The organism is Lentzea terrae (genome assembly GCF_003265345.1).
In the GTDB taxonomy this organism is placed as follows: Bacteria; Actinomycetota; Actinomycetes; order Mycobacteriales; family Pseudonocardiaceae; genus Lentzea; species Lentzea terrae.
The window spans coordinates 1-56,350 of the sequence record NZ_QFWW01000031.1 but is presented as its reverse complement, the minus strand read 5'-3'; the positions used below and the strand labels follow the sequence as shown (position 1 = coordinate 56,350).

59 protein-coding genes and 1 CRISPR repeat array (1 of these 60 cut by a window edge) are annotated in these 56,350 nt (G+C 67.8%); of the genes, 22 read left to right on the top strand and 37 right to left on the bottom strand.

The features are described 5' to 3' along the window. The 18 genes from DI276_RS39830 to DI276_RS39745 all read right to left on the bottom strand — a co-directional run. Positions 1–388: the 5' portion of a hypothetical protein gene (locus DI276_RS39830; protein ID WP_157985259.1), read on the bottom strand. 104 nt of this gene lie to the left of the window's left edge; the window shows 388 of its 492 coding nt (coding positions 1–388); the start codon lies at positions 386–388; the stop codon falls past the left edge of the window. Between the two features lie 92 nt (positions 389–480). Beyond that, the gene (locus DI276_RS39825) at positions 481–918 is read right to left on the bottom strand and encodes a GNAT family N-acetyltransferase (RefSeq protein WP_112273632.1); all 438 of its coding nucleotides are present in this window, start codon (positions 916–918) and stop codon (positions 481–483) included. A gap of 41 nt (positions 919–959) precedes the next feature. Continuing rightward, the gene (locus DI276_RS50495; RefSeq protein WP_157985258.1) at positions 960–1,199 is read right to left on the bottom strand and encodes a hypothetical protein; all 240 of its coding nucleotides are present in this window, start codon (positions 1,197–1,199) and stop codon (positions 960–962) included. 168 nt (positions 1,200–1,367) lie between these two features. Then, positions 1,368–2,396 (bottom strand): DUF3560 domain-containing protein, encoded by a 1,029-nt coding sequence (locus DI276_RS39815; RefSeq protein WP_112273628.1) that lies wholly within the window; start codon positions 2,394–2,396, stop codon positions 1,368–1,370. A gap of 75 nt (positions 2,397–2,471) precedes the next feature. Then, positions 2,472–3,497: a hypothetical protein gene (locus DI276_RS39810; protein WP_112273626.1), complete on the bottom strand. Its 1,026-nt coding sequence runs from the start codon at positions 3,495–3,497 to the stop codon at positions 2,472–2,474. A gap of 178 nt (positions 3,498–3,675) precedes the next feature. Continuing rightward, positions 3,676–4,155 carry a hypothetical protein gene (locus tag DI276_RS39805; protein ID WP_112273624.1) on the bottom strand — a complete coding sequence of 160 codons (480 nt, stop codon included), beginning with the start codon at positions 4,153–4,155 and terminating at the stop codon, positions 3,676–3,678. A gap of 108 nt (positions 4,156–4,263) precedes the next feature. Further along, the gene (locus DI276_RS39800) at positions 4,264–4,494 is read right to left on the bottom strand and encodes a hypothetical protein (protein WP_157985257.1); all 231 of its coding nucleotides are present in this window, start codon (positions 4,492–4,494) and stop codon (positions 4,264–4,266) included. Positions 4,495–4,602: 108 nt separating this feature from the next. Next, positions 4,603–4,983, bottom strand: coding sequence for a hypothetical protein (locus tag DI276_RS39795; protein ID WP_112273620.1), 381 nt, complete (start codon positions 4,981–4,983; stop codon positions 4,603–4,605). Beyond that, on the bottom strand, positions 4,980–5,312 hold the full coding sequence (locus DI276_RS39790) for a hypothetical protein (protein ID WP_112273618.1): 333 nt from the start codon (positions 5,310–5,312) through the stop codon (positions 4,980–4,982). The genes DI276_RS39795 and DI276_RS39790 overlap by 4 nt, the downstream gene beginning before the upstream one ends. A 13-nt stretch (positions 5,313–5,325) precedes the next feature. Then, positions 5,326–5,613 carry a hypothetical protein gene (locus tag DI276_RS39785; protein WP_112273616.1) on the bottom strand — a complete coding sequence of 96 codons (288 nt, stop codon included), beginning with the start codon at positions 5,611–5,613 and terminating at the stop codon, positions 5,326–5,328. Positions 5,614–5,702: 89 nt separating this feature from the next. After that, complete coding sequence (locus DI276_RS39780) at positions 5,703–6,629, bottom strand: deazapurine DNA modification protein DpdA family protein (protein ID WP_112273614.1); 927 nt, start codon at positions 6,627–6,629, stop codon at positions 5,703–5,705. A 124-nt stretch (positions 6,630–6,753) separates the two neighbouring features. Next, positions 6,754–7,335, bottom strand: coding sequence for a hypothetical protein (locus DI276_RS39775; protein WP_112273612.1), 582 nt, complete (start codon positions 7,333–7,335; stop codon positions 6,754–6,756). A gap of 203 nt (positions 7,336–7,538) precedes the next feature. Continuing rightward, the gene (locus tag DI276_RS39770; protein ID WP_112273610.1) at positions 7,539–8,507 is read right to left on the bottom strand and encodes a hypothetical protein; all 969 of its coding nucleotides are present in this window, start codon (positions 8,505–8,507) and stop codon (positions 7,539–7,541) included. 129 nt (positions 8,508–8,636) lie between these two features. Continuing rightward, on the bottom strand, positions 8,637–9,404 hold the full coding sequence (locus DI276_RS39765) for a hypothetical protein (RefSeq protein WP_157985256.1): 768 nt from the start codon (positions 9,402–9,404) through the stop codon (positions 8,637–8,639). 181 nt (positions 9,405–9,585) lie between these two features. Beyond that, entirely contained in the window at positions 9,586–10,104 is a 519-nt protein-coding gene (locus tag DI276_RS39760; RefSeq protein WP_112273606.1) for a hypothetical protein, read from the bottom strand. A 210-nt stretch (positions 10,105–10,314) separates the two neighbouring features. Further along, complete coding sequence (locus DI276_RS39755; protein ID WP_112273604.1) at positions 10,315–10,626, bottom strand: hypothetical protein; 312 nt, start codon at positions 10,624–10,626, stop codon at positions 10,315–10,317. A gap of 13 nt (positions 10,627–10,639) precedes the next feature. Continuing rightward, a complete protein-coding gene (locus tag DI276_RS39750; RefSeq protein ID WP_157985255.1) occupies positions 10,640–11,062 on the bottom strand; it encodes a hypothetical protein in 423 nt (140 codons plus the stop codon). A 142-nt stretch (positions 11,063–11,204) separates the two neighbouring features. Then, positions 11,205–12,194 (bottom strand): hypothetical protein, encoded by a 990-nt coding sequence (locus DI276_RS39745; RefSeq protein ID WP_157985254.1) that lies wholly within the window; start codon positions 12,192–12,194, stop codon positions 11,205–11,207. Between the two features lie 223 nt (positions 12,195–12,417). Between DI276_RS39745 and DI276_RS39740 the strand changes: the two genes are divergently transcribed. Then, entirely contained in the window at positions 12,418–13,248 is an 831-nt protein-coding gene (locus DI276_RS39740; protein WP_112273598.1) for a hypothetical protein, read from the top strand. After that, complete coding sequence (locus DI276_RS50490; protein WP_157985253.1) at positions 13,245–13,532, top strand: ribosome modulation factor; 288 nt, start codon at positions 13,245–13,247, stop codon at positions 13,530–13,532. The genes DI276_RS39740 and DI276_RS50490 overlap by 4 nt, the downstream gene beginning before the upstream one ends. A gap of 658 nt (positions 13,533–14,190) precedes the next feature. Here the strand turns inward: DI276_RS50490 and DI276_RS39735 are convergent. From DI276_RS39735 to DI276_RS39720, 3 genes are all read right to left on the bottom strand, one after another. Continuing rightward, positions 14,191–16,071, bottom strand: coding sequence for an ATP-binding protein (locus tag DI276_RS39735; protein ID WP_112273596.1), 1,881 nt, complete (start codon positions 16,069–16,071; stop codon positions 14,191–14,193). After that, a complete protein-coding gene (locus DI276_RS39730; RefSeq protein ID WP_157985252.1) occupies positions 16,068–16,670 on the bottom strand; it encodes a hypothetical protein in 603 nt (200 codons plus the stop codon). Before DI276_RS39730 ends, DI276_RS39735 begins: the two co-directional genes overlap by 4 nt. 1,954 nt (positions 16,671–18,624) lie before the next feature. Then, positions 18,625–19,374, bottom strand: coding sequence for a DUF3800 domain-containing protein (locus DI276_RS39720; protein WP_157985251.1), 750 nt, complete (start codon positions 19,372–19,374; stop codon positions 18,625–18,627). Between the two features lie 819 nt (positions 19,375–20,193). On the opposite strand from DI276_RS39720, the gene DI276_RS39715 reads away from it, so the two are divergent. Next, positions 20,194–20,472 carry a hypothetical protein gene (locus DI276_RS39715; protein WP_112273588.1) on the top strand — a complete coding sequence of 93 codons (279 nt, stop codon included), beginning with the start codon at positions 20,194–20,196 and terminating at the stop codon, positions 20,470–20,472. Between the two features lie 25 nt (positions 20,473–20,497). On the opposite strand, the gene DI276_RS39710 is transcribed toward DI276_RS39715, so the two are convergent. The 5 genes from DI276_RS39710 to DI276_RS39700 all read right to left on the bottom strand — a co-directional run bounded on the left by DI276_RS39710 (position 20,498) and on the right by DI276_RS39700 (position 24,213). Continuing rightward, positions 20,498–21,475 (bottom strand): hypothetical protein, encoded by a 978-nt coding sequence (locus DI276_RS39710; protein WP_157985249.1) that lies wholly within the window; start codon positions 21,473–21,475, stop codon positions 20,498–20,500. 26 nt (positions 21,476–21,501) lie between these two features. Then, positions 21,502–21,687, bottom strand: a complete 186-nt coding sequence (locus DI276_RS50485; RefSeq protein WP_157985248.1) for a ubiquitin family protein — start codon at positions 21,685–21,687, stop codon at positions 21,502–21,504. Beyond that, a complete protein-coding gene (locus DI276_RS39705; protein ID WP_112273584.1) occupies positions 21,653–22,135 on the bottom strand; it encodes a hypothetical protein in 483 nt (160 codons plus the stop codon). Before DI276_RS39705 ends, DI276_RS50485 begins: the two co-directional genes overlap by 35 nt. Next, positions 22,074–22,490 carry a hypothetical protein gene (locus tag DI276_RS50480; protein ID WP_157985247.1) on the bottom strand — a complete coding sequence of 139 codons (417 nt, stop codon included), beginning with the start codon at positions 22,488–22,490 and terminating at the stop codon, positions 22,074–22,076. The genes DI276_RS39705 and DI276_RS50480 overlap by 62 nt, the downstream gene beginning before the upstream one ends. Positions 22,491–22,974: 484 nt before the next feature. Continuing rightward, positions 22,975–24,213 carry a cytochrome P450 family protein gene (locus tag DI276_RS39700; RefSeq protein ID WP_112273582.1) on the bottom strand — a complete coding sequence of 413 codons (1,239 nt, stop codon included), beginning with the start codon at positions 24,211–24,213 and terminating at the stop codon, positions 22,975–22,977. 119 nt (positions 24,214–24,332) lie between these two features. Here DI276_RS39700 and DI276_RS39695 point away from each other — a divergent pair, with 119 nt between their 5' ends. Beyond that, positions 24,333–26,720 (top strand): LuxR C-terminal-related transcriptional regulator, encoded by a 2,388-nt coding sequence (locus DI276_RS39695; protein ID WP_112273580.1) that lies wholly within the window; start codon positions 24,333–24,335, stop codon positions 26,718–26,720. A gap of 23 nt (positions 26,721–26,743) precedes the next feature. Here DI276_RS39695 and DI276_RS39690 read toward each other — a convergent pair whose 3' ends face one another. Beyond that, positions 26,744–27,946: a cytochrome P450 gene (locus DI276_RS39690; protein WP_157985246.1), complete on the bottom strand. Its 1,203-nt coding sequence runs from the start codon at positions 27,944–27,946 to the stop codon at positions 26,744–26,746. Positions 27,947–28,346: 400 nt separating this feature from the next. Between DI276_RS39690 and DI276_RS39685 the strand changes: the two genes are divergently transcribed. From DI276_RS39685 to DI276_RS39645, 9 genes are all read left to right on the top strand, one after another. Next, the gene (locus tag DI276_RS39685) at positions 28,347–30,734 is read left to right on the top strand and encodes an ATP-binding protein (protein WP_112273576.1); all 2,388 of its coding nucleotides are present in this window, start codon (positions 28,347–28,349) and stop codon (positions 30,732–30,734) included. A gap of 382 nt (positions 30,735–31,116) precedes the next feature. Beyond that, positions 31,117–31,905: a thioesterase II family protein gene (locus DI276_RS39680; RefSeq protein ID WP_112273575.1), complete on the top strand. Its 789-nt coding sequence runs from the start codon at positions 31,117–31,119 to the stop codon at positions 31,903–31,905. Further along, positions 31,902–32,495, top strand: a complete 594-nt coding sequence (locus DI276_RS39675; protein WP_112273573.1) for a hypothetical protein — start codon at positions 31,902–31,904, stop codon at positions 32,493–32,495. The genes DI276_RS39680 and DI276_RS39675 overlap by 4 nt, the downstream gene beginning before the upstream one ends. After that, entirely contained in the window at positions 32,492–32,905 is a 414-nt protein-coding gene (locus DI276_RS39670; RefSeq protein WP_157985245.1) for a hypothetical protein, read from the top strand. The genes DI276_RS39675 and DI276_RS39670 overlap by 4 nt, the downstream gene beginning before the upstream one ends. A gap of 3 nt (positions 32,906–32,908) precedes the next feature. Then, a complete protein-coding gene (locus DI276_RS39665; protein WP_112273569.1) occupies positions 32,909–33,310 on the top strand; it encodes an SseB family protein in 402 nt (133 codons plus the stop codon). Continuing rightward, complete coding sequence (locus tag DI276_RS39660; protein ID WP_112273567.1) at positions 33,307–33,660, top strand: hypothetical protein; 354 nt, start codon at positions 33,307–33,309, stop codon at positions 33,658–33,660. Before DI276_RS39665 ends, DI276_RS39660 begins: the two co-directional genes overlap by 4 nt. Next, positions 33,657–34,058: a hypothetical protein gene (locus DI276_RS39655; RefSeq protein ID WP_112273565.1), complete on the top strand. Its 402-nt coding sequence runs from the start codon at positions 33,657–33,659 to the stop codon at positions 34,056–34,058. Before DI276_RS39660 ends, DI276_RS39655 begins: the two co-directional genes overlap by 4 nt. Next, entirely contained in the window at positions 34,055–36,298 is a 2,244-nt protein-coding gene (locus DI276_RS39650) for a putative T7SS-secreted protein (protein ID WP_157985244.1), read from the top strand. Before DI276_RS39655 ends, DI276_RS39650 begins: the two co-directional genes overlap by 4 nt. A gap of 8 nt (positions 36,299–36,306) precedes the next feature. After that, positions 36,307–36,792, top strand: coding sequence for a hypothetical protein (locus DI276_RS39645; protein ID WP_112273561.1), 486 nt, complete (start codon positions 36,307–36,309; stop codon positions 36,790–36,792). Positions 36,793–37,319: 527 nt separating this feature from the next. On the opposite strand, the gene DI276_RS39640 is transcribed toward DI276_RS39645, so the two are convergent. Both DI276_RS39640 and DI276_RS39635 read right to left on the bottom strand, forming a co-directional pair. Next, positions 37,320–37,697: a DUF397 domain-containing protein gene (locus tag DI276_RS39640; protein WP_112273559.1), complete on the bottom strand. Its 378-nt coding sequence runs from the start codon at positions 37,695–37,697 to the stop codon at positions 37,320–37,322. Positions 37,698–37,713: 16 nt separating this feature from the next. Further along, entirely contained in the window at positions 37,714–38,553 is an 840-nt protein-coding gene (locus tag DI276_RS39635; RefSeq protein WP_232837242.1) for a helix-turn-helix domain-containing protein, read from the bottom strand. A 335-nt stretch (positions 38,554–38,888) separates the two neighbouring features. On the opposite strand from DI276_RS39635, the gene DI276_RS39630 reads away from it, so the two are divergent. From DI276_RS39630 to DI276_RS39590, 9 genes are all read left to right on the top strand, one after another. Next, positions 38,889–39,374: a hypothetical protein gene (locus tag DI276_RS39630; RefSeq protein WP_112273555.1), complete on the top strand. Its 486-nt coding sequence runs from the start codon at positions 38,889–38,891 to the stop codon at positions 39,372–39,374. Between the two features lie 181 nt (positions 39,375–39,555). Further along, entirely contained in the window at positions 39,556–39,879 is a 324-nt protein-coding gene (locus DI276_RS39625) for a hypothetical protein (protein WP_112273553.1), read from the top strand. 61 nt (positions 39,880–39,940) lie between these two features. Further along, complete coding sequence (locus tag DI276_RS39620) at positions 39,941–40,252, top strand: hypothetical protein (RefSeq protein ID WP_112273551.1); 312 nt, start codon at positions 39,941–39,943, stop codon at positions 40,250–40,252. An 85-nt stretch (positions 40,253–40,337) separates the two neighbouring features. Continuing rightward, positions 40,338–40,595 (top strand): helix-turn-helix domain-containing protein, encoded by a 258-nt coding sequence (locus DI276_RS39615; protein ID WP_112273549.1) that lies wholly within the window; start codon positions 40,338–40,340, stop codon positions 40,593–40,595. A gap of 74 nt (positions 40,596–40,669) precedes the next feature. Next, on the top strand, positions 40,670–41,893 hold the full coding sequence (locus tag DI276_RS39610) for a tetratricopeptide repeat protein (protein WP_112273547.1): 1,224 nt from the start codon (positions 40,670–40,672) through the stop codon (positions 41,891–41,893). A gap of 130 nt (positions 41,894–42,023) precedes the next feature. Beyond that, the gene (locus tag DI276_RS50475) at positions 42,024–43,199 is read left to right on the top strand and encodes a tetratricopeptide repeat protein (protein WP_157985243.1); all 1,176 of its coding nucleotides are present in this window, start codon (positions 42,024–42,026) and stop codon (positions 43,197–43,199) included. A gap of 84 nt (positions 43,200–43,283) precedes the next feature. After that, complete coding sequence (gene tgmA, locus DI276_RS39600; protein WP_112273543.1) at positions 43,284–43,613, top strand: putative ATP-grasp-modified RiPP; 330 nt, start codon at positions 43,284–43,286, stop codon at positions 43,611–43,613. Then, a complete protein-coding gene (tgmB, locus tag DI276_RS39595) occupies positions 43,613–44,569 on the top strand; it encodes an ATP-grasp ribosomal peptide maturase (protein ID WP_112273541.1) in 957 nt (318 codons plus the stop codon). Before tgmA ends, tgmB begins: the two co-directional genes overlap by 1 nt. Next, positions 44,566–45,726, top strand: a complete 1,161-nt coding sequence (locus DI276_RS39590) for a methyltransferase domain-containing protein (protein ID WP_112273539.1) — start codon at positions 44,566–44,568, stop codon at positions 45,724–45,726. The genes tgmB and DI276_RS39590 overlap by 4 nt, the downstream gene beginning before the upstream one ends. 561 nt (positions 45,727–46,287) lie before the next feature. Here the strand turns inward: DI276_RS39590 and DI276_RS39585 are convergent. From DI276_RS39585 to DI276_RS39550, 8 genes are all read right to left on the bottom strand, one after another. After that, a complete protein-coding gene (locus DI276_RS39585; protein WP_157985242.1) occupies positions 46,288–47,172 on the bottom strand; it encodes a S1 family peptidase in 885 nt (294 codons plus the stop codon). Positions 47,173–47,543: 371 nt separating this feature from the next. Next, positions 47,544–47,768, bottom strand: a complete 225-nt coding sequence (locus DI276_RS39580) for a hypothetical protein (protein ID WP_157985241.1) — start codon at positions 47,766–47,768, stop codon at positions 47,544–47,546. 136 nt (positions 47,769–47,904) lie between these two features. Continuing rightward, positions 47,905–48,573, bottom strand: coding sequence for a hypothetical protein (locus tag DI276_RS39575; RefSeq protein WP_157985240.1), 669 nt, complete (start codon positions 48,571–48,573; stop codon positions 47,905–47,907). Positions 48,574–48,578: 5 nt separating this feature from the next. Continuing rightward, positions 48,579–50,033 carry an APC family permease gene (locus tag DI276_RS39570; protein ID WP_232837241.1) on the bottom strand — a complete coding sequence of 485 codons (1,455 nt, stop codon included), beginning with the start codon at positions 50,031–50,033 and terminating at the stop codon, positions 48,579–48,581. A 111-nt stretch (positions 50,034–50,144) separates the two neighbouring features. Continuing rightward, a complete protein-coding gene (locus DI276_RS39565) occupies positions 50,145–50,996 on the bottom strand; it encodes a GPP34 family phosphoprotein (RefSeq protein WP_157985239.1) in 852 nt (283 codons plus the stop codon). Positions 50,997–51,107: 111 nt separating this feature from the next. Next, on the bottom strand, positions 51,108–51,386 hold the full coding sequence (locus tag DI276_RS39560; protein ID WP_232837240.1) for a helix-turn-helix domain-containing protein: 279 nt from the start codon (positions 51,384–51,386) through the stop codon (positions 51,108–51,110). A gap of 465 nt (positions 51,387–51,851) precedes the next feature. Beyond that, entirely contained in the window at positions 51,852–52,802 is a 951-nt protein-coding gene (locus DI276_RS39555; RefSeq protein WP_112273527.1) for a phosphotransferase enzyme family protein, read from the bottom strand. Further along, the gene (locus DI276_RS39550; RefSeq protein ID WP_112273524.1) at positions 52,799–54,196 is read right to left on the bottom strand and encodes a hypothetical protein; all 1,398 of its coding nucleotides are present in this window, start codon (positions 54,194–54,196) and stop codon (positions 52,799–52,801) included. The genes DI276_RS39555 and DI276_RS39550 overlap by 4 nt, the downstream gene beginning before the upstream one ends. A gap of 1,061 nt (positions 54,197–55,257) precedes the next feature. Then, positions 55,258–56,237: a CRISPR direct-repeat array (repeat unit 37 nt; unit sequence GTTGCGATCCTCGCTGGGCGCGGACGCCCAGCGCTTC). Positions 56,238–56,350: the final 113 nt, after the last annotated feature.

Here is a 56,350-nt window from a genome sequence, read left to right as displayed (position 1 = left end):
TTTCCAGCTTCCGCAGGCCGCCTGGCGCGGTCGGCGGCACGAGCCGTTGAGTTCCGCCCGGTTCCGCGCCGAGCTTGAGCACGACTCCGGTCACCTGCTGTTCCAGTGACGGGCGCCCGATCACGTGCCGGGGCAGTGCCTTGGGCAGCTTCCGGGCCAGCACGGCCGCGCCGCGCCAGACCTCGGCCACGTGCGGCACGGTCAGGTAGGGCTGGCCCGCCCGGCACAGCACCGGACCGATGTGCAGGCTGATCATCGGGCGGTCGGACCCCCAGCCGATCAGGTCGATCTCGCCGTACTGTGTCCCGGCCACGGTCACGGTGGTCGATTCCACGTACGCCGCCTGGGCCTCGACCATGGTGCGAGCGTTGGCCACCGTTGCAGTCATCAGCGTGTGTTCCCCTCTGTAGTTGTCGCGGTTCCGCCGGTCCGGGTCGCGACACCCTGACCGACAGGAAAAACTATAGCAGTGATAACTACTCAGGGCGCAAACCGTATCGCAGTATTGAGACGTTTGGCCTGTTCAGCGGGGCGAATCAGGCGGCCGTCGGTGGCGGGGCGGAAGCCGAGACGGGTGTACCAGGCGGTCAGCGTCGCAGTGTCCGGCGGCGGGTGCTCGGCGGTCACATCGGGGAACTCGAACGCGGTCGGGCACAGCGCGAACGCCCGGCCGCGACGGCGGGCGAACAGCGCGGCCAGCACCCGCCCGGCGTGGCCGTGGCGACGGTGGCTGGGCATCGTGTGGACGTGCTCGATGTGGACCAGGCCCTTGCGGTTCCAGGCGCTGAACTGCGCGACGTCCTGGCCGTCCAGGCGCAGCACCAGGAGGTGGTGCGCCGGTCCCTCCCCGGGATAGCGCAGGATCCGGCCGGCGGCTGCGTCCGTGGTCGCGCCGGCGGGTGGGGACGGGTGGTTCATGCCCTTCTCCTGTGGCGTGCGCCGGTGCGGCGGCGGAGTGGTCAGGGGGTGTGGCGCGGCAGGCGCTTCGGCACGGACGACGGGACGAGCTTCGCGGCGGGCGCGGCGAGCGTGTCGAGCCGGGCGGCGAACAGGCCCTGGAGCTGCTCGTCGGTGAGGTCTTCGCCGTAGAGCTGGCGGGCGAAATCGGCCGCCAGGGCGAGGAAGTGGCCCTTGCTGAGGAGATCGGGCAGTACGCCGAGGTGGGCGATGTCCGGGTAGTTGCGGCGTGACAGCGGCATGGTGGGTTGCCTCCAGGCGGTGACGACCCGCTCGGCCAGGCCGAGCGGTCGCGGTAGAGTGCTGGTGGTTTCGTTCCCGGCTTGTTCGGGTTGTCGCGGGACCATCGAGGGGTCGGCATCGCGACCCGCCTTCACCGGCGGATTGCCGACCCCTCCTCCCGTTTCCGGCTACGACTCGGAGCGGCCGCCCTCGGCGGGCGTGGCGGGCTTGTGGTCGCGGATCTCGAAGTGCTTGCGCTTGGGCTCCTGGCCGAACGCCAGCACCGTGATGGTGGTGGGGTTGACCTTCACGACCCGGAACCAGTCTTTTCCGGTCTTGACCGCGTCACCGGGCTTGATGTCGGAGACCTTTCCTGCCCAGGCGCTGCCCGCGCGGACGTGCTCGGCGTACAGCTCGCGGGCGTGGTCGAGCTCGGTCTGCAGGTGCTGCTGCCGCTCCTGCAGCTGGGTCCGCCATTCGCCCGTGGCGGGCTTGGTGACCGACTGCATGTAGACCTGGCCGTGCCCGTCGTAGTGGTTGCGGACGTGGCCGGTCATCTGGCGCGCGATGCCGCGCAACTCGGTTTGCAAGGTGTCGATGCGGCGGGCCAGCGTGACCGGGTTGTCCAGGCTCGCGGCGGTCGTGCGCGCGGCGTCGGCGCCGCTCGCCGCGCGGGCGGACTCCTTTTCCAGGTCCATTGCCTGGAAGTTCTTGGTGTGCATGCGTTCCGCGTCGCGCATCGACTTGGCGTAGCTGTGGTGGCCGGGCAGGTGAGGCTGCCCGCCCTCGAATCGGTGCGAGATCTGGTCAGCCTGCGCACGCAACGCGGTTGCCTGCGCGTTTAGCGTCCCAGCTTTGCGGTCGAGGCCGTTCGCGCGCCGCTGAGCCGCGTCAAGCCGGTCTTCCCTGACCCGCGCGGCGTCACGCGGCGTGGCGTCGATCTCCACGCGCACCGTGAAACCGAGGGCGCGCAGTGCCGTGGCAGCCTGGTCGATGCGGCGGCGGTTCGGCGCCTTGTCCCGGCTGTGCGGGATGTAGAGCAGGCCGTCGCGGGTGGCCTTCCAGTAAACGCCGGTGCCGCGCAGCGCGGCCTGGACTCCGTCACCCTTGCGGGACCCGTCCAGCGTCGTCCCTTCGCCGCTGGTGTGCTCCAGCACGAGGTCCGCGTCAGGGTCCGCGGTCAGCGGGGTGACGTCGGCGTTGTTCAGCTCATTCATACGTGGTCTGTCCTTGGTCTGTCGTTGTCGCGGTCTGCCGGTCCGGGTCGCGACACCCGGAACCGACCATAAAAACTATTGCAGAGATACGACGCAGGAGGAAGTCGGTTGATCAGGTAAATCCGACCTGCCGGGGGTGAGACGGGGCGCCGGCCGCGTATCCCGCGCGGAAGCGGGGCGAGGACGGCCCGAGCCGCCCTCGCCCCGCCTGACGGGCTTGCGCCACGCGTCGTGGCGTTCCCGTAGCCGGGTCTCGATCTCCATGAGGGCATCCTCCGGCGACATGTCGGCCGGGACGACGAACAGGCCCGCGCGGAAGATGTCGCCGACTTCGGTGCGCATCGTGTCCGCCTGGGCGATGGCCGCCTGCTGGTGGTGGACGGGGTTGGCGGGGTCCTCGCGGTAGATCTGCACGATCACCTCAGGCAGGCCGGTGATCTCCGACCAGACCGCCGCGACGGTCTGCACGCGGGCCGGGTCGCAGCGGTGCGCCTCCAGGTCCTGGGCGGCGATGAAGGTGGTGGCGCGTTCGTGGCCGGACACGCCGCATTCCGGGCAGTAGAACCAGTGGCGGCTGTCGGCGCCGCTCTCGGTCAGGGCGGGCATGGTGCGCAGCTTGCGGTTCGCGCGGAAGAGGACCGGCTCGGCGGCCGTGCGCTGCAGGCGCCGGGCGATCTCGTCGCGCAGCATGTTCTCGGGGAAGCAGACGGGGGTGGCGACCAGGGCGGCGGAGGCGGCGTGGCCGTGCTCGCGCCTCTCGCGGTCCACCTGCGTCTGCGCGTGGGCCACGGCGCCGGGGCATGCGCCGGAGGAGGACGGCGCGACCTCCTGGCAGTACGCGCACAGCGCGGCCGCGCCGGGGTCGGGCTTGATGTCCCAGCCCCACAACACCGTGACCTCACCGTCGGGGTCGTGCGTCCACACCACCGCCGTGGTCCGCACGTCCTCGGGGCGGCACGTGTGACCGGCCGTGAGCTGCCGCCCGTGCTGCTCGGTGCGGGAGGAGACGAAGACGCCGCAGTCCGGGCAGTGCCCGCAGAAGGTGTCGAAGCCGAACCTCATCCTGGGGGCCAGCACGAACGGAACGATGATCTTGTCCATCGGATTTCTCCAGCTCATGTGTGTGTTGTCGCGGTCTGCCGGTCCGGGTCGCGACACCCGGACCGGCGGGAATAACTATAGCATAGATGGTGTGCGCGCCGAATGGGTGGCCGGATTTCGTGATCTCCGCCGGTAGCGGCATGTGGTCCGGCTTTCACCGGCCCACACGCCGCCATGGTCACGCGCCCTCGTCGGAGGGGGTATCCGGCAGGACGTCCATGGACTCGGCCGCGAGCACACGGCCCACGACGTCGGGGTCCAGCCCGAGCTTGCTCAGGCGGCTACGCACAGCGGTCTTGGATCGGCCGAGTTTCTCGGCCAGGTTGCGGACGAGCTGCACGGCCTTGACGCCGGTGGTGGATGTCCAGGCGCCACGGAGGGTCTGTTCGTCGGCGGGCGTCCACGGCTCACTCGCGTTGACGGGTGCGGGGCGGGTGCGGGGTTGCATGCGGGCGTGGGCGCGCAGCACCCGCATGATCAGATCACCCACGACAACGCCGCCCTTGACGGGCAGGTGAAGACGGCCGTCGGCGTGCACGACGCCGCTGCTGTCGAGGCCGAGCAGGTCGAGGACGAGTTCCTGCTGGTCGCTGACGACGCAGGACATTGTGTACGTGAGATCGCCCAGCTGTTCTTCGGCGTGGAAGCTCGTGGACATGTTTACCCCTGCCAGATGGTCGGTTCGTGGTAGTTGGTGTGGGACATCAGCAGCACGCGCACGGCGCGGGCACCGGACAGCGAACGTGCCGCCGGTGGTGCTGGCCGGTCAGTCGGCGATCCGGAACCGGAACGCCAACTCGTCCGCGCAGTCCTCGCCCGGCAGCGCCAGCGCGGTGTCGAGCAACGCGGGGGTGCGGACTTCCCGCACGGGCGCGACGGCCTGGCCGAAGTCGCGCCGAGGGGCCACCGCGGCGCCGGCGGGCACCTCGAACATCGGCACGGTCTGCGCGGCGGCGGGCCGGGGCTTCGGGTCGTACTCGGGGAACAGGCTGTCCACGGTGGTTCTCCAGTGCTGGTCGTCGCGGTCTGCGGGTTCGGGTCGCGACACCCTCGCCCAACAAGAAAAACAATAGCAGAGATGATGAGCAAGCGGCAAGCCGGCTGGTCAGAACAGCGCGGGCTGGACGGCGATCAACAGCTCCTCGTGAGGGATCACCTCGACCCGCCCGTAGGCCTGGGCTTTGCGGTCGAGCATGAAGGCCAGCCGGTAGATCCTCGGCCCCGGCGAGTCGACCACGGGCCCGTAGCGGCCCAGCGGGCGCCGCGCCGAGTCGGTGTAGTCGTCGGCCTCGCGCAGCGCTTTCGCCAGGTGGCCGACGCACACGTGCGTGATCCACCACCGGTCGTAGTGGAAGTGTTCGACGCGGTGTGTGGCCCGCAGGTCGCAGCACTTGGGGTCCTCGCCGCGCCGCACCAGCTCGCGGCACCTCGGGACCTCGAACGGCTTGAGGTTCTTGGGTTTTCCCTTGCCCCTCACCGTGGTCACCGGCCTGTGGGCATGTAGGGCACGCGGTTTGAGCAGGAGGCGGCGAGCGCCTCGAATTCCGCGCGCTCCTGCTCGGTGCTGTTGTCCAGGGTGAGTCGGTATGAGCCGCCGGGGTTGGCGCGATCGCGAACGGCCGCGCGCCAGGCCGATTCCTCGTCCGGATACCCCTTGAATGCGACTTCGAAGTGGTCGTCGTACTCGACGTCGTACTCGTCGCAGTAGTCCTCGTCCTCATAGACCTCTGGATCGGGTTCGATCACCGCCCAGAAGGCCTGGTTCCACGTCCCATCAAGGGACTGCCACACCACGTTCGCGCGCGAGAAGCTCACCGGATCCCCCGTCTCACGCGTGCTTCGACTGCTGGGCGGCGAGCGACTGCAGCGCGCCACGCACGGCCGTCGCGTTGCGGTACTGGCGTCGCGGGCCGTCGGCGCCGTATTGGATCCAGCCGCGCAGCACCCGCTGCGATACCCGGCTGATCTCGACGATGCCGAACGCGCTCTCCTCGTCCAGGCCGTCGAGGTACAGCCGCTCGACACGCGGCCTGAGCGCGTAAATCGACGTCACGGACAAGCCCGCGGCTTCCCCCAGCCGCTTGACTGCGTCGGTGGTGAAAGCGGTGTTGCGCATGGTCTGTTCCCCCTAGGGGTTGCGGTGTTGTCGCGGTCTTGCCGGTCCGGGTCGCGACACCCGGACCGGCAAGAAGAACTATAGCACACTTAGTGTGCAATGGTGGGTGAATCGCGGCCCGAGGGCAGCAGGAACTCCAGGCCGAGACCGGGCTGGGTGGGGGTGACCAGCGTGGCGAGGGTTTCCAGGCGCCATTGCAGAGCCCAGGTCAGGCAGTTGTTGCACAGCCCCTTGTGCGCGCAGCCGCGAAGGCGGATCTCCTCGTCGCGGGCGGTGCGTGACCAGGCCAGCGAGTCGGCTGAGACGATCATGTGCGCGATGCGGGGCAGGGAGTTGCGCTTGACGCCGAACGCGTGGAGCTTGAGGCCGAGGCTGTGCAGGACAGTGATGATCGAGACGATCTCGGCGACAGACGGGCGTTTGCAGATGCTGCCGACGCCGACAAGGTCTTCGGTGGTCAGGTCGATGCCCGCTGCGCGGTACATCTCGACGTGGCGCAGGTAGTCCTCGATGGTCCAGCCCTGCAGCACCGGGATCCACCAGATGTGCGGGAAGTTCTCGCGCAGGTAGAGCAGCGAGTCGATCGTGTACTGCTGGTGCAGCCACACCGTGAGGCCGGTCTTGGCGATCACGTCGTGCTCGCACATGAAGTCCTGCGGCGCGGCCCACAGCGGCGGCACGCCGAGGTCCTCGGCGAACCGGTAGGCGGCGCCACCGTGGTCGTCGGGCGAGAGCTCGTACTCGCCGTGCAGCGCGAGTTGGTTGTAGCCGCCGGAGTCCAGCGCGTAGATCGTCATCGCCTTGGGGAACGCGTCCCCGCGCAGCCGCTTGTACTTGGCCAGCGACGGCACCGTGGGGAACATCGGCATGTCGAACGGGAACAGCAGGCGGCGCAGCTCGTCGTCGACGATCTGGTCGAGCTCGGCGGCGAGCTCGTCGTAGCCGGGCGAGGTCGGTACGCCGATGATGTCCTTGAGGTGCCGGACGCGGTGCGTCCCGAGGAAGTACGTCTCCACGCGTGGGTCTCCGGTCCCTGAACTGGGGGTGTGGTGTCGCGGGCCGTTCTGGTCCGGGTCGCGACACCCGGACCAGCACGGGAAGAAACATCAAGGGCCCGCCGCCCAGGCGGGTGGTGTCAGGTCAGGCCGACGCCGAGGCGGGCGTGTGGAGGGTGACCTGGTTGACGTAGTTGTCGCACGCGGCGACGAGCAGGTCCTCGAAGTCGGTGCACTCGTCGGCGAGCTGCTTGGCCCAGGCGTTGCGGCAGAGGTCCTCCAGCTCGAACAGCATCGCGCCCAGCCTCCGCTGCACGCCCCGGCTGGGCGAGACGGCCAGGTCGATACCGCGCGCGTCCATCAGGTGCAGCGCCCCGCAGAACAGCTCGCGCAGGACCGCGCTGAACTCCTCGTCGTTGAGGCGGGCCGCGTCCTGGTAGGCCTGCACCGCCTTCCCGCACGCCCATTCCAGCGGCTCCGTGCCAGTGAACTGGTCCTCGAACTCCTTGAGGGCGGTCAGCGCCAGGCCGGCGTGCAGCGTGTTGTCGTGCACCGCGTCCTCACGGTTGCTGCCCCAGCGGCGGACGCCGTCGCCCAGCCACAGTGCAGGGTCCAGGTCGTCGAACGCGGTCGTGGGCACCTGGGGCTGCGGGTCGACCGCCTTGGCCAGCACGGCCGGGTCCCGTGGCGCGAGAGCGGCGAAGTTGGCGCTGTGGAAGCTGAACATGCGGGTCGTCTCCCTGGACGTTGTGTGTTGTCGCGGTCTGCCGGTCCGGGTCGCGACACCCTGACCGACAGGAATAACAATAGCAGTGATTGCGCGCAGCGCACAAACGGACAGGTAGAACGGTGCGGGAAAGGGTGTGGGAAAGGGTGCGGAGTGGGGGCCGCACCACGTCGGTACGGCCCGCGCTCCGCGAACTGGTGTGCTTACCCGGCCTGTTCGAGGAACCGCCGGAAGGCGTCCGCCTCGATCTCGTCCAATGACGAGCCCTCGGCGCGCAGCCCCTCGGCCCACACGGTGAGCGCGGCGGTGCGCAGCTTGGCGACCATCGTGACGAGGTCGCGCCCCATCGCATCGCCGGGCTCCTGCTCGCCCTCCAACCGCACGCCGCACGCCTCGGCCAGGTGCCGCAGGTTGGTGAACAGGCTGGTCAGCACCTCGGCCATCGTCGGGATGTCCTCGTCGGCGTCCTCGGCCAGCGACCGGTAGGCGGTCACCACGGGGGCCAGCGCGTCCAGCTCGTCGGTGGTGTCCGCGCGGACCAGGAACTCCTGCAGCGCCATCACCGCCCGCGCCGCCCGGCGGGTGTTCGGGTGCCCCTCACCCTCGAGGTACCAGCGCTCCGGGTCCAGGTCGGCCGCGATCCGCACGCCCGGCTGCGGGTTGCGGGCAGGGTCGCGGTCCTGGTTCGAGAGGTTCCCCTCGGCCTCGTGAAACCAGTGGTCGAGCAGCCTGGTGAACGCCGGGGAGCCGGTGCGGGTGACCTTCCACGCGCGCTCGCGCCAGGTCACGGCGGACAACGTGTCGTCGGTCTGGACGACCTTGCAGACGGCCTGCCGGTTCCACTGGCCGTCGACGAACACCGCGACGGCGGCCAGGCCGCCACCGCCGACGCCGTTGTTGGCGTCGAGGGACAGCGCCACCTCGACACGCGGCTGCGGCGCCGTGACCGGTCGCCTCGGCCGCCAGTCACCGGGCGGTTCGTTGTCGTTGACCAGGTGGCGGTCCAGGGCGTCGAACGCGTCGAGCACCGAGTCGAGGTTCCGCTGCGAACCGTCGGCCGGGTCCTGCGCGCACAGGGCGCAGTCCTGGACCTGGCACGAGCCTGGGTCGTGGCGGCGAGCGCTGGAAAGGAACCGGAGCCAGCCCAGCAGAAAATCGGGATCGTGCGGCATGTCGTGTCCTGTTCGAGAGAGTGTCACGGGATGTGGCCGCGCACGCCGGAGTCGCGACACTCCGTTGCGCGGCAAGGAAATCTGACCTGACGACCAGCCGGGGTCGCGCGACCCCGGCTGGCCCGCGTCTCAGGCCTGCGGTTCGTCGGATTCCGTGCAGTCGCTCAGGAAGGCCTGGAACGCGCGGTACTCGACCTCGGCCAGCGTCGTGCCCGTGGCGGCCAGTGCCCAAGCCCACTGTCCCCGCGCGGCATCCCGGATGGCGCTGATCACCACGCGCAGGTCCATGGCCATCAACTCGGTGGGCGCGGGGGCGGTCTCCAGGCGGATCCCGTAGGCCTCCGCGAGGTGCCGGAGGTCCCTCAGCATGTCGATGAGCACGACGTCGAGCCCGGCGTCCTGCGCGTGTACTGCGGCCTCCTGGTACCGCCACAGCGCGATGTCCAGCGCGCCCGGCCCTGGCGAGCCGAACTCGTGTGTGTGGAACGCGGTGGCGACGACCACGCCAAGGGCGGCCCGGCGCGTCAGGTTGTCCTGCTCGCTTGCCTCGAACCACGTCTTCGCGCTCAGCTCGAAGGCGCGCCGGATCCTCGGCTGCACGCACTGCGCCACGGCCACGAAGTCGTTGTCCGCGTGGCGTTCCGCACGCCCGTACCAGAGGTCGAGCAGCTCGGTGTAGGCCTCCGAACCCTCGCGAGTCACGCACCAGGCCTCGTCACGCAGGCTGGTCTTCGACTCGCTCTCGCTGCCGATGACCACGACGCGGTACCGGTCCGGCCTGAGCAGTTGACCATCGAGGACGACCACGATCCCGTCGACCCCGGTGTCGGAGTCGCGGCGGGCGTCGATGCTGATGGCCACCTCGATCACGGGCGGCCGGCTGTCTGTTGCTGGCATGTGGGTTTCCCTTTGCTTGGTGAGATTGCCGCGGTTTCGTCGGGGTGGGTCGCGACACCCGAGCCCGACAAGAAAAACTATAGCAGAGATATGGCGCGCTTGCTAATTCCCTGGTGAGAGCATGTCTGTGGGCTGATCACGGGTGGGGCGCGCCGATCGCGCGACCCACCCGTCACACCGGTCAGACCATCATCGCGCCGTCGACGCGGTCGGCCAGGAAGATCTGGTACGCCTCGGACTCGATCTCCTCAGGGCTCCTGCCCATGGCGTCGATCGCGTCGACCCATGGCCCGCGCGCGGCCTCACGGAACCCCAGCAGCACCGTGTGCAGATCCATGGCCAGCGAGGGGAACGGCGCGGGGATGTCGCCTAGCTCGATCCCGTACGCCGACGCGAGGTGCCACAGGTCGGCCAGCAGGTCGGCCAGCACGTCGCCGAACTCCTCGCCGTACTCGTCGCCGTCGAGGTAGCCCACGAGGTGGCGGTACAGGGTCAGCATGGCCTCTGCCGGGCTCTGCTCGGCCCGGTCGGGCGTCCAGACGAGGAACGCGGTGACGGCGACGACGCCGTGCGCGGCCCGCCGAGTGAGGGTCATCTCCTCGCTGGCCAGAAGCCACCACCACGGGTCCAGGTCCCATGCCCGTTCGGCGTCCTGCTGTAGGCACGTCGCGGTCTTGGGCTGGTCGGCCGTCTGTGTCATGTGCGTTCCCTTTTCTCTGCTGTTGTCGCGGTCGCCGGTCCGAGTCGCGACACCCGAACCGGCAATAAAAACTATAGCAGAGATGATGTGCGGACCGCAAAACGTGAGGCAGAGAGCCTCTGGTGTGCCCCTGGTCGTGGCAGCGGAAGCGCTCGTTGCGGGTGAGAAGCGCCGGACGGGGACGGTCGTCCCCGTCCGGCGGGAGGAACGTCAGGTGGTGACGCAGTCGCGGTGGAAGTCCCTGAACGCGTCCTGCTCGACGTCGGCGGCGGTGCGGCCGGTCGCTGCCAGCGCTTTCGCCCATGAACCACGTGCGGCGTTGCGGATCTCGTCGTACACCTCGACCAGGTCCCACGCCATCGGCGGCATGTTCTGTCCCGGTTCCGGGGTGCTCTCCAGCCGGATCTTGTAGGCCACGGCGAGGTGGCGCAGGTCCGTGAGCAGGCTGCGCAGCAGCACGTCGAACCCTCCGTTCACGGGGTGCTTGATCGCCTCCCGGTAGGCGGCCAGCGCGATCCCCACTGCCTTGGGCCCGTTAGGACTGCCACGCGCAGGTGTGAAACACCCTGGCCGCGACGGCGGCGCGCGCGGCCTTGCGCGTCCGGATGTCCGATCGACTCGCGTCGAACCACAACGTCGGCGCAAGGTCGGCGGCGTTGCGGGCATCGGACTGCACCGGCATGGCCACCCCGGCGAAGTCGTCACGCGCGAACATCTCCGCGAAGTCGTACCACCGGTCCACCTGTCCGGTGAACCTCGCGGAGCCGTCGCGGGTGGCGGACCACGCCTCGTTGCGCAGGCTGGTCGTGGTGTCCTCGCCGCTGTTGTAACTGACGGCCTCCCCGCGCTGCGGCGTGACCCTCTTGCCGTCGACGAACACCACCAGGTCGGTCGCGGTGCCGCTGTTGGCGTTGACCTGGACTGCGACCTCGATCACCGGGTCGGGATTCGTTGCCACGTATGGACTTCCTCTCGGATTGCTGTTGTCGCGGTGTGTCGTCCGATCCGGGTCGCGACACCCGGCCTGACAAGAAAAACTATAGCATAGATAAAGCGCACTCGGGTTGTTTTTCGTTGTAGAGCAAGAAAAAGTCTCTGTCTCAGCAGGGCTGGAAACCGGTGATCTGGTAGCCGACTCCCCCGGCCTGGGTGCGCAGCGTCAACCGGCCGATCTGGGGGCCTGGCGGCGTGGTACCCGTGTTCGCGCTGATCCAGGTCAGCGAACAGGCGTCCACCGTGGCGTGCCCGGCGGCGCCCGCGAACGCGATCGCGCCGCGCGGATTAGCGTAGTTGCTGGCGTCGGTGACCCGGCCCGACAACGCGGTGATCGCCTCGCCACACGTCGCCGTGCCGATCGCCCGCGCGAACTCGGCGGCGCCTGAGTCGGTGAACAGGGTGTCGCACACGCCGGTGTTGCCGCGCCCGATCGCGGCCGCCAGCACCGCCGGGTAGCCCGCCGGGTAGGTCGGCAGCCAGCGCGGCCCGGTGCTGCTCGCGGTGGTCGGCGGCGGCACATGCCGCGCCGGGCCCGGCGAGCTGGTGACCGGTGGCGTGCTCGACGTCGCGGGCGGGCAGCCCTGCCAGCCCACGATCAGGTAGCCGTTGCCGTGCTGACGCTGCAGCTCCCACCGGCCCAGCCGGGGGCCCGCGTCGGTGGCGGCCGCGCGGCCGATGAACGGGCTGCTCCAGGTGACGCCGCACGCGTCCACCGTGGCGGTGTCACCCTGCACGCGGATCGCGGTGGCGGTGTCGTAGATCGGCATCTCGTAGCGGGCCCGGTCGGTGACCTGGGCGGCCAGCTTGTCCATCGCCGCGACACAGTCAGTGGCGCCGTGCGCGGCCGCGAACACCGGCCGTACCGCGTCGCTGAGCAGCACGCAGGCCCGCGTGGACTCCCGGCGGGCGAGCAGCGAGTGGAAGACCTGCAGCTCGTCCTGCGGGGAGCGCGGCAGCATCTGCGAGACGGTGTAGTCGTGCGCCTGCTCGGCCTGGCGCTGCTCGTCGGCCCGCACCTGCAGGTGCTCGGCCGCCGCCCCGAGCGAGCCGACCGTGGCCAACGCCAGGCCCGGCACCAGCAACTTCCACTGCACGATCACCACTCCCCCCGGACGCGCCCCGCGCGCCCTTCCCGCCGGCGGCCCAGCGTCGAGCCGCTCGGCCACTGGGCGCATCGGCGAAAGCACCGGAACCCCCTACCGACCCGCCACCGCCCCCACGCCGGTTTCTACCGATTTCCGCTGGTTACGGGGCTGCGCCGGTCCCTGCGCAGGTACACAGAGGACATCGGAGGGTGATCAACACGGGGTGAGGGGAATGTGCAGGGCACGTCATGAACGGCCGCCGCACGGGCGGCGATGCCCAGGCCACGCCGATCCGCGATGCCGCGAGCTGGCCAACATCCGGCAACGGCTCGGCCGCTACGACCGGGCCTGCCGCACGGCCAACGACGCGCAGGACTGGAAACGGCTCGACCACTACGTCGCGCTGCTCGACCGCGACGTCGCCGCACTGGCCCGGCTGACCCAGGACCGCGCGCCGGCCGCCAGTCCCCCGCCCAGCCGCGCCGCCGAGTTCACCCCGGATGTGACCTGGCAGTGGACCGACGACCAGCTCATGGACGCGTTCGCCGAGCTGCGGGACGACCTGGCCGCGCACGAGCAGATCGTCGAGACCCTGGCCTGGCGCGAAGACCTGGCCCGTCAGCGTGACGCCGACATCGCCGCGTGGGAGGCACAGAAAGAACGCGAGCGACGCGACCGCGCGGCCGCCGAACTCGCCGCGATCGAAGACGCCAGTCCCCTCACCAACCCGGCTCGGCGCCCCGGCCGCAAACTCACCGCCGAACAGGCCTGCCGCGAGGAGTACGACTCCTACCTGTACACCCACTACATGCAGGCGGAATCCGACTGCCGGGGCCAGCTGCTCAACCGTGACGGCCTGGCCGCCGGTATCGACCCGGCGGAGTTGTTCTCCGGGCCCGCCAGCCGGGCCCGCAAATACGCCTCCGAGGAGTTGCGGACCTGGTGGGGACGACACGGCCGCACCACCTACGCCGAATGGAAGTACTCCTGGCACGGTCGAGAATCCGACAAGGAAGCAGCCCGCACGGCCAAAGCACAATCACTGGGAGAGGTGACCGCGTGAGCCAGTCCCCGAATCCGGCCGACATGCTCGGGCCGAACGGCGTCATCGACGCGCAAAAGCAGGGACGCGCCGCCGCATTGGCGGGAAACGGCCCGGACGCCTGCCCGTGGAAAACACCGGCCGCCGACCGCGAACACGCGCAACGCGCGATGTGGATTCGTGGCTACGCGCAAGGCCGAACCGAGCTACGGCATGCTGGAGAGCATCGGGAATCGCCGCGCCAGTCCCCGCCTGAACAGGCCCCAGACAGCGCGAAACCCGGCAAACCGTTGTCCGGCGGGTGAACCGGGTCCACTTCCGGTCCCTATTGGAACCGGCACGAAAGCAGTAGCACGAGCGGCACACGGCGCTGATCAACCGGTGTGCGCCTGCGGGCACGCCGGTCCCCCTGCACGCCACCTGTGTCGGTGGCAGGCAGACCCGCGCGGGTCGACCGGGCCAGATAGCGCGAAACCCGGCAACCGACCGTCCGGACGGTGAACCGGGTCCACTTCCGGCCCCTACTGGAACCGGCACGAAAACCGCAGCACGGCACGACGCACGCCAGTCCCCTGCACACCTCGGCGAGCCAGGGGAGTAGCACACCTCCTCTCCTCGGTCGCACGCACCCGGCGGACCGCTGCCTCGTCCACACCACGGTCGTCTCGTGACGACGGGCCCGCGTCCGCAGTGGCAGCGCGCCACCTCCCCCCGGTCTTCGGGGAGCCGCCCCCGCTCCCCTCCCCCAGCTCGCCGAGAAGAATTTCGAAACAGGCTTCGAAATTTTCTCGCCCACCGCCTCGCACGACTCGTTGGATATACTGGGGGCATAGCCCCCAGAGATCTTCCGACTGGATCGCGTGCGAGCCGTAAACCACTGTTCCGAGCCGCGCCCCAGCAGATACGAAACGGCCCCGTTCCTTCAGTCAGGAACGGGGCCGTTGCCGTTGGCCGGCGGGGCGATCAGACGGTGCGGCGCCGGCCCGGTCGCCCGCCCGCATCGCCGACAGCCGGAGCCGCGGCATCGGTCGCCGGTGGCGCGGCGAGCTGTTCAGGCCGCACCACCGGCATTCCTGTGGGCGGTGTCGGCGCCTGCGCCTCGGCTTCCGAGCCATGGCCGGCGTCGTCCTGGGCCGCGGCCGCGGCCTTGCGTGGCGCCCATCGGATGACGTTGCTGGGCAGGTCGTCCTCCGGCGGCTGACCACCCCCACCGCCTCCGTCACCGCCGTCTCCGGGCGTGCTCTGCCCGGTTTTCGGCGGATACAGCTTTTCCATTTCCGGGTGCTCACGGGGCAGATCGATCCGCATGCCTTGAATGCGGATCAGTTTGCCCATGAGCGCCAATCCGCGACCGGGGATCGGTTCGGCGCCGTATTCGTCCACCGCCCGACGCCAGTCCTCGCCCAGCACCATTCGCGCGCCGACCGGGGACACATAGCCCAGCAGGTAGCGGTATTCGAGCATGTCCCGCACAGCGCCGGGAATCGCGTCCTCGGCGTCCGGGCGCTGGGTCACCACGGCCAGCCGGCCGTTGCTCGCGCGCATCTGCCGGGACAGCTGCTGCAGGATCGGGTCGAGCACTTTCGGGGTGAGCACGGACCGGATTTCCTGGACCTCCTCCAGCACGACCAGATACCGGGGATGGTGCGGCTTGGGCCGGTTCCCGCGGTGGTATTCGGCGTCCTCCTCGTAGCGGGCCCGCATCATCGCGGAGACCCGCTCCAGATTCGCCTGCCACTCCTCGGGATCGCGGGCGACACAGTGCACGCCCTCACGGCCCTCGAACGGGATGTAGTCGCTGCTCCCCTTGCCGTCGAAGAGGAACACACCGCCGGGGAACCAGCCGTATTTCAACCCCCGGGCCACCAGGCCTCGGGTGAAATGCGACTTGCCCGCGCCGGTCCCGCCGACCACTAGGAGGTGCTTCTCGTCGCTCGGGTCGTACATCAGCAGCGGATGCCGCAGCAGCACATCACCGGTGACGGAGTCGCGTTCCTCGTAGAACCCGGTCGCTGATTCCTCGTCGGTGACCCCGAGGGGAATTCCGGGCAGGTTGGACGGCCACACCATGTCGGTTACGTGCATGGGCAGCGCGGGGTCTGCCTTGACCTCGAACACGGCCCTGCCGGCGGGCCAGGAGACCGCGTAGTCGCCGGCGTGGCGCATCGACCAGCGCACCGCCGAGGCGATGCGCTCCCGTACCGCCTGCTCCTCCACCCGCACCGAGTCGCCGACGTGGATCTCGGCGAACATGAGGCGCTTGCCGTCCCACTGCCGGCGCCGCGCCGCGAACTCCCCCGGATCCACACGCGCCGAGCGGGCGAGCGAGACCAGCAGCCACGCGCACAGCCGGTTGCGGGCCCGCCACGTGTCGGTGACCCCGGCGACGATCAGCCACAAGCCCAGGGCCAGCACCCAGACCCACACGCCTGCGTCCAGCGCCAGCCAGCCCAGCGCCAGCAGCCCGATGACCGGCCGGCACCACCGCCGCACCTTGCGGCGGATCCACCAGTGCAGCCAGCGGGTCAGCCACATCATGACCAGCCACGCCCCCACCGCGACCCCGACCGGGATCAGCGTGAAGTCCGTGGCGACCCACGCGATCGCCACGAACCCGAGCAGGATCCAGCCCGGTGCCCGGCGTGCGTCGTAGATCGCGACCCGCAGGTCGTGCCCGCCCACCGAATACCACCAGGCCTCGAGCACCGACCGCAGCGTCGGCCAATCCCGCAACCAGGCAGGCCGCTGACGCCGCGGCCGCGGCCGGACCGGCGCGGCTGCCTGGCCCTCGTCCTCGCGCGGGCCCTCGCCCTGCTGCTCGTCGGTGACCGCCGGGCCGGTCATCGCGGCATCCGCGCCGCGACGCCCGCGACGTCGTACGCGGCCCTCTCGTGGTCACGCTCGAAGCGCGGCGTCTCGTTGGGCCCCCACGACGGCGGCCGTTTCCCGCGCAGCTCCTGCGGATACTCCGACGCCGGCCGCGACCCGTACCCGTCCGGGCGCACCGTCTTCGCCTCGGGGAACTGCCCGATCACCGCGGCCGCTACCTGCCGGGGGATGATCCAGTCCCGCAGCGGCAACTTCTGGAACCTCTTGCTCGAGCCCGGCTGGTAGCCGATCGGCACGTGCGGCACCTCGACCGCGACCCGGACCTCGCCGTACTGCGCCATCGCGAAATCCACGAGCTCCACCAGGCCGTCGACCAGCCGCGCCGTGTAGCGCGCGAACGCCTCCCAGTCGTCGACCTCGTTCAGCGCGGCCCGCATCACCACGCCGAACCGGTCTACCGGCCCCATCGTCCAGCCGTGCACACCGGCGTCCCCGACCCGCAGCACGGCCGCCGTCCACGTCTGCCCCGGATCCACACCGATCGTGGCCAGCGGCCGGACCTGCTCCGCAACAGCCAGCCCCCCGGCCGGGGCCGTCACCGAACCGCCGTTCACCACCGCCACCCGCTACCCGCCGGAACATCTCCCGCGGCCGGAAGGCCGTTCTGGACACCGGACAGGACAGAAACAGGACGTACCGCGAGCTCGCGATCCCAATCCCGCTCAGCCCCCCGGCACAGCCCGGCGGCCGACAGCGCAGACACCGCGCGCGACGGTGCCCCAGCCCACTCACGACGCCGTCCGCCGACGCCCGTCCCCTTGTTCATGAGACCCCCTCATGTGTCTCGGGCCAGTCCCTTCCAACCCGTGACCAGCATCGGTACGACGGAGGCCGGCTTACATCGGTGGTCTCGCTGATCTGAGGTACGTACTCAGGGGCCGCGCAGCAACGCGAGCGATCACCACGGCGTAGCAAACAAGAAAGTTGGCACGGCATCTTTGCAATTGTTGCGGGATCTAATTGCCACACTTTGATGGTGATCAATTCGCGGATCTATATCCGCGACTCTGACGGAAATGAATCAGGCGAGTTCTATTACCGCAACACTAGCGGCAATGATTGCTTCCCAGGTTGCCCGTGAGCTCGCTCGCCCTCGACACCCCCGGTCGCTCTCGACACCCCCAGTGACCTGGGGTGACCCCATTCACGCATCGACCTGCGGGTGACCGGGAGACGGTTAGCGCCCGGCCTTGGTTGGGGTTTTGTGAGATGTTCGTCGTGCTACTGTCTCGATCACAGCAAAAAGCCCCAGAAGTCGCATAGCCGAGGTGTGCTCCCGGCTGACAAACCCTGGGGCTCATGCTGAGCTGGGTGGTTCTATCTGGCATTTTGACGAGCCCAGTATAGACGTGTTGCCCGGAGGCGTGACCCTCCGATCAACATGGGCCTTACTCAGCGGTAAGGGCGCTCATCAGCGGCAACGCGGGTGAGAGCCCTTCTATTTGGGCTGGTCATGTCAACTGGACGATCGTCAGAGTGGCTCCCTCATCGCACCCTGGCCCAGCAGGTACCGCAAACAGTCGTTTGCAGGGCGGCGAGCCTGTGCAGATCACCCTGCGCCTGTGATCACCGAACAGCTGCACACGGGGTGGGAGCAGTCGTCTGCATGAAAACCGCTGTATCCAGGCGGTGGAAGGGGCACCCTGGACACGTCCAGCAGTCGCTACGGGTGTCCGTGCCCCTCGTGAGTTCCGCCCGTCTCTGGCACTCCATGAGACGAGGCGACGTGAGTCTGCACGCTGTTAACCAGCATCTACCCGTCCGGAAGGCAGGCGCGGCCGATGTCGTCACGCGCCTGGGCCAGGACGCTGTTGAATCCGCCGCGATCCGGGGTCCTGTCGAGGCGGGCCCGCTGCTGGCCGCGGAGGCGACGCGACTGGCCCGCGTAATGCGCACGACCCGCTCGTGGCCGGCATCGGGCTGTAGCACTACCGGAATGTGACCCCGGACGCATTTCGTGCATCCGTACTCATGTTCGCGGCCTGGTTGCGCGGCTAAGGGGTGAGGGACCCATCAGCGGCATCCCCATCTCAAAGGAGAGCCATGACGGAAGACAACTCCAAGCCCTGCTCGGCCTACGAGCTGATAGGCGCCCAGCACTATAGGAGACCGATCGCCGCGCACGCGTTCGTGCTGGATCGGCACGCGGACCGGATCTTGTGCAGCCGGACCGGGGTGTCCTACTCAGTGGCGCTGGGACGACTTTGGAGCGGATCGCAGCCCCTCCAGCGATGTCTGGAGTGCGCGGAGCTGACCGCTCACGCGGCTAGGTCGAGCACAGCCTGATGCCCGGCAGGCGGCGTGCACCACATGGGTGGAAGCACGCCGCTTACTGTATTTCTGTTTACGCTGGTCAGCGGGTAACAATGGCTGCGCGCCGATCGGCTGATGCTGGTCAGATGCGTTGGCCTGTCGACCGGCACCGGGTTAGAGTCGAGGTGCGCGGGCAGTCGTCTGCTGGTGGAAACACTGGCACCCGTCTTGAGCGGCATAGGCGGCTGACGCGCCCTACAAGGCCGCCACCCACGGGTAGGCGGCCTTTGTAGTGTCTCGCCACGGGTGCATCTTGAGGCCGTACGAGGTCAGTGGTGCTTCTCCACGGCGGTATAGGCGGGGAGCAAGCTCAGCCAGGTATCGCGTCTCCGTGTTGCCGTAGTCGTCCACGTTGAACCCAGCAGCGGTTGCGGACGCGGCTGCGTCGGCCAACTGGAGCTGTTCGAGCGTTGCGGGCTGCTCCAGCCGTCCTCCGTGTGGATCGAGGAAGGGCCACGCGACTTGGCAGTCCGGTACTGAGCGCAAGCGGTTCTCGTACTCCCGCAGCTTCTCGATCTTGAACCGGACGATGTGCGCGAGGGTGTACTCCAGAACCCTGCCTTGGTCGCGTGCAAACCATGACAGCCGCTCCAGCAGCAGGCGGAAGGTGTACAGGTAGAGCTGATCCTCGTCCATGCTGTCCCCGCCGGTGAGGTGCCGCTTACAGACGACGACGCTGGACACCGTGAGCCAGTTCTGTTCGGACAACGCCTTCGCCAGGTAGAGCCGCTGGCTGTGACTCTTGATGTTCTTCCAGCTCAGGGCGTCGCCTGGCCGCCTCCGCAGATCGCTTCGGACCTGGGCGAGTAGTGCAGTCGACCTGGGCATGTCCTCGTCCGCGATGATCACGGCGCTCAGCACGAAGTGATCACTGGAGAACTTGGTCTTCGCGCGCTGTCCCGACTCGTCGATAAATGCGCGCAGCGGACCACGTGTGTCTGTCATTTTGAGCCCCTGACTGCCTGCCGCTTCCGGCCAGACTGCCGGTGCGATCGTTCCTCCAGAAATGTATGACCAAAGGGGGCCTCTTGTCATCTCATCTCGCTGCTCTAACGCGACCTGAGCCAATGCGCGCCGGGAGTTGCAACCTTGGGGCGTCCCCTCAGAGTTCCTGTTTACGCACTTCAGAGGCATGGCGCACAGAGCTTGCGGCGAGGGGTGCCCAGGGTGTCACTGTGGGTAATTCACCTGTTGGGACGCCTATAGATAACCTTTATGTGCATGGTTGCGTGGAGACTATGCGGCTTATTACTTCCGTGGCGGTCTTGTTGCTTGTTTGCCTTGATTGGTCTTCGTTCGCCTTTGATGGGCTTGATTCATCTTCATTGCAACCCATGCTTGTTCATCGTCAATCATGGTCTTTTACGGTCTTCGGCAGTCTTAAACAGACTTCCAAGGTGTTCAGTGCCTGTCGGCACTCTTGTACGAGAGTCACGTCAGTAGTTGTTACTGCCTAGCCATCACTTGACTACAGAGAGTCGTGGTCGTGCGGCTGGATGGAGGCGACTCGACTGAGTGATGACAGACCGGTGCGTCGTGTGTAGTCCCCCCCCCGGCCACGCTGATCGAAGACGACGATGGTCTAGTGGGCCACACGTTCGCCGACCGGGGCCAGGCGCGCCGTTCCCTCGGGCGTGCGCTCAAGTGGCGGTGTCGATGCGACTGGGCAGGAAGCAGCTCATGGACGACGACTCAGGGCGATGTGGCCCCAAGGGCACTGAGGCCACATCGGTCCACTCATACGCCTTGTGGTCGCGGTTGAGGTTGATCAGAGAGACCGACGAGACCGTCACCTGTGTGTTCGGCTCCGCCCACGAGGGACAGGCGTTCCTGGACGGCTTTCACCGGTGGCCGGGCGGCTGGGTCGACTCGATCAGGTTTCACGACGAGGACGACGCGCTTGGCATCCGCGTGGACCGTGACAACGCGATCGTCTGGGAACTCACCGACGCGCTAGCGATGGTCGTGAACGAGCTGCTGTTGCTGCCGACCCCCAACCACCGGCTGGCCCCGCGTCTGGCGAAGGGCAAGGGACCGAGCTGACACGGGCGAACCGCTCGGCTTCCGCTCAAAAGCCGCTGCGTTCCAACGCGTTGTAACCGGAGACGGTGATCTCGTGCACCGACTGAATCATGTCGTTCCCCGTCAGCGCGTTGATGTAGCCGCTCTCGTCAAGGTGCCGCAACGCCAGCTGTACATCGGCCTTGGGCAGGCCGAGCTGCTCAGGTAGGGCGCTGATGTTGAGCCTCGCACCGGTCGCGATGCGGTCAGCAAGCACGCGAAGAAGTCGGAGCGCGCGATCGGACTCCGAGGCGGCGGCGAGGTCCTTGGATTCTTCGTGCCCTTGGCCTTGCGGACCGGACTGCTCGACTCGTACTGGTTCTGCGTTGCCCGTCCTTCGCCAGCGCCCGGTGGAGGTGGTGTAGCTGATCGTGAAGTAGTACTCCCGGCCTGGGGCGCGGTGGGCTCCGCCACTCTCGTCGATGAAGTCGACATAGAACCGAACTGTCTCTTCGAATCGAAGGGTTTCCCAAGTGGTTCTGTCTCGCGCCATCCCGGGTTTGGCTCTCCACTTCAGGTGAGGGAACCCGATCGCCTCGACGGACTCAACTTCAAGATCGTGGACAGTCGCGGGTCCGTGGTTGGTCACGGCAAGAGTGAGGCCACCCATGTTGTTGAGTTTGCCTCGGACCTGGCGTGCCTCAGCTACGGCGGCGTCTTCACGGTCAGCTCGCTGATCGGCGTCCCTTAGGAGGGTGATCTCGTTCGCGCGTTCTGTAGCTGCCGCCGATCTGCTGGCCTCGGCCAAAGCCTTCTCGGCGGTGGTGGCCTGCTTCTCGGTTGCCTTGCGTGACTTGCGCGCTTCACACGCCTGCCAGATGGCAACCGCCATCGCCAGGACCGCAACCGCGGCGGCGCCCATCGCGATCCAGTCGCCCACGTCGAACAGCGGCTTAGCCTCTTCCGCTACGCGCATCGTTGTCCTTCTCTGGTCGAGGTGGCCTTGTGCTTCAAACTGGCCGGCGGAAGGTGCGGCGAGATGCAAGGCGCGTGCTCCCCGCCTCAAGGCGGTCAGTTGTCGTTCATCGTGTCGATGATCTTGCGCAACCGCTTAATGCCGCGAGCGTGCACGCCCTTCGCCTGCATGTAGCCGCAGATCATGTCGGCATCCAGCTCGCCCTGGTTTCGCCACAACTGGAGGAACCGGCGGGCTTGGTCACGCTCATCGGGGCCAGACCAGCCGTTGCTGTCGCCCAAAGAAGTGGATGCTGTCCAAGTCCTTTTTCAGTGCTGGGTCCAGGGTCGGTGCGGCGGCGGCTGGGGCCAGCAAGTTGACTGCGCCTACCTCTGCCGCCCACATCGCCAAGGGGAAGCTCATGCCCTCGATGACGCACAGAGCTGACCCTCGCGCCAACTGCTGCGCGTAGTCGAACGCCTCCAGCGTCGGCCGGAAGGCCAGCACGGGCACGCCGGAGGCCGGATGGTCCTTCGTCCTCGGTGTGGTGTACCCGTAGCGACGCCCGAACTCGGCAACTATCCCTGGGCCAGCGGCTGACTGGACAGCGTTGACCACCAGGATTGGAGCCACTCCAGCTTCGGCGCTCATCTGCTCGATCCACTCGACCACCGGTGCCTCCAATTCGTCAAAGGTGAGGCCGGAATCGTCGTCCGGTACCCACGCGGCGCGATACGTCACCATGATCATCTTTGTGTCGTCGGAGCATGAACGCCTGTCCGGCATCAGTGCTGCTGGTTGTCGACTGTTGAGCGGATGGCTTGGCGACGAACCGCTGAACTGCCAACTGCTTTAGCTGTTCCCGCATCCCGGCCATGGCACTCGGCACGGCATAGGCCTTATAGACGAGGTCAAGGGAAGCCTTACCGTCCGCATCCCGAGAACAGGAGTGAAAGGAAGCGAACTGCTCGGCCATGGGGCCCCTGATGCGGATCATCACGGTCACGAGCCGGGCCAGCTCGGTGTCCGTCACGGCAATGCTTGCCTGCACCAACGCTTGATCAAAGGCTGCGGAGGCTGGATCGTAGTTCTGCACTCCGTCCATGCGTACGGCCTCGCTAGCCGGAAAGTTGCGGTAAGTGGAGACGGCAGTCTCAGCAGCGCGGATCCACGGCCTAGGTGCGTTGATCACCGCCACTAGGGCCTCTCGCTGTTCCAAGCGGTCCCGTTCGAGGCGTTCAGCTTGACCAAGGGCTAGCTGCTCTCGCATGAGGGTCACCTGGCTCTTGCAGCCTCAGCCTGGGCCTCTGATGCCGCAGCACTTCGCCTCGCCTCCTGAACGCCAGACTCGGCCGCGTTGGCTTGCCGCTTCGCGGAGTTCGCGTTTCCCAGCGCGATGAACGCCGCGATCAGTGCGACGGCAACGGCGAACCATGCCGCCGCGTCACCTACTTCCACTCTGCTCCCTCAGTCCCAGGGTTTGCCCCTGCATCTCTCCTGCGACCAGGCACGTTACGCCGATTGCCGATAGGCCTAGGTGCGCGAAGCCAGGTGGCGCCGGAAAGTCAGTGCCTGTGGCGAACGCGCAGTCAGCGGTCGGTAGTGATCATCAGCGTGGTGAGTCCGTTCATGATCGCCGAGTCGGTGCGGCCTGGCGGGGTGGTGCTAGCCAGTCGTGCCGCGGGCCAGCGGGCTGTGAGCTGCGCCAGGCTGATCTCGGCTTCCATGCGGGCCAGTGAGGCGCCCAGGCAGAAGTGGATGCCGTGCCCGAACGTGGTGTGTGCGCCGGCGCGGTGCAGGTCGAAGGCGTGCCCGCGCGGGGTGCTGTGAGGGTCGCGGCCTGCCGCTCCGAGGTTGATCAGCGCCATTTCGCCGGCGGGCAGCAGGTGTCCGTCGATGTCGATGGATTCCGTGCTGACCCGGTAGGTGGCGTGCCGGACGGGCGGGTCCCAGCGCAGGGTCTCCTCGACCGCCGCGGTGATCAGGGCGGGTTGGGTGGTGACCTCGTGCCACCGGTGGGGGTCGCTGAGCAGCGCGTACACCAAGTTGCCGATCAAGTTGGTGGTGGTCTCGTGGCCGGCCACGATCAGCAGCATCGCCATCGCGATCAGCTCGTCCGGCGTCAGCCGATCGTCGCTGTCCGTGGCGGCGATCAAGGCGCCGAGCAGGTCGGTGTCGGTGCCGCGGCGGCGTTTGCCGTCGATGAGGTCCTGCAGGTAGCCGGTCATGGCCTGGGAGGCGGGCACGGTGATGGTTTCGTCGTCGCCCATCAGTTGTTCGGTCCAGCCGCGCAGCTGGTGGTGGTCGCTGGCCGGGACGCCGAGCAGGTCGCCGATCACGGTGATGGGCAACGGGAAGGCCAGGGCCTGGATCAGGTCGAGCGGCTCGCCGGTGTCGGCCGCGTCGAGCAGGTCGCCGGCGAGCTGCTCGATCTGTGATCGCATCGCGGCCACGCGCCGTGGGGTGAATGCGGCGGCGACCGGCGTGCGCAGCCGGGTGTGGCGGGGTTGGTCGGACATGAGCATCGACTCGCCGAACATGCCGCTCAATTCGCCGGGTCCGACCTGGGCGTGGATGGTCGAGGTCAACAACTGGGAGTCCTTGCTGAACCGGGGATCGGCCAGCAAGGCGCGGGTGCGTTCGTAGCCGGTGGTGACGACGAAGATCCGCACGCCGTTGGGCAGCACGGCCGGGTGCAGGGGGCCGGCCGCGCGCAAGGTTTCTTCGATGTCGTGGTTGCGGTGGCCGGGGTGCCCGGTGAGCACGGCCTGCGCCAGCGCCGGGTTCGTCGTGGGTGTTCCCGGCGTCGCGCCGGTCCCCGTGTTCATGGCCGTTCACCAGCGTGAATCGTGACCGCCTGGAATGAGAGCCACGTTACGTGCGCGGTTGGACACGGAGTGCACGATTGTGAGGGCGGATCATCACCTGTCTGGGTTAGCGTGAGGAAATGCCTGGTAAGAGGAGCGAGGCCGAGGGCCTGCCGACGCGGCTGACGACCTTCGTCGGCCGCCAGGAGTTGCTGGCGAAGTTGCGGCCCTTGGTCAGGGAATCCCGGCTGACCACTCTGGTCGGCGCGGGTGGTTCCGGTAAGACCAGGCTGGCGTTGGAAGTGGCTGATCAAGTGCATCGCTTCTTCGACGACGTGCGGGTGGTGACCCTGCGGGAGCTGGACGTGCCGGACCTGCTGCTGCCGCATGTGGCGAAAGCGGTGGGTGTGCGCGACACCGCGGCGGCGGTGGACTTCGAGGCGCTGCTCGAAGTGGTGGCGAGCAGGGGCCGATTGCTGTTGGTGCTGGACAACTGCGAGCACTTGCGGGACACGGCCGGCACGTTGATCGCCAATCTGGTGTCCGAAGCGCCGCAGCTGCACGTGCTGGCCACGTCGCAGGCGGGGCTGAGCATTCCGGGCGAGCAGCTGGAGCCCGTGCCTCCGCTGGAGGTGCCGGCGTCCGCGGAGTTGCCGGTCGATCTGAGCTCCGAGTCGGTGCAGCTGCTGATCGACCGTGCGGCCGCCAAGGTGCCTGGGTGGAGCGTCACCGAGGCCAACTGGGCACACGTGGTGCGGATGCTGCGGTTGGTGTCGGGCATTCCGCTGTTCATCGAGCTGGCCGTGAGTCGCCTGCAGAGCATGTCGGTGGACGTGCTCGCGGACCGCCTGGCGACGAGCATGGAAAGGCTCCTCAACCGTGGTGAGCGCACGGTCCTGCCCCACCACCAGCGGATGAGCGGCGGTTTCGGCTGGAGCTACGACCTGTGCGATCCACAGGAACAGCTGCTGTGGGAGCGGGCCACGGTGTTCCGGCGGGGCGGCTTCGACCTGGCCGCGGCCGAGGCTGTCTGCGCGGACGAGCGGCTGCCGGTCGCTGACATCGCCGACGCCCTGGCCGGCCTGGTCGACAAGTCGCTCGTCATCCCGGACCCGGACCGGAGCCGGTACGTGCTGCTGGAGCCGACGATCCAATACGGGCTGGGCAAACTCCAGAGCGGCGGCGACGAGGCGGCCGTGCGGACCCGGCACCGCGACCACTACCTGAGCCGGGCTGTGGCCGACGCGACCGACTGGCCGGGACCGGGCGAGGTGGACCTGTTGCACGGGATCTCCGCCGACATGCCGAACTTCCGCGCGGCGATAGTCCACGCGCTCGATTTGCCGGAAACGGCCGAGATCGCGCAGGTCATCATGGCCTGTCTGGGACGGTGCCGGTGGATTTTCTTCGCGGCGGAACTGCCAGAAGCTCTCTATTGGTTCCAGCGCATCCGGCAGGCGATCCCCGCGCAGGACACGCCGCTGTGTGCTTCGGCACTCGCGATGGAGGCCTTCATCGCGATCTGCCTGGGCATGGACCACGCCGAGGTGGAAGCGCTGCTGGACCAGGCCACCGAGCACGCTGAACGCAGCGGCGTCGCGGTGCCGGCGGTGTTGTTCGCCCGAGGTGCCTTCCTGCACTTCGTGAACGGCACCAACCCTGCCGCGATGCCACCACTGCGGCAGGCCTTCGACCAGTTCACCGAGCTCGGCGAGGAGTACCGCGGCGACGCGCACATGGCCCACATGTTCATCGCCCTGAGCGCGGCGCTGCTCGACGACGGCGAGGACGCGCCGGCGGACAGCAGGGCCGAGGCCTTGCGGATCGCCGAGGGGTTCCTCGCCGAGACCGAACGGGTCGGGGCGCCGTGGTCGAGGACGTGGGGGCTGTGGGCGGTGGGCATCGCGCATGCCCGCGCCGGCGATCCCCGGCGTGGCATGGAGATGGTGATCGAGAACCTGCGGCTGCAGATGGAACAGGGCGACCGCTGGGGGCCGGTGTTCAGCCTGCCCACTCTGGCGTGGCTGCTGGTCCAGCCGGTCAACCTGACCAAGGCCACGGCTCGGATGGCCGCGATCCTGGTAGGGGCCTCGCTGTCGATCGAGCGGATCACGGGCATCCAGCTCTCCAAGCACATCCCGCACACCCGGTTCCGGGTCGAGGCCGAGAAGGTCCTGCGCGAGACGATGCCGGCCGACGACTACGCGGACGCGGTCGAGCTCGGTGCCGCGGTGAAGACAATTCAGGACGCGCTGCGGCTCACGCTCGGCGACTCCGACGCCCAGGAGAAAGCCCTGCAGGACGGGCCCGACCTCGCGGCGGTCGGGCTCACCGAGCGGCAGTGGGAGATCGCGCGGCTGGTCGCGCAGGGCAAGAACAACAAGCAGATCGCCGCGATGCTCTCGCTGTCGCCGCGCACGGTGGAGAGCCACGTGCAGAAGATCTACCTGATTCTGGGCTTGTTCCCTGGCACGCGGGCGGGGCTCACCAACTGGGTCCGCTCCGTCGAGCAGCGCCAGAGCCACTAGGCGCCGCGGCCGCACGTCGCCGGTCAGCCGCATGTGAACCTCACTTGCAGCTCGGCGACTCCTCCGACGATCGAGGACGCCAGCCGGGGCGGGTTGGCGTCCATCAGCTCTGCGGTCGGGAACCGGGCTGCCAGCTGCCGTATCGCGGCGGCGGCCTGCATCCGGGCCAGCTGCGAACCGACGCAGTTGTGGATGCCGTGGCCGAAGCCGACATGCTGGATGGCGGGCCGCTGCAGGTCGAACTCGTCGGCGCGCGGGGTGTGCGGATCGCGCCCGGCCGAGCTCAGTGAGACCAGGACGATCCCGCCGGCGGGGATGATCTCGCCGCCGACCTCGATGTCCTGCGTCGCGACCCGGTGGGTGGCGCGGGCGGTCGGGGGGTCCCACCGCAACGTTTCCTCGATCGCCGAGGGAATCAGCGACGGGTCCTGGACCACCTGCCGCCACCGTGACGGCTCGGTCAGCAGCGCCAGCATCAGATTGCCGATCAGACTCGAGGTCGTCTCGTGCCCGCCCACGACCAGCAGGAACAGCATCCCTAGCAACTCGCTCTCGCTGAGCTGGTCGCCGTCGATGCTCGCGTGGACCAACCGGGAGCACAGGTCGTCGGCGGGCTCGCGGCGTTTGCGGTCGACCAACTGCCCCAGGTAGGCGGTCATCTCCGTCGACGCCGGCACCGTTCGCGCCGGGTCGTCGAGCACCAGGGCCGATGTCCACGCGTGCAGCAGGTCGCGATCCCGCACCGGTACGCCGAGCACCTCGCAGATGATCGTGATCGGCAGGATGAACGCGAACCTGCTGATGAGGTCGATCTGTTCTCCGGCGGGCAGAGCCTCGACCAGCTCCGAGACCAGTTCCTCGGCCCGCGGTTCCAGCCGTCTGGTCGCCTGCGCGTTGAAACTGGCGGTGACCAGGGCCCGCAGTCTGGTGTGCACTGGCTGATCCGAGAACATGATCGAATCGTTGAACATGCCGCTCAGTGGGCGTGGGCACCCCGTCGCGGCCAGTTGCGCGGAGAGCACGCTGGTCACCCGCGTGCAGGCCTTGCTCAGGCGGTCGTCGGCCAGCAGCCGGCGGGACTGCTTCAGCCCGGCGGTCACCACGTACGCCTGGGTACCGTCGGCGATCTGCATCAGATGGACGGTGCCGCTCTCGCGCAACTCTGCTTCGGCGGCATGGTTCTGGTAGCCGCGTAGCCCGGTGACCAGCGTTTTCGGTTTCGGCATGCGCATACAACTCCTGCTCTGTGTCGGCGTGGTTGCGGTGTCGGCCGGCCCGTCGAGCAGGCAGGCGGGGGACCTGACCAACATCGTCATGGCGTCGTCGCGGCGCTGTCATCAGTAGGCCTACGGGTAGCCCTACTGGTGCTGGCGCGGCCTACCTACGGGCCTCGCGGGTCCCTTTGCGCTCGACATCTGTTCAACCCCCGGCGTTTCGGCAGCTCAGGGCCCGTGTGGCGGCGGCTCGGGCACCTCAGGAAGTCCACGCTGCGGCGAATGCAGTGGTGCTGCCAGTAGCCCTACCGACGCGGTCGGGGCCTGCGAATCCAGACAATCGGCGGTCAGCACGGGGGGACATCCAGCGCGGCCGACGTCGTCGGGTTCGCGCGGCCAGACGGGGGACGCCTTGGCACGCAACGAGATCGCACACGCTCCGGACACCGAGACCTGGCCCAGTCACGTCGATACCGGGGAGACCTGCTCGGCTGGCCGGACCGCGCCGGCACCGAGGTCCGGCTCACCCGAGCCACCAGGCCCGCCGGTGGCGGGCAACCTGCCGCTGGAGCTCGACAGGTTCGTGGGTCGCCACCGGGAACTGGGCGAGGTCCGGCGGCTTCTGGAGCAGGCACGGCTGGTGACGCTCACCGGGCCTGGCGGGATCGGCAAGACCCGGCTGGCGCTGCGGCTGGCGGCCAACGCCGCACAGACCGGTGCCGCGGCCTACCCGGACGGGGTGTGGCTGCTCTCCCTGTCCGAACTCACCACGCCGGACGAGATCACCGAGTTGCTACTCGACACCCTCGGCGTGGCTGTCGAGCTCGAACCGGGCAACTGCCTCGACAGCCTGCTCACGGCCCTGCGCGGCCGCCGGCTGCTGCTGGTGGTCGACAACTGCGAACACCTCGCCGTGGCGGTGGCCGGACTCCTGCGGCGGGTACTGCAGGCCGCGGCGGGCGTTCGGGTGCTGGCCACCAGCCGCATCCCGCTGCAGGTGCCCGGCGAGCATCTGCAGCCGGTGGGCTCGCTCGATCTCGGCACCCGCGACGGGCGCAGCGAGGCCGCGCAGTTGCTGCTGGAGCGGGCGCGGGCGGTCACCGCCGAGCCTGGCGACGACGCCGACGTCGAACTGTTGTGCCGGCTGCTCGAAGGCGTCCCCCTGGCCATCACGCTCGCCGCGGCCCGGTTGCGCGTGGTGGGCATCAAGGACCTGGTCGACGACCTCGACGGCGGCACCCAGTTCGGCGTGCTCGATACCGGGCAGCACGCCGAGTCCCACGGCGGGCAGCCCTGGCACCGCACCCTGGCCGCCACCAACGACTGGTCCTATGCGCTGTGCACGCCTGCCGAGCAACGCCTGTGGGACAGGCTCGCGGTCTTCCCCGGCGGGTTCGATCCCCGCAGCGCCGAGGTGGTGTGCGCGGACGACCAGCTCGACGCCGTCCACCTGCCTCACCTGCTCGTCCGGCTGGTCGATCAGTCCATCCTGCTGGCAGACATCGAGGCCGGCACGAGCCGCTACTACATGCTCGACAGCGTGCGGTCCTCCGGCGTACTGCGCCTGCGCGAGCGCGGCCAGGAGGAACAGCAGCTGCGCCAGGCGCACGCCGAGCACTACCTGGACCTGGCCCGGCAGGCCACCGACGCGGTCGGCAGTGACCACGAGATCGGCTGGGTGCGCCGCATCGAGTTGGAGATGCCCAACCTCCACGCCGCGGTGAACTTCCTGCTCGCCGACGGTCAGGCCGACCAGGCGCTCGAGCTGGCGGTGGAACTCGCCCGCACCCGCTGGGCGTTGGCCGCCGGGCAGCCCGACCAGGCCCGTGACCTGCTGTGGCGCACCCTCGACGCTCAGATCAGGCCACACGCGCTGCAGGCAGCTGGGCACGTGCTGGCCGCTCAGCTCGACCTCAGCCAGGGGGACCCGGCCCATGCTGAACGCCACCTGGCCGCAGCCGAGGCGATCGCGCGGCAACTCGGCAGCCCGCCCGAGCTGCAGCCGTGGCTGCTGGCCGGCCACGGCGGCCAGCTGCTGGCCGCCGGCGAGGCGCGCAGTCTCGCCGTGCTGCGCCAAGCCCGCGACACCTGGGACCAGCACGCCGAGCCGAACACGGCCTACCCCGGACGCGGCTTGCTGGCGTTGGCCGCCGCTCTGCTCGGCGACGCCGCGACCGCCCGCGGGGAGACCGAGGACGCCTCGTGGTGCCGCGGCGTGACCGAACTACGCCACGGCAGCCCGCAGGCCGCGGCCACGCTGCTGGCCGGCACCGCGCACCGGCACCTGACCCTCGGCGACCTGTGGGGCTCCGCATGGAGCCTGGAGGCTCTGGCCTGGGCCGCCGCGGCGTGCCGGCACGACGAGCAAGCCGCGGTACTGCTCGGCGCCGCGCACCACCACCGGCTTACCACCGTCACCATGGCCGGCCTCGGCCCGATCGCCGAGCTGCACAACCAGTGGAGCGCCACCACACAGGCCCGGCTCGGAGAACAGGAATTCGGCGCCGCGTTCGAGCACGGCACGACCCTGGACCACACCGGCGTGCTCGCCTACCTGCGGGCTTTGCCGGAACCCGCCCAGCACAGCGGCCAGCCACCCGGCGGCCTCAGCGCCCGCGAGTACGAGGTGGCGGGCCTGGTCACCGCCGGCCTGACCAACCGGCAGATCGCCGAGCAACTGGTGCTGTCCATCCGCACGATCGACACCCACGTCGACGCCATCAGACACAAGCTCGGGGTCTCGGGCACCGGCTCACGGCTGCGGATCGCCCGCTGGTGGGGCGAGCAGAACCAGCGCTGAGCACTGTTTCGCGGTTCTACCTAGGCCGGTTACCTAGGCCGGTCCGGGCAGACCACGAACGGCGTAGGTCTGACCACCGATCCGGCCGAAAACAATTCGTGGGCCGGAATAGGTCCTTCACTCGATGATCTCCAGGCTGATTCTCGCAATGCTGTGCACAGCCACTGTTTACCGCCAGAGAGACGGGGCTTCGAGGGGCTGGACACCTCCGAAGTAGCAGGTGGTGACCCCAGGAGGGGTGAGAGGAGACGAGGGAGAGGTAAAAGGGGGCTGAGCGGCTGCCGTCGATGGACACCCACATCGGCAAAACCCCTGCCACGGACGCAGCCCCCTTTGCCTTCCCGCTCTGCTCTCAAAGGAAAATTTGGGGGGAGTTTCAGCGATGAATGCACCATCACGGGCGTATGTGCTGTGCCCGGTGTCGCGGCCGCAGGCTACTCATCGGCTGGTGTGCGTGCCGTGGTCCGGCGCCGGCCCCGGTGTCTACAACCGGTGGGCGCGAGAGCTGCCCGACGAGGTTGAGCTCCTCACGGTCGTGCTGCCCCGCAGTACCGCGTGGCGCGACCAGGAGTTCAGCGTCGAGTCGATCGCCGAGCAGGTCGCGTACGACCTGCTCACCCGGCACGGCGAGGTCGAAAGGCTCGCGCTGTTCGGTCACAGCCTCGGCGCCCTCGTCGCGTTCGACTTGGCCGTGCGGCTGCAGGCCCAGCACATCGCCCTGGACGGCGTGATCGTCTCCGGTTCGCGCGCCGCGCATCTCGACCCGCCGGTGCCGCTGCATCGCCTCGAAGACGCCGGCCTGGCCGACGCGCTGATCGAGCTCGGCGGCCTGGCCATGGACCTGCGCTACGACACCCGGTTCCTTGAGCGGATCCTGCCGCGCGTGCGCGCGGACCTGGCCGCGTGCGAGCGCTACCGGCCGGCCACCCCGACCCGCCTGGCCCAGGGATGCCGGTTGTTCGCGTGGGCTGCCAATGGCGATTGGTACGCGCCGCCCGACAGCGTGGCGCCCTGGACCGAGCTCGCCGATCCCGGTCACGCGAGTGTCCGTACCTGGGCTGGCGACCACTTCTTCGTCCGCGACTTCCCCGTGGACACGCCGCTGGCGGCGCTGGGCTGGCCACACGGCACCGTCCACCCCGACCCCACGGCGCTGGAGCGTGCGGCATGAGCAACGTTCCCCCGCCCCTGTTCGAACCCGTCTACCTGCGCAAGGCCACCCCGCACGCCGGTCCCGCGCTGCGCGCGATGCTGGCCCGCTGCAGCGACACCACCCTGCGCGCCCGGTTCCTGGCCGCCACCACGGCCGAGGTGGACGAGCTGGCCGAGCTGGTCGGTGACATGCGCACGGTCACCGCCGTCGAGCTCTACCTCGACACCGTCTGCGGCACCGACGACCAGGCCACGGTGCTCGCGTGGCAGGGCGAGCGCGTGCTGGCGGCCGGGTCGATCCTGCCCACCGCCAACGCCACCGCCGAGGTCGTGCTCCTCGTCGAGGACGCGTGGCAGGGCACAGGGCTCGGCGGACTCATCGGCGCCCTGCTCGCCGAGATCGCGACGCTGGCCCAGCTGGACTTCCTGTGCGCCTACCTCGACGTCGGCAACGTCCGCGCGCGGCGGCTGATCACAAGGTTCTGCCCCCAGGCCCGGTTCCTCGCGCCCGAGGCCGGTGTCGTCGACGTCGTGATCCCGGTCGCCGCCATCAGCGCCACCGCCCGCGACCAGCACCGGATCGACCCTACCGGGAGGTGGTCACGATGAGCTTTCTCGAACCGGTCAACGGCCCGCGCCCGCCCGCACCCGGTGGCGCCGACCTGCGGCGCATGGCCGAACAGGAACAGCAGGCGGAGGTCCGCACCGCCGGGCTGGCCGAGCAGATGGACTGGGCGGTCGTCTACGTCGCCACCGAGCCGGACTCCAACGACTTCGTTGTACACACCACGGCCGGCCAGCAGTGGGTACACGCCTACACCGCCTACAACCTGCTGCCCGACGCCCGCCACGGCTACGACGAGGTGTGGCACCGGACCCTGCGCGGCTCCGACCTGCGCCGGCAGCTGCCCGAGCACGTCGGCCTCGAGCTCGACCACGGCCTCCCGCACGCGCGCGTGATCGTGCGCCCCAAGGCCCGGCCCATCGCCCTGCACGACGCGCTGGAAGACGGGGAGTAGACGATGCCCGCCACCGGCAACCAGACCGAGCTCGCGGTCGTCCGCGAAGCCGAAGCCTTCTACCAGGGAAAAGGCGACCCTCGCCGGGTGCTCGCCTCGTTCCGCGCCACCCCGGTGCTGCTGTGTCGCCAGATCGACCCGCCCGCCGTCACGACGGTCGAGGTGCCCGGCATGGGCACCTGGCTGCAGGTGTTCAGCACCGTGCAGCGGCTGACCTCCGTCGTGGGCGCCGAGCAGAGCTGCATGACGCTGCTCGGCGCCGAGGTGCTCGACCTGCTGCTGCCCGTGCTGCCCGCGGGCCTGGGTGTGGTCCTGGACCCGCACAGCCCGCACATGATGACCTTCCCGCCGGTCTCCCCCATCGTGCACGCGCGAGTCCTGCCGTTCCCCGGCGGTCAGACGTGACCGCGCCGCCGCCGATCGACCCGCGGCTCACCGTGCTCTCCGGCCGTCTCGCACGGCTCACCGACATGAAGGCCGAGGCCGCCCTGGTCACCGCCGGCCTGGTCGCGATCGCCGACGAGCACGACCTGCTGCCGCGGCTGCTGCACGACATTCCGGCGCTGCCTATCAGCTCCGCGTTCCTGGCCGCCAGCCAGAGCGTCGACGAGCTCGTCAGCACCGGCACGCGGCTGCTCGACGAAATCGAGCAGGCCCGACTCCGCCACGCCGCCACGAGGACACCGGCACGGCCACCAGGCGCCGGCGACGTCGCCGAACTCGAACCACGCCCGGCATCGGGGGGCACTCGATGAGCGGCGGTTTCGGCGTCGACCTCGACGCGCTCAAAGCCGCCGAGACCGGCATCACGAACACGGTCGCTGAGCTGCGCAAAGCGGGCTACCACGGGCAAGAACGCTCCGGTCAGACGGTCGTGACCTTCAAGCTCGACCTCGAGGAGACCGGCCACCAGGTGATCACAGACGGCCTCGACGAGGTCCTGGACCGCTACCACTGGTGGGTGCGTGGCCTCATCGAGGGCACCGAGGAGTTCGTGCAGGCGCTGGCCGACACACGGTCGACCTACCAGCGCGCCGAGGATCAGGTCCTGAGCTCGCTGAAGTCGTTGGCGGACATGACGTTCCTGGCCAACCCTCTCGGACAGCAGCAGGCCCCCTCCGGCGCGCAGTGCCGGCCGGAGGCCCCGCGATGAGCAGCTACCACGGCATCGCCGGCGACGTCCGCGAGCTCGCCGACGCCACGAACGCCACCGAACTCATCGCCGGCGAACCCGGCGAGATCACCGCGGCCGCGACCGCGATGGCCACACTCGGCGACGCGATGACACTGGCCGGCGAAGGCCTCGCCGCGATCGAGACCTCGAGCTGGACCGGCCAGGCCGCCGACAACTTCCGTGCCCGGATCTCCGACAAGCCCAAGCAGTGGCTTGACGCCGGAACCGGCCTGCAGGAGATGTCCGCCGCCCTCGTGCAGTACCGGCTCGTGCTCGACTCCTCCCAATCCGAGGCCGGCCGGGCCCTGCACATGTGGCAGGGCGCGCGCGAGGCGACCAGGAAAGCCGTCACCGAGCACAATCAGCGCGTCGAGGTCTACAACCGGGTCGTCGACGCCGGCCAGGACCCCGGCCCCCGGCCCGTCTACTCCGACCCAGGCGAAGCCGGACGCAAACAGGCCGAGCAGATGCTCGAGGACGCCCGCCGCCGCGTCACCGACGCCGGCTACGCCTGCGGCCGCGTCATCACCAAGTGGATCTCTCAGGCACCAGCTCAACCCGACTGGTGGGACCGACTGGGCATGAACATCGCCGACGCCGCCGGATACGCCCTGACCAGCGGCACCGACATCGTCGAAGGCGTCTGGGAAGGCGTCAAGGGCATCAACTCGATGGCCCGCATGATCAACCCGTTCGACCCGTACAACATCACCCACCCCACCGCCATGTACGAGAACATGAACAAGATCGCTTCGGGCCTGTGGACGGGCGTGCAGAACCCCGAGCAGCTGATCAAAGGCATGCTCGACGCCGAAACCTGGAAAGACTCACCCGGCAAAGCCCTCGGCAAGCTCCTGCCCGACGTCGCGCTCGGCATCGCCACCGGCGGCTCCGCACTCGCCGGCCGCACCGCCGCCAAGACCACGCTCAACGCCGCCGTCGACACCGCCAGCGGCGGCCTGTGGGGTCTCGGACAAGCCGGAATCGGCGGAGTCCGCAAGGTCGGCTCAGTACTGGGCCGCGACGCCACCCAGGTCGGCGAGAACCTCGCCCAAGACGCGTCCAAAGCCGGGCGCCACACCGACGACATTGGCGGCATTGGGCCGGACTACCGGTTCGACGCGGCCCTTCAGATCGCCCAGTCATACGGCGGCGACCTCAGCAAAAGGATCGACGACCTGGCCGCGTGGGCGGCATCGCGCAGCCCCGACACCACCACGGCCTCCAGCGTCACCCCGACCCCTCAACCACCGATTAGCCAGCCTCCGCAGGTCGGCCACCCCACACCACCGCCGCCCACACGGACGCACCCCGCCGAGCCGCCACCGCCGGTTGCGCCGCCGTCGGAGCTCCGGCCGGTGCAGCCGCCACCAGAACGGCCTCTCACTCCCCCACCGATCAACTCCCCTGAGCGGATCAGCCACGACGTCGGCCAACGCATCCAACGGTCCATTGAGGACAACCTGAAGTTCAAGCAGGACATGAGAGAAGGCTTTCCCGACCGCGGGAACTCCCTCGCCCACAGACTCGATACCGACCGGCCTGAACCCCAGCCCGCACGACCCGCCGACCTCGCACCTCCCAAGGCCGATCCGGCACCGGAACCTCGCGCTGACACGCCAGAACCACACACGCCGCGCGAGGCCGAACTCGGCCCGCCCACCAGCAGCGAACCCGATCTTCCGCCGGTACGGCACATCGACCCGCAAACGCAGATCGACGTGTGGCACAACGCCCACAACCCCGACATCGACCTGCGCAATCTGCCCGACGACCTGGCCTGGCGCAGCCCCGACGACGTCCGCCCGCTCTACCGGGTGGAGTCCGGTCGCGACATGAGCGAAGTGTTCGAGGAGGGGCTTCCCACCTGGAACGAGGAACTCGGGAACTTCGACAGGTACGTGCTCAACAACGAGAAATCGGGTTACGTCGGCACCACCACCGACGAGGATCTGTGGATGCGGCACACCGTCCAGGACCCTGACAGCATGTTCGTCCTGGAGCTCGACATGCGAGGCGGAATCGACGTCGAGTCCAGCCGCCCCAACGACTTCAGGGTCCTCATCAAGGACGAGGGCGAAGTCGCCCACCCCGGCGGCATCGCCCGCGAACGCATCAAAGGCGGCTACCTCGTCCGCGTCGACCCCGAGACCGGTGAGCGCTACAAGGTGCCCGGTTCGTGGACCGACAACCCGTACTACGAGCCCTACCCGAGCTAAGGACACACATGACCAGCGACAACAACACCCGCACCCTCGCCGCCCGCACCGTGCGCGCGTTCCACCCCGGCGACCACGCCCACACCACCCCAGCCGCCATCGAACTACTTCGCCACGGCCCCGGAGTCCGTGCCGGCGACCCCGCCGGCGACACCCGCTGGGAAGTCCGCGTGACCATCAACGATGAACCCACCGTCAGTTGCACCGCAGGAAGCACCTGGGGAGCGCTTCTGCTGGCCCGCATCGAACTCGAACAACGCGGCTGGCACCTCGCCATCGCAGCCGCCCGCCGCGACCACACCGTGCTCGACCCCGACCGCCAGCGCGAGTCCACCACCGTCAGCGAACTCACCGACGCCGGCCGCAGTGCCCAGCCCGGCATCTTCCAAGACGCCGACCCCTCCACCATCGGCACCGTGGACGAACAGGCCCAGCACCGCACCGCCTGGATCGAACGCCGCTACGGCACCACCGCTGCGACTCACACTCGCTGACCAACTCCACAGCTTCGCGTCGACCACGCACGACGGAGTCAGCTACGGCGAACTGGAGGCCCTGCAGTGTCGACGCCCGCGAGGGTGCCGCCTGGGAATCCACGTAACCAGGAGGTACTCATCAGGGCCCCGTGACCAGTCCCAAGGTTGCGGGGCCCTGAACCATGCCTGCTTTGAGGGCGCGTGGCAGGTGGGCACGAAGGTGCTGGGCGTGAACGTGGACACCCCTGCGACGTAGGTTCCGTTCAAGCAGGATCACCAGCGCGCTTGCCCGCCGAAGCTGGTGCGTTCCGCATCCACGGCAAAAGGGGGATGCGGTCCTTGTGCTGGTCGATGGAGACCCTGGCGCCTTCGCTCCTACGGACGTAGCAGCACGCCGCAGAAAGTTCGTTGCCTAGGAACAGGGACGCCACCAGGCCTGAACCGGCGTTGAACGGCAACTGGTCCCGCCTCTCGTGCTCGTCATGCAGCCTGCATGACGAGAGGGACGCCCACAGTAGTGGAGCGTCCCTCTCCTAGTGAACTGGTCAGCTGGCCGCGGCGAGGGCTGCGACGATCGCTGGCTGCGAGGGATCAAACTCACCGCCGGCCGCACCGAGGCGGAACGCCACCCACTCGTCGTCCGTGAACACCAGCGTCTGCCCAGACGCTCGCTCTCGAACCGTCCAGGCATTCGGTTCTGTAGTCACCTCGACGGCGCCGTTCAGGTTGGTCAGTTCGCCGCTCGTTACCTCATCGAGCAACGCGATCCACTGCTCGTTCGTAAACGGGAACACTGGGCTGTCAGCGATCTTGCTGTGTCGCATCTCCACACCATCGGTCGTGAAGTCGACATCAACGCAGCCGTTGCCTTGGTCGCTGAACGTTGACTTGCGCCACCCAGCGCGGCGCTTGGGGGTAAGCATGACTTCCTCCGGGCGATCAGGCCACTGCGTCCAGCCGCATCTTGATCTCCGCGAAACTCTCCTCGCGAGAAAGTGCCTTCTTGCGCAGTTGGGTAATGGAGCGAGTGTACCCGTCGACCTGATCTTGATCCTGAACGTAGATTGCCCCGTTCACGATCTCGATGTAGGCGATGGGTTGGGCCTGTGCGAACTCAAGGACAGTGAACGGCCCCACAAGAGCATCGTGAGGACCCACAGACGTCTTGACCACCCGGATCTCGCGCAGCGGCGCTTCAGGCGAGCCGTCCGGAAGGTCGGGCTCACCCTCGATCATCCGGAGCAGATGTTCGTACTGGGCCTTCATCACCTCAGGGCCGCCGATCGGCCGATCCAAGACCGCTTCCTCGATGAACGAACTCAAGCGCAGCGGGTTCTCTTTGCTGAACAGCCTGCTCTGACGCTCCATGCGCAAGGCGACCAGTCGCTCTGAGTGATCACGACGAACACGGATGTTCTCCTCCGTGGCCGCCAACGAGTAGCCGTCGACCTGCCAGAGCGCTGGAATCACAAGGCAGCTGTACGTCAGTGCGCGTCGGGCCAAGCCCTCCAAGCCGACGAACGTCTTGAGCCAGTCGGGAACGACGTCCGTCCACGGTGCCCACCACGTTTGTTCTCCAGCATTAGCCGCCAGTGACGCGAGCCGGTCAATGTCTGCCTGATCAGCGCCATACGACCTCATCAGGGCCGTGACCTCGGAGGGCTGCTGCTGATTGCGGCCGCTCTCCATGTGGTTGATCTTGCCCGGAGAGCAGTTGATCACCTTGGCGGCTGCGGCGACCGTCTTCTTCACCTTGTTGCGCGCACGATTCAGCTCCATGCCCACCAGCCACCGCACAGCGAGTGGATCATCGCGATCCGTCAACGTTGCCGTCCTCTCGTTGATCGCTCTGGCGTCAAGTCTGCACCCGACTACACCCCGCGCACATCGACCCCACCCGTTCGGTGTATGGACCTACGTAAATATTTACGTAGGATCAAACTGTGCGGCTCCTGAAGCTGGCGCCGTAGCCGACTTGGCGGTTGAAGTGCGTCCTCCCCCGACGTACTGCGTAGTTGTTCCTGATCGCTGAGCTGGCATGCGTGGAGTCCAGGCCCTTCCGATCCCCGAGAGCCCGGGCCTGGACTCCACTTCCAGAAACGTCGGGAGTACGCATGTACCTCTTGGGCAGACGGCAGATCGATCTCCTAATCGGAGCGGTGGCCGTGAGATGCCACGACGTGGCCGGCAGGTCGCGCCACGTCCTCATCTCCAGGATGGCTGATGAGCAGGTAGCACTCACCATTCCCCCAGGTGAAGTAGCCACACTCTCTGGCCTTCAAGTTGATGACCTCCGCGACGAGCTACGTGCGGCGGCGTTCAACGCAGCAGGGGCGCTCGTCGGCGAGCGGGGCGAGTTCCCCCCAGCGCCCAACCTCCGCCGGGTCGAGATTCCATGCACGGACGCGGTCGGACGGCACCGCGACATCGTCGTTCTGTCCGGTGTCGACAACCCGGTGACCCTCATAGCTCCGGCAGGTGGCCTCGCCGTGTTGTGGAGTTACCAGATCGGCAACCTCCGATACCGCCTCAAAAACGCCAAGCTGAACGTGATGCAGGCTGCATCATCGGCGGTTGTGGGTGAGCGGATCTCGACATGAGCCTTGCTATCCAAATTGGACTGATAGCTCTCGCGGGGCTGTTCTTCCTGGTGCGGCTGGGAATCTTTCTTGCACAAGCGCGCGAGCACGAGCAGATCATTCAGTCGCGCGCGAGGCGGGCAGCTCAGTGACCAGCGCGACTCCACAGGATGATCAACCTCTGCCGCCGGACCCGTTCGGTGTGAGCATCCAGCAGGCAAAAGACGAAGGCTGGCGGCACCTCCCGATGATCACCTGCAACGGCGGCGTTGTGGGTGCGCTCATCAAGCCGAGCGGTGAGTACTTCGATCTCGTCACCCTGCCGGAGTCCGGTCTTTCCGAAATACGACGCGTGCGCGGTGGCCCATCAGCACAGCGGCCGCGGTGTCCCGGCGATGTCCTGTTCGACTACCAGGTGCCGGTCCACGTGGCACTCCATTGGGTGCTCGTCGTGCCTTGGAACGACGACTTCCTTCAAGAGTGGACAGCCGAGCACTACAGCCCCCAGGGAAGAAGTCCGCAGTGAGGGCCAAGACCGAACCTGGCGGACCACGCACCAGTTCGACCGATGACGAGGGGATCCCGCTATGGCTGCGGAAATCCTGACCGAGGACCTCCTACGCGTTTCACTGCAGCGACTTACACGTGAAGTCGTCAAGTCGCATCCGCAGTTCGGCGAGATGCTCGCAAGGAACATGATGCAGACGTGCGGCCTGGCTCCCGACCTGGAGCGGTCGGCGCACTATGAGGAACTCGGCACGTTGCTGATCGACCTCGGGCGCCTCTACCTGGCCGAGGCGGACGTGCTCAGGACAGTGCCCGGCGAATCCAGGCCCAGCTGTGGCGACGTCGACACCAACGCACCACAACCATCTCCTGACCTCACCTGCACGCCGTAGTCATCGCGGCTAAACAAGAACGCCGCGCCGTCCCGTTCATCTAGTCCCGCCTTCCGCTCGGTCCGTTCGCCAGGAAGTCCAGCAAATGACTCATATCCCCGCGCTCCGCCGCGGCCTCGCGGTGCTGTCCCTGCTTGCCAAGGACGGTCCGATGGCGGCGGCCACGATTGCTCACGAGCTCAACCTGCCCCGTTCGACGACCTATCACCTGCTTGCTGAGCACTCGGCCGCTGGCTTCGTCGTACACAAGCCGGACGACAAGAAGTACGCGCTGGGCGAGGCTGTCGTGCCGCTAGCCGAAGCTTTCCACCGCCACCATCCACCCGCTGTTCACAGCGGATAACCGGGAGCGGCCGCACCGTCGCGCTCGCCTCGCGCCTCCCCATTTCCTTACCGCACAACGCATCGGAGCGATTTATGGCCGTCGAGTTGCCCAAGCTCGCCGAGGGCACCTTGCGCACGCTCACCGGGATGCCCGGTACCTCCGACGTCGTCTCTCACGACCTCGTCCACCATGTCGTCGGCGATCCCATCCTCGGCGCGGCCATCATCGCCGAATGGACTCAGGCCGGCCAAGCCAGCCAGGTCGACGAGCACCACATCAAGCTCACCACGATCATGCAGCCTGCATCAGAAAGTCTCCCCGCCTACCGCTTGGTCATCGGGTGGTACGCGACCCGCGCCACGATGGCGGACAAAGCCACCCAGCCGCACAGCTTCCGCATCTCCCCCGCCTATGCCAAGCCGGGCCAGCTGTACGAATCCGCCGAGCACGCGAAGACCTGGTTTTACGAACACCTCCGCGGCCTCACCGCCATGCTCAACGCCGCGCACGACCACGGCTGGCATGACCTCGTCCTTCAGCTCGCCGAGCCGCTGTGGTCACTCCACCGGCTCACCGGAGACCACGAGAACGAACTGGCGACCCAGACCCTCGCCCTCGCCGCGGCCGAGCACCTCCCTGAGGATCATCAGGCTCGAACCCTCGCCGTGTGCCACAGCCGTGCGGCCTACGCGCTGTCGAGTCTGCAGCGCCACACCGAAGCCTTCCAGGCAAGCGAACTCGCACTGGAATACGCCTGGGCGGCCGACGAGCCCCGCATCCTCTCGGCCGCCCTGTCCATCTGCGGCCGGGCCCACCAGTTCGCGAAGCAGCCACACGCCGCCATGAAGTACTACCGGCAGGCCCTGGCTCTCGCCGAACAGCTCGAAGACCCACGCAGTCTCGCGTTGCGGCATCGACGCATCGGCGAGGTTCTGGTCGAGCTCGACGATCCGTCTGGAGCCATCAGCCACCACGAAAAGGCCGCCGAACTGATGAAGACCGCAGACGACACGGTCGGTCACGCCCGCGTCATCACGTTCCTCGGGCGCGCGCTCCTCACAGGCGAACAGCCGGCATCCACCTATGCCGCGGTGTACCCCGCCCTGAAGATCCTCGCGACCAGCGGATCCGACTACTGGCAGGCCGACGCCAACGAGGTTCTCGGCCAGGCCTCCGAGCACGCCGACCCGACCGGTAGTGCCGCTTTGCGCTTCTACACCGAAGCCATCGACAAGTTCGAGTCCGGCGGCGAACCCATGCACGCCGACCGCGTACGGGCTCGCGTTGCGGCCCTCACCCCGCAGCTGCCGCAGTAGACGCCCACCGCAAGCGCGATCCGCCGGCACAGCGGCGTTTCAACATCTGCCCCACCACTGCAACGCACCGGAGAAAACGATGGCGGAGCTATCCCTGATCGCTGACTGGGCACTACGCACCCTCACCGGGATGCCCGGCACCTCCGACATCGTCCCCGCCGAGCTCTTCCGCGCCGTCGTCGGCGAACCCCGAGACGGCTATGACGTCCTCGCCGAGCTCGTCGACGCCGGCCGCGCGGTCAACACGGACGGAACCAACTACAAGCTCGACGTCGTCATGCAGCCTGCATCAGACGACCCAACCGGATACAGCACCCTCGTCATGTGGCACGCGAAATACGCCGCCCGCGCTGACATAACCATCCAGCCCAGAGCGTGGCGCCTCAGCACCGTCTACAACCTCGCAACACAGCCTCTCGAATCCCCCACCATCGCGGTGAACTGGTTCCGGGATAACGAAACCCGTCTCTTCCAGATGCTCGACGGTGCCGTCCAATATCGCCTCTACGGGGCCGCATGTGAGCTCGCCGAGCCCATGTGGTCACTCGCCCGCTACTGCGGTAGTAACTTCACCGCGCTGCTCACTCAGTTCGTGACGATCCGCCTCCACCCCGATGTCGAGGATGAAAAGCGAGAGCATCGGCACGCCACCGCGCTTGCCCGAGCCGCCCGCTGCCTGTCGACCAAGGGAATGCACAAGGAAGCCATCGATTACGCCAACATGGCCGTACGCCGCGCCACCTCCCTCGGCGACCTTCAAGTGCTGTCCACCGCGCAGTCGTCACATGGCCGTGCCCACGAGGACGCAGGCAACCTCAAGACCGCGCTTGAGCACTACGAAGCCTCTCTCGCTACCGCAGAGCAAATCGAAGATCCACACGGCATTGCGTTGCGGCATCGCCGCATCGGTGTCCTCCGCGCCAAGCTCGACGACCCCGACTCCGCAATCGCGCACCTGCGCACAGCCGAACGACTGATGAGCGGCATCGGTGACACGGTCGGCCGTGCCCGTGTGCTCACCTACCTCGCCCAGATCCTGCTCGACGATGGCCAGACCACGAAGGCCCACGCGACCATCAAGCCCGTGCTCGAGGTCTTGAAGACGACCGGCAACGACTTCTACATCGCCGAAGCGGCGGCCGTCGCCGCGGCGGCCGCCGAACACACGAACCCGGCAATCGCCCGTGGTCACTACATCCTGGCCCGCGCGAAGTTCGACGCGTATGGCCTGTCCGACCGCGCGGCGGACATGCACCGCCAGCTTGACCGCGACGTTGACGAGTCCGCTCCTCAACCATCCCGATAAGAGGTCCGGCCGGAGCATGTTCCCGGCGCGGATGGGACTGAACTAGTCGGGCACAACCAGCCCGACATGACGGAAGGAATACGCATGACCGCAGCAGTAACCGAGCTACCCGACGCAGATCCGCTCGCGTCGGTCAGCGCACAGTTCGCGCTCAACGGGTCTAGTTTCGAGCAGCGGGCCGGCGACATGCCGTCGCCTGCCGGTGTTCGGCCGTGGGGACTCCGCCGTGCGGTCCCGGCAGGCTCTGGCCGCGTGCTGCCTGAGTGGACGTACGACGCGGAACAGCAGAAAGCAGTCGATCACGCAGGTGTCGCGCTGATCGACAGTCCGCACATGGCCGAGCCGACCGCGATCACCACCGCGAGCACGGATGGTGAGGACCCGCCCAGCTCCGAGGACTGGATCAACGACTGATGACCGTCCTCATCCTCGCGCCCGAACTGGACATCACCGCTGACCGCATGGTGAAGGTGCTGGAAGGTCGAGAAGTGCCTGTCGCCCGAGTGGACACAGCGTGGTTTCCGCAGCGGGCGAGTATCGATGCAGAGTTGCGGAACGGGCAGTGGATGGGGACGTTGTCCGCAGGTGGGCGGGTGATCGCGCTTGAGGAACTGCGGTCGATTTGGTACCGGAGTCCCGGCGCGTTCGCCCTCCCCGCCGAGCTGTCGCCGACTGAACGGCATTGGGCCATGACCGAAACGAAACTCGGCCTTGGCGGCGTACTAACGTCCCTGCCAATCCCCTGGATCAACCACCCCTCGCGGAATGCTGACGCTTCGTACAAGCCGGTTCAACTGGTCACCGCAGCACGGTGCGGGCTCATGGTCGCCGACACGCTGGTAACCAACGAGCCAGCTGCGGTCAAGCGGTTCGCGAAGGGCGGCGAAACGATCACCAAAGCGTTCGGTGCACCCGCGATCAAGGAAGAAGGCCGACGCAAAACCGCCTTCACTCACCGGCTTGACGAGGCCGACCTAGCAGACCTGCGCGGGATCGAGGTCAACGCCCACCAGTTCCAACGCTGGATACCCAAGTCGTACGAGGCTCGGGTGATTGTGGTCGGCAACAGACTCTTCGCGGCAGCAGTCCACGCGCAGTCCGCCGAGACCCACCTCGATTGGCGCAACGACTACGGCGCCTTGCGATACGAACGGATCGACCCGCCCTCCAACGTCGCGACCGGCGTGCGGGAGTACTGCGTCGAAATGGGTCTCACCTACGGAACGTTCGACTTCGTCATCCAACCGGATGACTTGTGGGTGTTTCTCGAATGCAACGCAGGTGGCCAGTATGGATGGATCGAGGACGCGATCGAGGCGCCGATCACGGAAGCGCTCGCCGACCTCCTGGAGAAGGGGAGCACAGCATGACGGCGACTACGATGCCGTGGCAGGAACTGGCGCACCAACTCGCCGACCAGATAGCGGCCGAGGGCGCATTGCGGTCGCCGGCGTGGCGAGACGCCGTCGAGGCGACTCCGCGGCATGTGTTCGTGCCGAGGTTCTACGTCCAGCGCCAGGACGGGCAGTGGACCGAGACGAGCGTGGATGACGACGGGTGGCTCGCCGCTGTCTACAGCAACGAACCCTTGATCACCGACCTTGCCACCACGGCGAACGGCCATCGGGTAACAGTCTCGTCGTCGACCAAGCCGGGCCTCATGGTGCGGATGCTGGAAGCCCTCGATGTCGACGACAAGGACAAGGTGCTCGAAATCGGCACCGGGACTGGCTACAACGTCGCGCTGATGTCACACCGACTCGGTGCCGACCGGGTGTACTCCGTCGACATCAGCAGAGCACTCGTTGACACGGCTCGCAAACGGCTGGCTGAGCTGGGGTTGAGGCCGACTCTGGCAGCCGGGCATGGTGTCGAAGGCTTGCCGGAGCACGGTCCGTACGACCGGATCATTGCGACATGCTCTCTACCTGCCGTGCCCTGGGCATGGGCTGAACAGCTGCGTGAAGGCGGCCTCGTGCTCGTCGACATCAAGCCGAGCACGCACGCGGGAAACCTCGTCTTGCTGACGCGCCACGCCGATCGACTCGAAGGCAGATTCCTGCCACGGTGGGCCGGGTTCATGGCGATGCGCGATGCCGACGACGCTCCCGAGGTCACGAGCATCGCCGTGGATCTGAACGCGGGCAGGCGCTCGGTGACTCACCTTGAACCGACCCCGTGGTCGTCACTCGTACCGTGGTTCCTCGTACAAGCGTTGATGCCTGATGAAGTCGTGTTCGGCTACCACGGCGCCACTGACCAGGGGCCGGAGTGGGCCGTATTCAGCACACCTGACGGCTCCTGGGCGGCAGTCAAGACGCAGCTCGGTGAGAACGGCAAGCGAGAGGTGCGGCAAGGTGGGCCGATTTCACTCTGGGACGAGCTTGAGAGAACTCACCAGACGTGGGACAACCTCGGCCGACCGAACTGGGACCGCCTTGGTCTGACTGTCACGTCCGACGGCCTCCACCGCGTGTGGCTCGACGAGCCCAGCGGAAAGGTCAGCTGGACCTTGCCATCTCGTTAGCTTCCAGCGCACCGATCGTGTTCATGTGTCATGCAGTCTGCATGACACATGAACACGATCCACCCGACCCAACCACCCAGAACTCGTTGGCGTTATTGGGAATCGCTGCTATCGCGTTGATGGCATGCTCGGCGGCCGCCCCAGCAGCGGCTGTCATGACCGGCGCGAGATCCGCGACCGCGCCGTAGGGCTGCGGCCCCCTACCTGACCCGGTGGTGATCAAGCAGGAGCCAGACGAAGACCAATCCGAGTAGCGGCTGCGGCAGCTACAGCTGGTCGGCCCCGTCATCGCCGTTCGGTGGCGCCCCAAAGTGCGCCGCCGAACCGCCGGGACGTGCACCAGGGCAGTGGCACACCTGGTCCCGTATCTGGACGCTGCTGTGGCGCAACAGGCGAAAGATGGGTCTCGAACGGCCATGCCTTCATCAGTGATCGGAACGAGGCCGTTCACGGCCGGGTCTCGGGGAAACCCGGCCGTGGACGGCCTTCGCAGCGCGATGGCGCAGCACCATCTAGGCGGCTGGTTGCCCACCAGAGAGCCGCTGCGCCGCCGTCGCAGCGTTACGCTGCCGCCATCAGGGCATCTGCCTCACGCATCTGCGCCTGGACATTCTCGCCCTCCTGACGGTCACACTCCCAGATCGTCTGAGCGATCCACGACCGGTAGGTCGGCAGGTCCTGCCAGATCCCCACACCGTTCGCGCCGTCCGGGGCGGTCGTGCACACGCGCGGACGCATCACCGTGTCGTCGCCGTCACCGGTGGTTGCACCGATGAGCATCCACCGACCCCGGACCCGCTGGACCAGCGGGCCACCCGAGTCGCCGAAGCACGCCTGCCGCGCCTCGTCGTTGCGGTCGCCGATGCACAGCTCCCGCGCCCGGTCGAAGAAGTCGATGCCCATGCACCGCTGATCGGGCAGCCGCTTGGTGTCGAGCTCCTGAAGCACCTTGGGCGCCTGGCGACACACCGGGTCGTTGAGGTCCGCGTCGCAGACGACACCCCAGCCCATGATGCGGGACAGCGAGCCGACCTTGCCCGCGCGCGACGCGAGCAGCACCGGCCGATACGGCACCGGCTGGTCCAGCTCCACCATCGCCACGTCGTAGCCCGGCTTGTTCATGTCGAACTTCTGGTGCACCACCACGCGGCTCACACCCGCGAGCGTGCCGCCCGCCGTGCGGTCGTTCGAGCCAAGGAGGACCTTCGTGGTGCCAGGCAGGATCCGATCCTTAACGCAGTGCGCCGCCGTGACCACCCATCGCCGGGTGATCAGCGAGCCGGTGCAGAAGTGCCGCAGCTCTCCGGAGACCGGCAGTTGGAGGCTGGCCACGAACCCGTAGGCCTCGGTGGCGTCACGGCCACCGACCACGTAGGGCTGCACCGGCCCGGTCTCGTCGACGGGCGGCGGCGGTGCCGCAGCAGCCGCACCCGCGAAGCCCGCCACAAGAGCAAGCGTGGCGCAGACCCCGATGGCTGTCCGCCGAAAATAGCTTCTCAAAGTGGAACTTCCTCCTTACTTGATGGGACAACACAGATCCGGACTTCTCTGTACGAGTCCGGAAGATCACGAAGGCCCCTGCGGTAGACCGTTGGGACGAGCAAAGACGTCGTCTTGCAACGATTTCGCCGTGCCCACGGGTTGTGGTGGGTGGTGGTGCAGCGAGAGGAGGTTCTGCACCACCACCCGGCACGACCGCGGGCATCGCGGTCAATGACCGGATGCATCGTCGCGGCGGTGCGTAGGCCCGGCTCCAGTCCGACACCGAAAGCCGCCGGAGCCGAGTTCATGGAGGGCCACGACAGGCCCGTGCCGACTCAGTGAGGAGCCGGCGCTGCCGTCGAGTCTGGCGGCACGGCCTGAGTGTTCAGCTGCCTGTACTGCACCAGCGGCGTCACCGTGGGGCGTGCGTGCGGGGGCGAGAACACCGGCGGAGCGACCGCCCCCGGATCGGATGCGCCCAGCGCGGCAACGGTCATGGCGGTCAGCGCCGCGGCGGCCGCGGCCGCTACAGACGCGGCACCGGTGCTGAGCTTCATCACGCGTGTTCCTGCTCTAGTCGGTATTCGAATGGGAATGTCGGGCAGCACGATCGGCGGTGCCCGTGAGCCCGTGCACCGGTGCCAGGACGCGGGCTGGTGATGCAGCCTGCATCAGCTCATGCCGTGCCGGGGTTGGTCAGGATGTTGGTTGTCGTGGCTGCGGGTCGCGCCACATCGGGTACATGACGTGCTCGACGGCGCCATCGCTGCCAGGCAGCTCCAGCGCTTGGTCGAGCTGTTCGAAGCCGTGTCTCGCGTACAGGTCGCGGGAGCGTTCGTCGGCGGCAACGAGGTAGGCGCCGAGCTTGCGGTTGTCGAGCAGCATGAGGTGGTTCCGCAACAGGGCGGTGCCCTGCCCGTGTCCCTCCTGCATCGCGGCCAGGAACGCGAGGTAGTGATGGGAACCGCGATCGCGCGGGTGGTGCTTCTCGAACAGCTTGTCCAGTGCGGCGAATTTGTCGGCGTACTCGCCGCAGTCCTCGGCGAGCCGGGCCTCATACCCTGCGGGGACCGGCGGTGGGCTGTCCAGATCCTTGTAGTGCAGCCAGATCGCCGCTGCCTGCGGCACGTTTGCCCACCGAGTGCGGCCGCCGGGCAGCACGATGTTGGTGACGATGTGGATTTCGCCGTGAACCAGCGCATGCTCAGCCCACATCGTGTTGTTCTTCAGCATGATCCCGCCGCGCCGGTTCGGGTCGCCGATGAGCCAGCCAGTGGTATCCAGGTACTGGAACCTGGCCGCGACGACGGCGGCAGCCAACATCACCTGGTGTGCGGTGCTGGCGCGTTCGATGGTGTGCTCCACGGCTGTCACCGCCCGGTGGAGCTGGTCGGAGCGGCTTCACCCTGCTGGTGATCGCCATCTTCGCCCTGATCAACATCGATCTCGCGCGTGCCGCCGAGGCCGATGGCCAGATAGTCCTGGTGACGGGTGAGCCGCAGCCACACCGCCCAGGTCACGCCGATCGCTGCGACACCGCCGAACACGGCCAGGATGATTCGTGTGGGCTGTGGGCCGGGTGCTTCTCCGAGCAGCAACGCGAAATGGGTCAGTGCTTCGACCAGCACCCAGCTGACACCGATCGCGGCCAGGATCGCGATGGCCCACCACCGGATCGCCGTCCGGTCTGCGGCACGAACGAAGTAGAGCACGATCGACCAGGCGGTCGCGGTCATCAGCAGCAGCACACCCACTGCACCAGAAGCCCCAGCCCAATAGAACAAGAACCGCACGGGATCGAGGCCGAGCACCGCGTAGACGGCGATCACCAGCAGCGTGGCGGCGCTCTGCACCCACGAGCCGGCCACCGGTGCACCGGTCTTCGGTGAGGTACGTCCCAATACACGCGGCAGCACGTGCTCTTTGCCCAGGGAAAGCAGGTAACGCGCACCGCAGTTGTGGAAGCTGACCATCGCGGCCAAGACGCTGGTGAGCAGCAAGAGATGTAGGACGTCAATGGCGGCATCACCCAGATACGGGCGGGCGAGATGGAACACGAGTTCCGGGCCGTGCGCCTGGGCGGCGCCCACGATTCCATCAGGTCCGGCCGCGACGCTGAGCGCCCACGAGCAGCCCGCGTAAAGCACGGTGGTGATACCGATCGTCACATAGGCCGCCAACGGCACCGTCCGCTGTGGACGGTCGCATTCCTTGGCGAACACCACGACGGACTCGATGCCGATGAAACCGATCACCGCGAGCGCCAGCACCGCGCCGTATCCCGGCGTGAACAGGTTCGTGGGTGAAAGCGTGGCGGTGGTGACAGTCCCGCCCGCCGGGTTCAGCAGGTTCGTCACGCTGCAGACGGCGATCGCCGCGACTTCCAGACCGAGCAGGACACCGACGACGCGGCCCGCGTCGCGCACGCGCCGGTGGCCGAGCCAGCCCACGAGCGCCCACGCACCCAGCGCGTAGGCCCACCAAGGCAGATCCCAGCCGAACCACTTCTGTCCGAGCGGCGCGGCGGCCGTGCCGACAAACCCGAACAACCCCCACAACAGGATGCTGTAAGCGGTCAGCGCCACGGCTGCCCCGCCCACGCCGGCGATTCGGCCCAGACCATGAGCGATGTAGCCAACGAACGAGCCTGGGTTGCCGATTTGCGGCGCCATCCGCGTGAACCCGGCGAAGAACAGGCTCACGACGACACCGACCACGACGAACGCCGCGGGGATCCCGATCAGGCCGGTCTGGGCGAAACCGGTCGGGATGATGCCCGTGAACACGGTCAACGGTGTGGCCGCAGACAGCACGAACAGCGCCATGTACGGCACGCCGACCGTCCGACCGGCGGCGCCGGTTCTCGGCGGTGTGGTGGAACCAGGGGAAGACATGACGTACGAACTCCTCCGAAAAGGTAGGTGTGGCAGGGAAGATCAGAGGGTGTGGGCGAGCACAGCGGTGTTGATGAGTTGCCGTGTGTGGGTGAGCAGCGTGCTCAATGACCTCTCGCACACAGCGGACTCGGTGTCCGTGGACTGGGTCAGCGTGTGGAGCTCGGCGGTGATGAGGTCGTCGAGGTGAGGCAGCCCGGCGATCGCTTTGTGGTGCAGTTGGGTGGCTTGGAGGAGTCCGGCCAGGAACACGTCCACCACCGTCAAGGAACTGCGCCTCTGCAACGCCATCGCGAGGTGATCACCTAGGTGGTGCGGCGCGTTCAGGTCCACCGGCGCATACCGGGGCGTCGTCCGCCAGAACACGAACCGACCGGGTTGCACCGGGCGGACCATGCCCTGCTTCTCAAGACGGCGCACGATCCACAGTGGAGCGTCTGGTGCGATGTCGGTGATCCAGTCATCCAGGACAGTCCTGGGAGAGCCCGATATTCGCTCCAGCAGCCACCGGACAACCGCGGGCCGCCGAAATACGCAGGGGGCCTTCAAATGCTCCCAGCCCTGTTCAAGCAATCGCGCCCGTCCATCGACGACTTCCAGATAGCCGTCGATGACGAGCTCACCGAACACCGCGCTCCCGCAGGCGAGCTCTACAGCTCGCGGGGTCAGCCGTGCCCGACCCTTGAGGTCATGTGCACACAACCACAACTGATCGCCCGCCTTCTGCGGCGGCGGCGCGGAGATCCAGTTACCCATCACGAGCCCCCAGGAAGGCACGGATGACGGCTGCGGAGCACGGGATCGAACGACGTATGCGATCGCGGAGCCGCGCCGCCCGGCATCGTGTGATGCAGCCTGCATGACGCTCTGCGCCGTCGGGTACGCGATCGCCACGCGCTGGCACGGGCCGGCTGGGTTGAGCGCGGTCACCACCGGCCGCAACCAGGCCGCTCGCGGCTGCACTACCACCGCGACGCTCGTTCTGGCCCCGACTGGAATTCCGCATCAGGACCTCGTGCGCGCGTTTCGAGACGGGCGGTTCGCCGTGCGCGCGATCGACGCGTTGGGGCGCGCCGAGCTTGGAACGGCGTGTCCGCTACGCGAGCGCATCACCACACCGGACTCGCCCAGAATTCCGTGCACGAAGCCGTACGAGCGGCCGGTGTCCTCGGCCAGGGCGCGGATGCTGGCCCCCTTCTCGTACTTCGCCTTCAGGTCCTCACCCATCGAGATGCGGTCAGAACCGGTGATCCGTTTTCCTTTGATTGCGGTCTTGTCCGCCATCTCGGTCAGTGCTCCTCACGTGCTTCAGCTGATCAGCGGGGATGTGTGCGTGCCGGTCTCAAGCTGGACAGGGGTACGCCGCTACTGAGGCACTGGCCACCACGACCGACGGAATCGGCGATCCAACCGGGTCGCGGGCGGGACGGGCCGGCATTACGGGCCGGGGCGACGAATGATTTCATGCCACTCAGTGATCCCCACTCACTTCACCTCTGAAGAAGTCCTATTGCGACCCTCGGGACGCTGGCGCCGAATGCGTCGACTCGACGTGACGTGGAAGATCATGGCGGCAAATAGGCACCGTGGGAATACCTAATACGTGTGCGTTTTTTAGTGCGAAAGTCCGCGCGGATTTTTCGGACGCACTTTCGGACGGTGTCCGGACGAGACGTCGCCGCGCGGTACCTCGCACCACGTGGATGCCGGGGCGGGAATAGTCCGGCCAGGATCAGCCGGCGTATGGCTTCAGAACTCGCGCCACCGGCTGTGGTCACCCGCCTTGATGCCGTCGAGGCGCTGCTGTACCGCGGCCGCGAACGTGCTCTCGTCCGCGGCGCGGCGCAGCGGCCCCGCCAGCTGCACGAGGTCACGCATGGCGAACAGAATCGGGAACCCGTCATCCCACGCGCTCAGGTCGTAGCCGTAGGCCAACGCGAACGCCTCTGCCCACTGCGGACCTCGGCCATAACGGACTGCGGCGTGCCAGGACGGGATGAGATCCACCTCGCGCGGGCCGTGGCACGCCGTATCCCAGTCGCCCAGTCGCACGGGGACGTCCGTCGCTGCCGTGTCCCATAGCAAGTTGCCCGCCCACGCGTCGCCGTGAATGGTCGTGAACCCCAACGGCCAGTCCAGCGCGGCAAGATCGCGCCGGACCTCGTCGATGCGGTTCAGCAGCCACCGCTGATCGCCACGCGACAGCGCCGCCGAGCCGTTCGGCCCCGTAACCAGCGCCTCCAGCGATCGCAGCGGCTGCCACACGGGCAGGGGCAGATTGACCGGCGGGGTCGGCAGCTGATGCAGCCTGCGGACCAGGCGCCCTAGGTGCGCGGAGTCCGGCGAGACGACACCGGGCGGCTGCGGGTAGTACGCCCAGAACGTCACGACCGTGCTGTCGTCCACGACCACCGGCTCCAGCGAGGGCAACGGCGCGGTCGCGGGATACCCGTGGACATCGGTAAGCCACCGCGCGAGGTGCAACGCCGTCTGCACTCGACCCACCTGGCCGTCCCGAGCGATGCGTGCCACCACCCGCTCTGCGGGCAGCAGGCACACCACGTTGGCGTAGTGGTGGATCAGACGTGCGTCGGCGTCATCGAGACCTGCGCGCGAGCACGCGGCGCGCAGCACGGCGGCCAGGTCCTGGCCGAGGTGCAGGAGGTCCTTGGTCGGGTTGTCAGGCTCGGAGCGCGTCACATAGGCAAGGTTGCCGCAGGCGGGTTCTGAAACTCTGTGATCTCCTGCCGGATTTCGTTGGCCTCGGCCGTGCCGAGGAAGCGCGGTGCGCTCAACGCGGACGCCAGGCGCCCCAGTTGCTCGCGCACGGGTGCGATGCGCTGGGGCGGCGGCAGTGCCAGGACCGGCTGGACCGCGTTAAGCACCCCATCGAGGTTGCCGGCCGACAACCGGGCCTGCGCGACCGTCAGCTGCGACAGCGCCACATCACCGTAGGAACGCTGCTCGGCCGGACCTGTGAGGAATCCGGTGATCGCTGCGCAGGCGATTTGCTCGGCCCGCTCGGCCAAGTCGAACCTGAGGTAGGGATTCGCGCACAGCGAGGCCCGTTTCGGCTCGCCCAGGCTCAGGATGCCGCCGATGACGTCCAGATCGGCCGCCCCGCTCCTGCCCAGCGCTTCCGTGGCATCTTCGCTGGCCCGGATCGCCGCCAGCCCCCGGTCACGTTGCCCCGCCTCGGCGCTAAACCGCGCTTCGTAGCAGGCAAGGCGGACCGCGCCACTGCCAGGCCGCGGTGATCTACGCAGGATGTCCTTGGCTTGCTCGATGAGCTGCAAGGCTGCCACCGGTCCCTCGGTGGACCCGGTCAACAGCGCTTTGGTCCCCAGCGTCCACCCCAGCAGCTCCGGATGGCCGGCGTCCCGCGCCCAGAGCAGGGCGGCCTCCGCGTGCACCAGTCCTTGATGTGGTCGGCCGCGCACATGACACAGGTGGGCCAGCACGACGCAGATCATCCCCGCGACCAGGTATACCTCCCGGCCCTGGTGCTGCCGCAGACCGTGCTCAAGGTGCACCGACAGGTCCTTCCACAAGCGATACAGCTTCGGACCCACTTCCTCGGCCGGACGGTGCACGAAGTCGGTGGACAAGCTCGCCAGCCGGGACCGATAGGTCCGCAAGGCGGTCGACGACACCGTCCGGGCCTCGGTGATCGATGCGGCTCGTGCCACCCCACTGGTCGCCTCGTCCAGAATCGAGTCGAGGTCCAAGCTGTCGCCTGCGGTCCCAGCACGTTCTCTGGCCCCGGCAGCAACGCGGACGGCCGCTGGGGTCTTGACCACGGAGCGCAACGCGGGCCATCCCAGCTCGGCGTCGGTGTCCACCCCGAGCGCATGCCGCAAGGCTTCCCGACGCAGTGCTCCACGAGGTGCCTTGTGTTCGCCCCGTTCCAACTTGCCGAGCACACCCTCGCTCAGCACCTCGGCCGAGTTGAGCCCTTCGCGGGCTCGGATGTAGGCATTGGCCGCATCGGTAACCTGGCCGCGAGACATGCCCCGTGCCTTGCGCATCGCTGTGAGCATGTTGTCTTCCGAGGCGTGATCCTCGCTGTCCGAGATCGCGGCATCATCGCTCATGTCGCCTCTTTCGATTCGCCCCAGAACCGCACGGAAAGACACCGTACTGCCCATCACAAGAGGCAGGGAATGGCATGCGGCAGCCGCCGCTGGTCCGCGATCTCATAGCCTTCATCAAGTGTTCGGATAGACCGGCCCGGAGCAATACGTCGAGCACCTGGCAGTCATGCAGCCTGCATGATGCGAACACGATCGCGGCATCAGCCGAATGTGCCACATCGAGTGCCAGCCTGCACCCGACATCCAGTACTCGTTGGCAGCGTTAGAAATCGCTGCCACAGCGTTGATCGCCTGGCGACCTGGTAAGTCGTGCAGTGGTGGCGATCATGACCGTGGTGGTGGGGCCCGGTTGGGACCGTGCAGGCTCATTCCGCCGCTGGCGAATCGTCGGCCTCTCATCGGAACCTAATGCGTCGTACGACACGCCGGAATGTTCCGAGCTGATGCGCTGGCGTGTCGCTGGGTTGGCCATGGCATCGTAATTTGGATGAGCACGTTGTGTAATTGGCCCCGTTCGTCCAGTGCAGCGCCAGGCATCCGCGCTCGGTGAGGATCGCAACACCCCGGTTGAGCCGGTAGGTCTCGACCGCCTGTGCAGCGCCGTGCGTCCGCGCTCGGCGAGGATCGCAACCAGATCTGCTCAGGCGTGACGTTCTGCTCACGGGTGAAGCGCTGGGCGTTGATCGGCAACCGTTTGAGGCCGGAGTTGCGATCCTCGCCGGGCGCGGACGCCCAGCGCTTCTGCTCGATGTCGGCGGTCTCGTGTTCGGTGGCGGGGTTGCGATCCTCGGTGGGCGCGGACGCCCGACGCTTTTCCCCCGATCCGGACCCGTAGACGTTCCTGCTGGGCTGGTTGCGATCCTCGTCGAACGCGAACAATCGACGCTGCTGTACGCCGTCGACGTAGTGTCCGCGCTATTGCGATCCTCGCCGAATACACACACCGAGCGCTGCTTGGCATCCTTCGTCAGCTCCGTCGTCTCCCAGTCGTTGCGATCCTGGCTGGGGCGCGGACGCCCAGCGCTCACGTTCCACGCTTCGCCAAGTCCCGGCATGATCCAGTTGCGATCCTCGCTGAGCGAGGACGCCCAACGCTTCCGCCCACCAGGCGCCTTCCTCCCACGTGTACTCGTCGTTGCGATCCCCGTGGGGCGCGGACGCCCAGCGCTTCACCGTCGCGTTCGCGGAAAGACGAATGGTGACGTCGTTGCGATCCTCGCTGGGCGCGGACGCCCAGCGCTTCGGGCTCCTCGGTGCGCTCGCCGGTCTCCCAGTCCTCGTTGCGATCCTCGCTGAGCGCGGACGCCCAGCGCTTCCTGCCGTACGACGCGGGCCCGTGGCCCATGTTGTCGTTGCGATCCTCGCTGGGCGCGGACGCCCAGCGCTTCCTGCGTGTGGTCACCGTGACCACCGGCGGGTTCTCGTTGCGATCCTCGCTGGGCGCGGACGCCCAGCGCTTCGGCCACGTGTATTCGACAAGGTTCGCCCCGTACTCGTTGCGATCCTCGCTGGGCGCGGACGCCCAGCGCTTCTCGGTGAGCCTCCAGAACTGGTTGCCGGCACCGGTGTTGCGATCCTCGCTGGGCGCGGACGCCCAGCGCTTCGCAGATCGTCGCCCACGTAGTGCCAGGCGTTCACGTTGCGATCCTCGCTGGGCGCGGACGCCCAGCGCTTCGCTGGTAGCGGATAACCCCACTGCCCTGCGGGTCGAAGTTGCGATCCTCGCTGGGCGCGGACGCCCAGCGCTTCGCTGGTAGCGGATAACCCCACTGCCCTGCGGGTCGAAGTTGCGATCCTCGCTGGGCGCGGACGCCCAGCGCTTCCTTCGCAGGGACTTGGGCCGCGCGACGCGAGGTACAGGTTGCGATCCTCGCTGGGCGCGGACGCCCAGCGCTTCGTGTGCGGGTCGGTCGGCAGCGCAGCCGAGTTCGCGTTGCGATCCTCGCTGGGCGCGGACGCCCAGCGCTTCGTTACCGGCACCGGCGATGCGCAGCGCCATGGCCAGTTGCGATCCTCGCTGGGCGCGGACGCCCAGCGCTTCGGTGAGGGTCGCGCCGCCGCTGGTGCCTGAGGTTCACCCCGAACGGTGGACAGGGGCTTAAGAAGTTCAGGCAGCCGCTCGGAGTGACTTCTCATAGTCGTCGGGACTGAGCA

What these genes read in the sequence shown, in the direction of transcription:
- DI276_RS39680 (WP_112273575.1), top strand. Translation starts at nt 31,117, where the DNA reads ATGAATGCACCATCACGGGCGTATGTGCTGTGCCCGGTGTCGCGGCCG.
- DI276_RS39720 (WP_157985251.1), bottom strand. Translation starts at nt 19,374, where the DNA reads ATGACAGACACACGTGGTCCGCTGCGCGCATTTATCGACGAGTCGGGA.
- DI276_RS39810 (WP_112273626.1), bottom strand. Translation starts at nt 3,497, where the DNA reads ATGGACAAGATCATCGTTCCGTTCGTGCTGGCCCCCAGGATGAGGTTC.
- DI276_RS39675 (WP_112273573.1), top strand. Translation starts at nt 31,902, where the DNA reads ATGAGCAACGTTCCCCCGCCCCTGTTCGAACCCGTCTACCTGCGCAAG.
- DI276_RS39570 (WP_232837241.1), bottom strand. Translation starts at nt 50,033, where the DNA reads ATGGCGCTGTTCGTGCTGTCTGCGGCCACACCGTTGACCGTGTTCACG.
- DI276_RS39695 (WP_112273580.1), top strand. Translation starts at nt 24,333, where the DNA reads ATGCCTGGTAAGAGGAGCGAGGCCGAGGGCCTGCCGACGCGGCTGACG.
- DI276_RS50475 (WP_157985243.1), top strand. Translation starts at nt 42,024, where the DNA reads ATGCCCGGCACCTCCGACATCGTCCCCGCCGAGCTCTTCCGCGCCGTC.
- DI276_RS39550 (WP_112273524.1), bottom strand. Translation starts at nt 54,196, where the DNA reads ATGAGCGATGATGCCGCGATCTCGGACAGCGAGGATCACGCCTCGGAA.
- DI276_RS39770 (WP_112273610.1), bottom strand. Translation starts at nt 8,507, where the DNA reads ATGCCGCACGATCCCGATTTTCTGCTGGGCTGGCTCCGGTTCCTTTCC.
- DI276_RS39705 (WP_112273584.1), bottom strand. Translation starts at nt 22,135, where the DNA reads ATGATCATGGTGACGTATCGCGCCGCGTGGGTACCGGACGACGATTCC.
- DI276_RS39735 (WP_112273596.1), bottom strand. Translation starts at nt 16,071, where the DNA reads ATGACCGGCCCGGCGGTCACCGACGAGCAGCAGGGCGAGGGCCCGCGC.
- tgmB (WP_112273541.1), top strand. Translation starts at nt 43,613, where the DNA reads ATGACCGTCCTCATCCTCGCGCCCGAACTGGACATCACCGCTGACCGC.
- tgmA (WP_112273543.1), top strand. Translation starts at nt 43,284, where the DNA reads ATGACCGCAGCAGTAACCGAGCTACCCGACGCAGATCCGCTCGCGTCG.
- DI276_RS39650 (WP_157985244.1), top strand. Translation starts at nt 34,055, where the DNA reads ATGAGCAGCTACCACGGCATCGCCGGCGACGTCCGCGAGCTCGCCGAC.
- DI276_RS39805 (WP_112273624.1), bottom strand. Translation starts at nt 4,155, where the DNA reads ATGTCCACGAGCTTCCACGCCGAAGAACAGCTGGGCGATCTCACGTAC.
- DI276_RS39635 (WP_232837242.1), bottom strand. Translation starts at nt 38,553, where the DNA reads ATGGAGCTGAATCGTGCGCGCAACAAGGTGAAGAAGACGGTCGCCGCA.
- DI276_RS39620 (WP_112273551.1), top strand. Translation starts at nt 39,941, where the DNA reads ATGGCTGCGGAAATCCTGACCGAGGACCTCCTACGCGTTTCACTGCAG.
- DI276_RS39560 (WP_232837240.1), bottom strand. Translation starts at nt 51,386, where the DNA reads ATGGCGGACAAGACCGCAATCAAAGGAAAACGGATCACCGGTTCTGAC.
- DI276_RS39815 (WP_112273628.1), bottom strand. Translation starts at nt 2,396, where the DNA reads ATGAATGAGCTGAACAACGCCGACGTCACCCCGCTGACCGCGGACCCT.
- DI276_RS39670 (WP_157985245.1), top strand. Translation starts at nt 32,492, where the DNA reads ATGAGCTTTCTCGAACCGGTCAACGGCCCGCGCCCGCCCGCACCCGGT.
- DI276_RS39760 (WP_112273606.1), bottom strand. Translation starts at nt 10,104, where the DNA reads ATGACACAGACGGCCGACCAGCCCAAGACCGCGACGTGCCTACAGCAG.
- DI276_RS39775 (WP_112273612.1), bottom strand. Translation starts at nt 7,335, where the DNA reads ATGTTCAGCTTCCACAGCGCCAACTTCGCCGCTCTCGCGCCACGGGAC.
- DI276_RS39615 (WP_112273549.1), top strand. Translation starts at nt 40,338, where the DNA reads ATGACTCATATCCCCGCGCTCCGCCGCGGCCTCGCGGTGCTGTCCCTG.
- DI276_RS39785 (WP_112273616.1), bottom strand. Translation starts at nt 5,613, where the DNA reads ATGCGCAACACCGCTTTCACCACCGACGCAGTCAAGCGGCTGGGGGAA.
- DI276_RS39665 (WP_112273569.1), top strand. Translation starts at nt 32,909, where the DNA reads ATGCCCGCCACCGGCAACCAGACCGAGCTCGCGGTCGTCCGCGAAGCC.
- DI276_RS50495 (WP_157985258.1), bottom strand. Translation starts at nt 1,199, where the DNA reads ATGCCGCTGTCACGCCGCAACTACCCGGACATCGCCCACCTCGGCGTA.
- DI276_RS39700 (WP_112273582.1), bottom strand. Translation starts at nt 24,213, where the DNA reads ATGAACACGGGGACCGGCGCGACGCCGGGAACACCCACGACGAACCCG.
- DI276_RS39640 (WP_112273559.1), bottom strand. Translation starts at nt 37,697, where the DNA reads ATGCTTACCCCCAAGCGCCGCGCTGGGTGGCGCAAGTCAACGTTCAGC.
- DI276_RS39825 (WP_112273632.1), bottom strand. Translation starts at nt 918, where the DNA reads ATGAACCACCCGTCCCCACCCGCCGGCGCGACCACGGACGCAGCCGCC.
- DI276_RS39740 (WP_112273598.1), top strand. Translation starts at nt 12,418, where the DNA reads ATGTGCAGGGCACGTCATGAACGGCCGCCGCACGGGCGGCGATGCCCA.
- DI276_RS39645 (WP_112273561.1), top strand. Translation starts at nt 36,307, where the DNA reads ATGACCAGCGACAACAACACCCGCACCCTCGCCGCCCGCACCGTGCGC.
- DI276_RS39765 (WP_157985256.1), bottom strand. Translation starts at nt 9,404, where the DNA reads ATGCCAGCAACAGACAGCCGGCCGCCCGTGATCGAGGTGGCCATCAGC.
- DI276_RS39690 (WP_157985246.1), bottom strand. Translation starts at nt 27,946, where the DNA reads ATGCCGAAACCGAAAACGCTGGTCACCGGGCTACGCGGCTACCAGAAC.
- DI276_RS39630 (WP_112273555.1), top strand. Translation starts at nt 38,889, where the DNA reads ATGTACCTCTTGGGCAGACGGCAGATCGATCTCCTAATCGGAGCGGTG.
- DI276_RS39655 (WP_112273565.1), top strand. Translation starts at nt 33,657, where the DNA reads ATGAGCGGCGGTTTCGGCGTCGACCTCGACGCGCTCAAAGCCGCCGAG.
- DI276_RS39590 (WP_112273539.1), top strand. Translation starts at nt 44,566, where the DNA reads ATGACGGCGACTACGATGCCGTGGCAGGAACTGGCGCACCAACTCGCC.
- DI276_RS50480 (WP_157985247.1), bottom strand. Translation starts at nt 22,490, where the DNA reads ATGGACGGAGTGCAGAACTACGATCCAGCCTCCGCAGCCTTTGATCAA.
- DI276_RS39610 (WP_112273547.1), top strand. Translation starts at nt 40,670, where the DNA reads ATGGCCGTCGAGTTGCCCAAGCTCGCCGAGGGCACCTTGCGCACGCTC.